Origin of the sequence: Parachlamydia acanthamoebae, assembly GCF_000875975.1 — a bacterium.
GTDB lineage: Bacteria > Chlamydiota > Chlamydiia > Chlamydiales > Parachlamydiaceae > Parachlamydia > Parachlamydia acanthamoebae.
The window spans coordinates 57,672-115,163 of record NZ_BAWW01000005.1 but is presented as its reverse complement, the minus strand read 5'-3'; the positions used below and the strand labels follow the sequence as shown (position 1 = coordinate 115,163).

The 57,492-nt window shown below is 37.5% G+C and carries 56 protein-coding genes, 1 tRNA gene and 1 pseudogene (2 of these 58 running past the window's edge); 35 read left to right on the top strand and 23 right to left on the bottom strand.

Translation table 11 applies throughout. The features are described from left to right. Nucleotides 1–2,057, bottom strand: partial view of a GH36-type glycosyl hydrolase domain-containing protein gene (locus tag AOM43_RS03010; RefSeq protein WP_059358959.1) — the 5' end (the start) only. 7,033 nt of this gene lie to the left of the window's left edge; 2,057 of the gene's 9,090 nt are visible here — the first part of the coding sequence; it begins with the start codon at nucleotides 2,055–2,057; its stop codon lies off the left edge, out of view. 194 nt (nucleotides 2,058–2,251) lie between these two features. Here AOM43_RS03010 and cfa point away from each other — a divergent pair, with 194 nt between their 5' ends. From cfa to AOM43_RS02980, 6 genes are all read left to right on the top strand, one after another. Beyond that, entirely contained in the window at nucleotides 2,252–3,454 is a 1,203-nt protein-coding gene (cfa, locus tag AOM43_RS03005; protein ID WP_013924869.1) for a cyclopropane fatty acyl phospholipid synthase, read from the top strand. Between the two features lie 403 nt (nucleotides 3,455–3,857). After that, nucleotides 3,858–4,217, top strand: a complete 360-nt coding sequence (locus AOM43_RS03000; RefSeq protein WP_013924870.1) for a hypothetical protein — start codon at nucleotides 3,858–3,860, stop codon at nucleotides 4,215–4,217. A gap of 110 nt (nucleotides 4,218–4,327) precedes the next feature. After that, nucleotides 4,328–5,320, top strand: a complete 993-nt coding sequence (locus AOM43_RS02995; RefSeq protein ID WP_059358957.1) for an endonuclease/exonuclease/phosphatase family protein — start codon at nucleotides 4,328–4,330, stop codon at nucleotides 5,318–5,320. A gap of 123 nt (nucleotides 5,321–5,443) precedes the next feature. Further along, on the top strand, nucleotides 5,444–6,487 hold the full coding sequence (gene galE / locus AOM43_RS02990) for a UDP-glucose 4-epimerase GalE (RefSeq protein ID WP_079978226.1): 1,044 nt from the start codon (nucleotides 5,444–5,446) through the stop codon (nucleotides 6,485–6,487). A gap of 240 nt (nucleotides 6,488–6,727) precedes the next feature. Next, nucleotides 6,728–8,155, top strand: coding sequence for a hypothetical protein (locus AOM43_RS02985; protein WP_006340904.1), 1,428 nt, complete (start codon nucleotides 6,728–6,730; stop codon nucleotides 8,153–8,155). Between the two features lie 131 nt (nucleotides 8,156–8,286). Next, entirely contained in the window at nucleotides 8,287–8,763 is a 477-nt protein-coding gene (locus AOM43_RS02980; protein ID WP_006340903.1) for a GNAT family N-acetyltransferase, read from the top strand. 79 nt (nucleotides 8,764–8,842) lie between these two features. Here AOM43_RS02980 and AOM43_RS02975 read toward each other — a convergent pair whose 3' ends face one another. Further along, nucleotides 8,843–10,693, bottom strand: coding sequence for an F-box protein (locus tag AOM43_RS02975; protein ID WP_036746099.1), 1,851 nt, complete (start codon nucleotides 10,691–10,693; stop codon nucleotides 8,843–8,845). 107 nt (nucleotides 10,694–10,800) lie between these two features. Here AOM43_RS02975 and AOM43_RS02970 point away from each other — a divergent pair, with 107 nt between their 5' ends. Further along, nucleotides 10,801–11,424 (top strand): hypothetical protein, encoded by a 624-nt coding sequence (locus tag AOM43_RS02970; RefSeq protein ID WP_013924873.1) that lies wholly within the window; start codon nucleotides 10,801–10,803, stop codon nucleotides 11,422–11,424. On the opposite strand, the gene AOM43_RS02965 is transcribed toward AOM43_RS02970, so the two are convergent. The 5 genes from AOM43_RS02965 to AOM43_RS14210 all read right to left on the bottom strand — a co-directional run bounded on the left by AOM43_RS02965 (nucleotide 11,421) and on the right by AOM43_RS14210 (nucleotide 14,741). Further along, nucleotides 11,421–11,819 carry a MazG nucleotide pyrophosphohydrolase domain-containing protein gene (locus tag AOM43_RS02965; protein ID WP_006340900.1) on the bottom strand — a complete coding sequence of 133 codons (399 nt, stop codon included), beginning with the start codon at nucleotides 11,817–11,819 and terminating at the stop codon, nucleotides 11,421–11,423. The two genes, AOM43_RS02970 and AOM43_RS02965, sit on opposite strands and share 4 nt — an antisense overlap. Nucleotides 11,820–11,829: 10 nt before the next feature. Next, on the bottom strand, nucleotides 11,830–12,957 hold the full coding sequence (locus AOM43_RS02960) for an Lpg1974 family pore-forming outer membrane protein (RefSeq protein WP_006340899.1): 1,128 nt from the start codon (nucleotides 12,955–12,957) through the stop codon (nucleotides 11,830–11,832). A 65-nt stretch (nucleotides 12,958–13,022) separates the two neighbouring features. Then, nucleotides 13,023–13,523: a MepB family protein gene (locus AOM43_RS02955; RefSeq protein ID WP_013924874.1), complete on the bottom strand. Its 501-nt coding sequence runs from the start codon at nucleotides 13,521–13,523 to the stop codon at nucleotides 13,023–13,025. Nucleotides 13,524–13,759: 236 nt separating this feature from the next. Continuing rightward, complete coding sequence (locus AOM43_RS02950) at nucleotides 13,760–14,308, bottom strand: ferritin-like domain-containing protein (RefSeq protein WP_006340896.1); 549 nt, start codon at nucleotides 14,306–14,308, stop codon at nucleotides 13,760–13,762. Between the two features lie 277 nt (nucleotides 14,309–14,585). Beyond that, the gene (locus tag AOM43_RS14210) at nucleotides 14,586–14,741 is read right to left on the bottom strand and encodes an AP2/ERF family transcription factor (RefSeq protein WP_006340895.1); all 156 of its coding nucleotides are present in this window, start codon (nucleotides 14,739–14,741) and stop codon (nucleotides 14,586–14,588) included. A 131-nt stretch (nucleotides 14,742–14,872) separates the two neighbouring features. Here AOM43_RS14210 and AOM43_RS02945 point away from each other — a divergent pair, with 131 nt between their 5' ends. The 3 genes from AOM43_RS02945 to rlmF all read left to right on the top strand — a co-directional run bounded on the left by AOM43_RS02945 (nucleotide 14,873) and on the right by rlmF (nucleotide 17,342). Beyond that, nucleotides 14,873–15,961 (top strand): PP2C family serine/threonine-protein phosphatase, encoded by a 1,089-nt coding sequence (locus tag AOM43_RS02945; RefSeq protein ID WP_059358955.1) that lies wholly within the window; start codon nucleotides 14,873–14,875, stop codon nucleotides 15,959–15,961. Nucleotides 15,962–16,157: 196 nt separating this feature from the next. Further along, nucleotides 16,158–16,382, top strand: coding sequence for a hypothetical protein (locus AOM43_RS02940; protein ID WP_006340893.1), 225 nt, complete (start codon nucleotides 16,158–16,160; stop codon nucleotides 16,380–16,382). A gap of 78 nt (nucleotides 16,383–16,460) precedes the next feature. Further along, nucleotides 16,461–17,342 (top strand): 23S rRNA (adenine(1618)-N(6))-methyltransferase RlmF, encoded by an 882-nt coding sequence (gene rlmF, locus AOM43_RS02935; protein WP_059358953.1) that lies wholly within the window; start codon nucleotides 16,461–16,463, stop codon nucleotides 17,340–17,342. 509 nt (nucleotides 17,343–17,851) lie between these two features. Here rlmF and AOM43_RS13495 read toward each other — a convergent pair. Beyond that, complete coding sequence (locus AOM43_RS13495; protein WP_006340890.1) at nucleotides 17,852–18,028, bottom strand: hypothetical protein; 177 nt, start codon at nucleotides 18,026–18,028, stop codon at nucleotides 17,852–17,854. 436 nt (nucleotides 18,029–18,464) lie between these two features. On the opposite strand from AOM43_RS13495, the gene AOM43_RS02930 reads away from it, so the two are divergent. Further along, nucleotides 18,465–19,805, top strand: a complete 1,341-nt coding sequence (locus tag AOM43_RS02930) for an ATP-binding protein (RefSeq protein WP_013924877.1) — start codon at nucleotides 18,465–18,467, stop codon at nucleotides 19,803–19,805. Between the two features lie 173 nt (nucleotides 19,806–19,978). Here the strand turns inward: AOM43_RS02930 and AOM43_RS02925 are convergent, their stop codons facing one another. Beyond that, a complete protein-coding gene (locus tag AOM43_RS02925) occupies nucleotides 19,979–20,290 on the bottom strand; it encodes a hypothetical protein (RefSeq protein WP_006340888.1) in 312 nt (103 codons plus the stop codon). A gap of 301 nt (nucleotides 20,291–20,591) precedes the next feature. On the opposite strand from AOM43_RS02925, the pseudogene AOM43_RS14060 reads away from it, so the two are divergent. Continuing rightward, nucleotides 20,592–20,716: pseudogene (locus AOM43_RS14060) on the top strand (IS5/IS1182 family transposase); the annotation flags it as partial. 582 nt (nucleotides 20,717–21,298) lie between these two features. Here AOM43_RS14060 and AOM43_RS02920 read toward each other — a convergent pair. Beyond that, nucleotides 21,299–21,370, bottom strand: a tRNA-Asn gene (locus AOM43_RS02920). Nucleotides 21,371–21,445: 75 nt separating this feature from the next. Next, on the bottom strand, nucleotides 21,446–22,537 hold the full coding sequence (locus AOM43_RS02915; RefSeq protein WP_006340885.1) for a hypothetical protein: 1,092 nt from the start codon (nucleotides 22,535–22,537) through the stop codon (nucleotides 21,446–21,448). Nucleotides 22,538–22,655: 118 nt separating this feature from the next. Between AOM43_RS02915 and AOM43_RS02910 the strand changes: the two genes are divergently transcribed. Beyond that, nucleotides 22,656–23,147, top strand: coding sequence for a hypothetical protein (locus tag AOM43_RS02910; RefSeq protein WP_100067497.1), 492 nt, complete (start codon nucleotides 22,656–22,658; stop codon nucleotides 23,145–23,147). A gap of 14 nt (nucleotides 23,148–23,161) precedes the next feature. Then, on the top strand, nucleotides 23,162–23,935 hold the full coding sequence (locus AOM43_RS02905; RefSeq protein WP_006340883.1) for a caspase family protein: 774 nt from the start codon (nucleotides 23,162–23,164) through the stop codon (nucleotides 23,933–23,935). 38 nt (nucleotides 23,936–23,973) lie between these two features. On the opposite strand, the gene groL is transcribed toward AOM43_RS02905, so the two are convergent. The 3 genes from groL to pepF all read right to left on the bottom strand — a co-directional run bounded on the left by groL (nucleotide 23,974) and on the right by pepF (nucleotide 27,897). After that, on the bottom strand, nucleotides 23,974–25,596 hold the full coding sequence (groL, locus tag AOM43_RS02900) for a chaperonin GroEL (RefSeq protein WP_013924880.1): 1,623 nt from the start codon (nucleotides 25,594–25,596) through the stop codon (nucleotides 23,974–23,976). A 36-nt stretch (nucleotides 25,597–25,632) separates the two neighbouring features. After that, a complete protein-coding gene (locus AOM43_RS02895) occupies nucleotides 25,633–25,962 on the bottom strand; it encodes a co-chaperone GroES (RefSeq protein WP_006340881.1) in 330 nt (109 codons plus the stop codon). Between the two features lie 123 nt (nucleotides 25,963–26,085). Continuing rightward, nucleotides 26,086–27,897 carry an oligoendopeptidase F gene (gene pepF / locus AOM43_RS02890; RefSeq protein WP_013924881.1) on the bottom strand — a complete coding sequence of 604 codons (1,812 nt, stop codon included), beginning with the start codon at nucleotides 27,895–27,897 and terminating at the stop codon, nucleotides 26,086–26,088. Nucleotides 27,898–28,141: 244 nt separating this feature from the next. Here pepF and AOM43_RS02885 point away from each other — a divergent pair, with 244 nt between their 5' ends. Next, nucleotides 28,142–28,441 carry an HPr family phosphocarrier protein gene (locus AOM43_RS02885; protein ID WP_013924882.1) on the top strand — a complete coding sequence of 100 codons (300 nt, stop codon included), beginning with the start codon at nucleotides 28,142–28,144 and terminating at the stop codon, nucleotides 28,439–28,441. A 53-nt stretch (nucleotides 28,442–28,494) separates the two neighbouring features. Here the strand turns inward: AOM43_RS02885 and AOM43_RS02880 are convergent, their stop codons facing one another. Both AOM43_RS02880 and rpiA read right to left on the bottom strand, forming a co-directional pair. Next, on the bottom strand, nucleotides 28,495–28,908 hold the full coding sequence (locus AOM43_RS02880; RefSeq protein ID WP_006340876.1) for a bifunctional nuclease family protein: 414 nt from the start codon (nucleotides 28,906–28,908) through the stop codon (nucleotides 28,495–28,497). Between the two features lie 56 nt (nucleotides 28,909–28,964). Beyond that, nucleotides 28,965–29,648: a ribose-5-phosphate isomerase RpiA gene (rpiA, locus tag AOM43_RS02875; protein ID WP_006340875.1), complete on the bottom strand. Its 684-nt coding sequence runs from the start codon at nucleotides 29,646–29,648 to the stop codon at nucleotides 28,965–28,967. A gap of 76 nt (nucleotides 29,649–29,724) precedes the next feature. Here rpiA and AOM43_RS02870 point away from each other — a divergent pair, with 76 nt between their 5' ends. From AOM43_RS02870 to AOM43_RS02840, 7 genes are all read left to right on the top strand, one after another. After that, the gene (locus AOM43_RS02870; protein WP_059359067.1) at nucleotides 29,725–30,477 is read left to right on the top strand and encodes a Nif3-like dinuclear metal center hexameric protein; all 753 of its coding nucleotides are present in this window, start codon (nucleotides 29,725–29,727) and stop codon (nucleotides 30,475–30,477) included. Between the two features lie 783 nt (nucleotides 30,478–31,260). Further along, nucleotides 31,261–32,553 carry a tyrosine--tRNA ligase gene (gene tyrS / locus AOM43_RS02865; RefSeq protein ID WP_006340872.1) on the top strand — a complete coding sequence of 431 codons (1,293 nt, stop codon included), beginning with the start codon at nucleotides 31,261–31,263 and terminating at the stop codon, nucleotides 32,551–32,553. 307 nt (nucleotides 32,554–32,860) lie between these two features. After that, entirely contained in the window at nucleotides 32,861–33,169 is a 309-nt protein-coding gene (locus AOM43_RS02860) for an HU family DNA-binding protein (protein ID WP_006340871.1), read from the top strand. A gap of 191 nt (nucleotides 33,170–33,360) precedes the next feature. Then, complete coding sequence (locus tag AOM43_RS02855) at nucleotides 33,361–34,875, top strand: hypothetical protein (RefSeq protein ID WP_059358951.1); 1,515 nt, start codon at nucleotides 33,361–33,363, stop codon at nucleotides 34,873–34,875. 326 nt (nucleotides 34,876–35,201) lie between these two features. Continuing rightward, nucleotides 35,202–36,191: a L,D-transpeptidase gene (locus tag AOM43_RS02850; RefSeq protein WP_006340869.1), complete on the top strand. Its 990-nt coding sequence runs from the start codon at nucleotides 35,202–35,204 to the stop codon at nucleotides 36,189–36,191. Nucleotides 36,192–36,214: 23 nt separating this feature from the next. Continuing rightward, nucleotides 36,215–37,162 carry an acetyl-CoA carboxylase carboxyltransferase subunit alpha gene (locus AOM43_RS02845; RefSeq protein WP_006340868.1) on the top strand — a complete coding sequence of 316 codons (948 nt, stop codon included), beginning with the start codon at nucleotides 36,215–36,217 and terminating at the stop codon, nucleotides 37,160–37,162. Nucleotides 37,163–37,200: 38 nt separating this feature from the next. After that, on the top strand, nucleotides 37,201–39,150 hold the full coding sequence (locus AOM43_RS02840; RefSeq protein WP_013924886.1) for an ABC transporter ATP-binding protein: 1,950 nt from the start codon (nucleotides 37,201–37,203) through the stop codon (nucleotides 39,148–39,150). Here AOM43_RS02840 and AOM43_RS02835 read toward each other — a convergent pair. From AOM43_RS02835 to gatC, 4 genes are all read right to left on the bottom strand, one after another. Next, complete coding sequence (locus AOM43_RS02835) at nucleotides 39,125–40,117, bottom strand: hypothetical protein (RefSeq protein WP_006340866.1); 993 nt, start codon at nucleotides 40,115–40,117, stop codon at nucleotides 39,125–39,127. The two genes, AOM43_RS02840 and AOM43_RS02835, sit on opposite strands and share 26 nt — an antisense overlap. 112 nt (nucleotides 40,118–40,229) lie before the next feature. Continuing rightward, nucleotides 40,230–41,687, bottom strand: coding sequence for an Asp-tRNA(Asn)/Glu-tRNA(Gln) amidotransferase subunit GatB (gene gatB, locus AOM43_RS02830; protein WP_059358949.1), 1,458 nt, complete (start codon nucleotides 41,685–41,687; stop codon nucleotides 40,230–40,232). A 10-nt stretch (nucleotides 41,688–41,697) separates the two neighbouring features. Beyond that, nucleotides 41,698–43,152, bottom strand: a complete 1,455-nt coding sequence (gene gatA, locus AOM43_RS02825) for an Asp-tRNA(Asn)/Glu-tRNA(Gln) amidotransferase subunit GatA (RefSeq protein ID WP_013924887.1) — start codon at nucleotides 43,150–43,152, stop codon at nucleotides 41,698–41,700. Between the two features lie 11 nt (nucleotides 43,153–43,163). Beyond that, nucleotides 43,164–43,463, bottom strand: a complete 300-nt coding sequence (gatC, locus tag AOM43_RS02820) for an Asp-tRNA(Asn)/Glu-tRNA(Gln) amidotransferase subunit GatC (RefSeq protein WP_006340863.1) — start codon at nucleotides 43,461–43,463, stop codon at nucleotides 43,164–43,166. 194 nt (nucleotides 43,464–43,657) lie between these two features. Here gatC and AOM43_RS02815 point away from each other — a divergent pair, with 194 nt between their 5' ends. Then, entirely contained in the window at nucleotides 43,658–44,623 is a 966-nt protein-coding gene (locus AOM43_RS02815; protein ID WP_006340862.1) for a hypothetical protein, read from the top strand. Nucleotides 44,624–44,813: 190 nt separating this feature from the next. After that, nucleotides 44,814–46,049, top strand: coding sequence for a hypothetical protein (locus AOM43_RS02810; RefSeq protein WP_059358947.1), 1,236 nt, complete (start codon nucleotides 44,814–44,816; stop codon nucleotides 46,047–46,049). Here the strand turns inward: AOM43_RS02810 and AOM43_RS13255 are convergent. Genes AOM43_RS13255 through AOM43_RS13640 form a run of 3 tightly spaced genes read right to left on the bottom strand, consistent with a single transcriptional unit; the run spans nucleotide 46,046 to nucleotide 47,210 of the window. Further along, nucleotides 46,046–46,369, bottom strand: coding sequence for an NUDIX hydrolase (locus tag AOM43_RS13255; RefSeq protein ID WP_144016272.1), 324 nt, complete (start codon nucleotides 46,367–46,369; stop codon nucleotides 46,046–46,048). The genes AOM43_RS02810 and AOM43_RS13255 overlap by 4 nt on opposite strands. Before the next feature lie 11 nt (nucleotides 46,370–46,380). Further along, nucleotides 46,381–47,016, bottom strand: coding sequence for an IS982 family transposase (locus AOM43_RS02805; protein WP_059358945.1), 636 nt, complete (start codon nucleotides 47,014–47,016; stop codon nucleotides 46,381–46,383). Next, the gene (locus tag AOM43_RS13640; protein WP_050784556.1) at nucleotides 47,010–47,210 is read right to left on the bottom strand and encodes a hypothetical protein; all 201 of its coding nucleotides are present in this window, start codon (nucleotides 47,208–47,210) and stop codon (nucleotides 47,010–47,012) included. Before AOM43_RS13640 ends, AOM43_RS02805 begins: the two co-directional genes overlap by 7 nt. Nucleotides 47,211–47,693: 483 nt before the next feature. Here AOM43_RS13640 and AOM43_RS02795 point away from each other — a divergent pair, with 483 nt between their 5' ends. From AOM43_RS02795 to miaA, 11 genes are all read left to right on the top strand, one after another. After that, nucleotides 47,694–48,179 carry a methylated-DNA--[protein]-cysteine S-methyltransferase gene (locus tag AOM43_RS02795; protein ID WP_059358943.1) on the top strand — a complete coding sequence of 162 codons (486 nt, stop codon included), beginning with the start codon at nucleotides 47,694–47,696 and terminating at the stop codon, nucleotides 48,177–48,179. Nucleotides 48,180–48,825: 646 nt separating this feature from the next. Further along, nucleotides 48,826–49,710 (top strand): hypothetical protein, encoded by an 885-nt coding sequence (locus AOM43_RS13250; RefSeq protein ID WP_152618834.1) that lies wholly within the window; start codon nucleotides 48,826–48,828, stop codon nucleotides 49,708–49,710. Between the two features lie 277 nt (nucleotides 49,711–49,987). Continuing rightward, nucleotides 49,988–51,091 carry a UDP-N-acetylglucosamine--N-acetylmuramyl-(pentapeptide) pyrophosphoryl-undecaprenol N-acetylglucosamine transferase gene (locus AOM43_RS02785; RefSeq protein WP_059358938.1) on the top strand — a complete coding sequence of 368 codons (1,104 nt, stop codon included), beginning with the start codon at nucleotides 49,988–49,990 and terminating at the stop codon, nucleotides 51,089–51,091. Next, entirely contained in the window at nucleotides 51,088–53,454 is a 2,367-nt protein-coding gene (murC, locus tag AOM43_RS02780) for a UDP-N-acetylmuramate--L-alanine ligase (protein ID WP_059358935.1), read from the top strand. The genes AOM43_RS02785 and murC overlap by 4 nt, the downstream gene beginning before the upstream one ends. Nucleotides 53,455–53,474: 20 nt before the next feature. Then, nucleotides 53,475–54,233, top strand: coding sequence for a glycosyltransferase family 2 protein (locus tag AOM43_RS02775; protein ID WP_039376703.1), 759 nt, complete (start codon nucleotides 53,475–53,477; stop codon nucleotides 54,231–54,233). After that, a complete protein-coding gene (locus AOM43_RS02770; RefSeq protein ID WP_013924897.1) occupies nucleotides 54,230–55,135 on the top strand; it encodes a cell division protein FtsQ/DivIB in 906 nt (301 codons plus the stop codon). The genes AOM43_RS02775 and AOM43_RS02770 overlap by 4 nt, the downstream gene beginning before the upstream one ends. Before the next feature lie 14 nt (nucleotides 55,136–55,149). Beyond that, nucleotides 55,150–55,506: a divalent-cation tolerance protein CutA gene (cutA, locus tag AOM43_RS02765; RefSeq protein WP_006340851.1), complete on the top strand. Its 357-nt coding sequence runs from the start codon at nucleotides 55,150–55,152 to the stop codon at nucleotides 55,504–55,506. A 309-nt stretch (nucleotides 55,507–55,815) separates the two neighbouring features. Then, nucleotides 55,816–56,046: a KH domain-containing protein gene (locus tag AOM43_RS02760; RefSeq protein WP_006340850.1), complete on the top strand. Its 231-nt coding sequence runs from the start codon at nucleotides 55,816–55,818 to the stop codon at nucleotides 56,044–56,046. A gap of 126 nt (nucleotides 56,047–56,172) precedes the next feature. Beyond that, nucleotides 56,173–56,556: a single-stranded DNA-binding protein gene (locus AOM43_RS02755; RefSeq protein WP_013924898.1), complete on the top strand. Its 384-nt coding sequence runs from the start codon at nucleotides 56,173–56,175 to the stop codon at nucleotides 56,554–56,556. A 27-nt stretch (nucleotides 56,557–56,583) separates the two neighbouring features. Further along, nucleotides 56,584–56,940 (top strand): STAS domain-containing protein, encoded by a 357-nt coding sequence (locus AOM43_RS02750; RefSeq protein ID WP_013924899.1) that lies wholly within the window; start codon nucleotides 56,584–56,586, stop codon nucleotides 56,938–56,940. A 59-nt stretch (nucleotides 56,941–56,999) separates the two neighbouring features. Next, on the top strand, nucleotides 57,000–57,492 hold the beginning of the coding sequence (gene miaA, locus AOM43_RS02745; RefSeq protein WP_006340845.1) for a tRNA (adenosine(37)-N6)-dimethylallyltransferase MiaA. It continues 605 nt past the right edge of the window; the window shows 493 of its 1,098 coding nt (coding positions 1–493); the start codon lies at nucleotides 57,000–57,002; the stop codon falls past the right edge of the window.

Sequence of the window (57,492 nt, the reverse complement as noted above, 5' to 3'; positions counted from 1 at the left end):
CAGCATTCCATTATCACATCATCTTCGGGAAGGTATCTTTCAGGTGCATCTGCTAGGTCAACGAATAAACCATAGTGCAACATCGGATCTGAGTTTGCTAAATAATTCACTTCCAGATGCATGAAATGATCTTGAATTTCCTTGGAAGAAGCGACTTTAATGGGAACGATCACCAGTGTTTTATATTTTTCCGGAATCCCGATATCATAAGACATTTTGGGTAATACAAAAGGATCTAGAATAAGACTGAAGAGACTATTGATGAATTGGATGCTCATTTCACTAATGGGGATCAGGGCGAGTAAGGCAAATAAGCTGGATTGCGTCAGCGTTGCACCTGCCCGTTGCGAAAGATAGATCAAACCAGCTTCCACCAACAGGGTAAATAAACCTAAAGCACTCAAATAAGAGCCGGTCGGATGCTTTTTTAAGAAGCGTCTAATTTTTTGTGCAAAAGGTTTATGATAATGGATTTCGTCTTCAATAATGTCTCGTCCCTTATCCACGAGGTAGTATCCTACGTGTCGGGTCACATCTTCTTTTCCATTTTCCGCCAATTCCAAAATGCGTGTGGCAATCGCACTTTCAGAAAAACTAGAGTGGCGTGCAAGCATTTCAATGATGTGACGATAATTATCGCGCGTATTAAAACTCATCACGGAGTAAACATCGAGAGGATCACGACTTAATATGGCGTCAATCGGACTTAAAGTCTCAAATATGCTCTGCCAAGAAAATTGAGAAAGTGTAATGAGGCTCACAATCGAATTAGAAAGTGCGACATCTTCCTGTGTTTTTTTGATTTGCTCTTGCTGAATAAGCTCAGTTAAGGGCTCTGAATACAAACTTTGCAGCCATTTTTTTACTGTGGGAATAATTTTTTCTTCGTCGTATAAGTGATCGAGCAATTCTTCGGAAAATAAAAGAGATGGCTGTGGATATTCTTTTTCAAGATCTTTTAAAAGGCTATTTAATCGACTAGGATCATTTCGAGAAACGCTCAAAAGTCTGTTTCCCCAAAAACTTGCCAGTTCACTTTCTCTTAGATACTTTTCTGTATTTAATGCAAGAGCATGAAGGCATTCGATGAGTCGTAGCCTGAGCATTAAAGGAACTGCCCAAAGCTCTCCAATTGAAAGTGGTTGCACTTTTTGAAAACTGGTTAAGAAGGCAATGATATTCTCTCGTGTCAATCGATTTCCTGTATGGCAGATAAGTTCTTGAGCAACAGCATAAACGCGTGGAAAGCTCTTTAGCGGCCCTTCAAGAAGAACAGGAAGTTTTTGATAATATTTTTTAGGGAAATTGCGTTGAATTTCTTCAATTGTTCCCTGAATCACGTGGTTATTGTCTAATAGCCATTCTGCAGAGGTATTAATGGGTTGTTCTGCCGCCTCAATTAACGATAGATTATTTCGAATATTGCGAAGCGTTTGCGCACTTGCTTTAAGTTGAATTAAAAGTGGAAAATGGTGAGTTTTTAGAGTTGATACGTTGCCTATCGACTGTGCAAAATGAGCCGCAATGTCTTCTAAACTATGCGTACTTAATGGCTCAAGCGTGCAACTGAGAGTTTTGATTTGTTCATGCTTAGGTTCTGGCTGTAATAGAAAAGAAAGGGGATGCCCACTTTCAACATGTCGTAAAATAGAAAGTGCGACCGAAATATCTTTTGGTTTGACTTGTGAAATAATTAAAATTTCATTTTTTAACACACAATTATTAAAATGTGCCAAAACTTGTTTATCTATTCCTTTAAATAAATAAGCTTTTTTCCAAACTAGAACTCCTAGAGTGACCCCAACAATCAACGTATTAATGAAAAATAATGAGGATGTATAAAAAGTTAAAAAAAGAAATAACGCAAAAAGTAATGCTAGAACAAATATCCCCAAATAAAAGAAAATGGGAGGGAACGTTTGGATGGTGAACTTTCCATCCTTAGTGTGATGAATAGCCGCACTACGTCTAAATCCTTCTCTTGCAAGGCTTTTTAAAACGGTACTAGCCGTATGAGGATTTTGATAAAACGCTAAAGCAATATTCCATTGTTCCATGAATTAATCCCCTTTCTGCTTTAATTTTGTAATAGAAAATAATACTAATTTAATCAATCAATATAATTTTTTTTCTTGGAAAAATTGTGCTAACGATTTAATTGTTCTTTTAAAGAACATAACAATCAGAGTGGAAGGATTTTTTTTTGAGGCGAGGTTTTCAAATCCTGATTCTGATTAAAAAGGAGATGAAAATGGAAATTTTAAAATGGGCGATTCTTACCATTTTTTTTATGTCTGTCACTGTCGGCCTGGGGGTTTTATTTTTCCCCCGATTTTCGGGCCAATCCCCTAAGCAAATTATCCAAGATATTGCAGCTCAAGCTGATATTCAAATTAATGGAACACGACCCTGGGATATTCGTGTTCACAATGAAGAATTTTATACACGTGTGCTGCGCGATGGGTCTTTGGGTTTTGGAGAAGCCTATCAAGAAAAAATGTGGGACTGCGATGCTTTAGATGTCTGTTTTACAAAGCTGATAAGGGCGAATTTGGATCAGCATGTAGCAAACTCCTGGACAATGGTTTGGGCAGCAGCTAAAGCAAAACTTTTTAATTTGCAAACCAAAAAAAAAGGCTTGGAGGTTATTGATAAACATTATCAAATAGGAAATGATCTTTACCAAAACATGCTAGATCCCACCTTAACCTACAGCTGCGGTTATTGGGCACACGCCCAAACATTAGACGAAGCCCAAAAGGCTAAATATGATCTGATATGTAAAAAATTGCATCTGCGTTCGGGAATGAAAGTCTTGGATATCGGTTGCGGTTGGGGAGGTTTTGCCAAATATGCTGCAGAAAATTATGGCGTGCATGTGACAGGAATTACTCTTTCAACAAATCAAGCTGAGTATGCTCGAGCCTTGACTAAAAATTTACCTGTTGAAATTAGAATTCAAGATTACCGCGATGTGCAAGAGACTTATGATCGTGTTTTAGAGATTGGGATGTTTGAACATGTAGGAGAGAAAAATTATCGAGAATTTATGGAAGTTGTTTATCGAAGCCTTGTTCCTGACGGTTTATTTCTTTTACATACAATTGGGTCCAATGTTAGTGCTTTAGGAACAGACCCTTGGATTGATACGTATATTTTCCCAAATGGACATCTGCCCTCAGTGGCTCAAATCGGAAAATCTGTTGAAGGTTTATTTGTGATTGAGGACCTGCATAATTTTGGGCTGGATTATGACAAAACCTTAATGGCTTGGCATCAAAATTTTACAAGAAATTGGGCGAATCTTTCAGCAAAATATGGAAAGGATTTTTATCGTCTATGGAGCTATTATCTTTTGTCTTGTGCCGGAAGTTTTCGTGCTAGAAGCATTCAACTTTGGCAAGTTGTCTTATCTAAAGATGGGATGACGGATAGATACGTTTCAATCAGATAGTGGAAGGACACACTTTTGTGTGTCCTACTTCTTAAGCTTCAAAGGTAAGCTCAATAGGGGCATTTTGAACCATTCATTCTGGCTTTGACTTGATCCGGATAGATACATCCAAGTGACATAGTAGAGGTATTTTTTACTTCCTACAGATGATCGCTTGATCCAAATGATGTGGATCGGGATTGTCAGGCTTTTAAAACTAAGGCGAAAAGGGGTGTGATACTTAAAATGATTCTCAGGAATCAAATTTTACGATTGCTTTGTCACATTATTAATTTCGTTCTATTAATCCACACGGTGAGAGATTTAAAGCAGGTTAGTAAATCTTTTCTTGATTTCTGGTATTAATTTTGTTATCTAGTGATTAAAGAATTAATTTTATTAATTAGTCCTATAGGAGGGAAAAATGTCTCATCATCACAATCATCATGATCATTGCTGTGGTTCATCTTGTGGAGATGATCACCATCACCACCATCACCATTGCGATTGCGGCCATGATTGCTGCGGCGATCATCATCACCATCACCATGTTGTTGAAAAAGATTTTGCCCATCAATTATTGGAAATAGCTGATGAAGCTTGGATGGAAATTTTAAAAGATAAGATTAAAGAGCAAATCCTATCCTCAAGTGGCGCACATTTAGATGAATTAGCAAAAATTGTGTCTGAATCCAATCGTGATCGATGGAAACATAAAATCGCAACAAATGCGGTAGTTAATGAATATCGAGAAAAATTTTCCTCATTTTTCGATAAAAAGTAATGGAGCATGGGGTCTAAGCTTGACCCCATACTTTGAAATTATTTTGCCAATTAAAATCGTTTATCTTATTCTAAGTTATTTTATGTAAATAATAATTTTTAGGATAATAAATGAAATCTCCTCTTTGCATTTTATGCTTTTTTCTATTCTTTCAATGTGCGATTCATGCTATAGAGAACTCGATTGTTCCTGTCATTGACAGATATGAGGAGCTCGGAAATCTTTCCCCACAAAAATACTCATATCCGCAGTTTTTGGAGATTTTAGCCGCCTTACAAAAGCATAAGGAAAAACTTCGTATAGTGACTTATAATGTCTTATCTAATCGTTACGATGAAAATTTGGAAGAAGTTAACCATTGGTCTCAACGTCTACCTAGAATTGTGGGCCTTATAGAAGAAATGGATCCTGACATCTTAGGAGTTCAAGAACTCTACCCAGATCAACTCAAAGAACTACATGCCTATCTGAGAGGAGCTTATGCTTTTTATGGAAAGCCTTGTGTAGATGGAGAGATTAATGGGATTTTTTTTAGGAAGAATCGCTTTCTCGTACAAGATCGACAGGTTTGGTATTTAGATGAAAATCCTAAAGATCCAAGTACAGAAACACTCACCATGCTTAAGTTAAAAGATTTAATAACGGGAAAATTGCTTGCCATTTTCAATACCCACTTAGCTATGCAACCCATTGAAAAAAGAGAGCTTGAAGCTCGACTCATTAGCGAGCATATCCAAAAACATGCCAGTCATCTCCCTATTATTTTAACTGGGGATTTAAATACTTTTCCGAATCGCCCAGATCTAATTGATTTGCCGTTTTATGATGGCGATTATATTTTGAGTATCTTAAAGGGCAAAAAGTTTTTAAACGATGCTAAAGATATCTCTCTTCTTGGCCATCTAGGGCCGCTCGCAACGTTTACTAGCAATGGAAAAGATAGCACACCCTTTAAAGGCATAGGGTTGCCGGGGGTTTTTTTAGATCATATTATGGTTTCTAATGACATTCAAGTTTGGGTACATGCTGTGCAAGCTGGAACCGTCGAAGGGCATTTTCCATCCGATCATATGCCAGTTATTGCTGACATAGTAGTGGAATAAATTTTATTTTCAATAAAAAGGCTTCAATCTAATCTGTCTGAAATGATGGAGAAGATTGAAGCAAAATTTCTCTTCTTTTTTAAAACGACATCAGTGAAACACGATTTATAGTGAGATATCACCATGCTTAATTATTTACTGGCTCTTTTGTCTTTTTTTCTTTTATCTCAAAATTTAAATGCTTCTCAGGATCTTAAAACACATGTTCTTGTTGTAGGTGGAGCAGGATATATTGGATCACATGTGAATGAAATGCTTCATGAACAAGGTTACGAGACAGTTGTTCTTGATAATTTGAGCCAAGGCAATCGCAGGGCTGTTGAAAAAGGTGTTTTTATCGATGGCGATATTTCCGATGCAGCACTTTTAGATCATATTTTTCAGACATATCCGATAGAGGTTGTGATGCATTTTGCAGCGTTTAAAAATGTAGGAGAATCTGTTTCAAATCCCCTTAAGTACTACAATAACAACGTTTCTGCTACTGTCACATTGTTAGAAGGCATGTTAAGAAACCATGTCAATCTATTCATTTTTTCCTCATCTGCAGCCATATTTGGTATGCCACAAGAAGATCTTGTCACAGAAACGCATCCCTGTCAGCCTATTAATCCTTATGGTCAGTCTAAATTAATGGTTGAGAAAATTTTAGAAGATCTTGGGCAAGTGGGAAATGGTTTTAAGTATTGTGCATTACGCTATTTTAATGCTGCTGGGGGAGATCCGCGAGGAAAGTTAAAAAGTTATCAAACAAAGGAATCAAATCTCATTCCCGTTGTTTTAAAAAGCCTTCTTCATCCCGAGGGAAGCGTGACAATTTTTGGAACAGATTATCCGACTCAAGATGGCACCTGTATACGCGATTATATTCACATTGAAGATTTGGGAAGTGCGCATATCCTTGCTATGGAAAAGCTTTTAGCGGGAGCTCAATCCAGTTGCTATAACTTAGGAAATGGGCGAGGTTTTAGTGTGCGGCAGGTTATTGATATGGCAGAAAAAGTAACAGGCATGCAGGTAAATGTGGTGGAAGGTGAACGCAGAGCCGGAGATCCTCCTTATTTAATCGCGAGTTCCGCAAAAGCAAAGCAAGAATTAAACTGGCATCCAAATCATGGTTCTCTAGAAGAAATTGTAAGAGATACGTGGAATGCCCTTCAAAAGTAAAGGAAAGGAGGAGTTAACACTCCTCATTCTATGTAGTGTTTAGCAAAGAACTTACCAAGTCTTATAACTACTGCTTCTTGAGAATTCTCCATTTTCGAATAACTAGCATCGCTGAATATTCCTGACAGGAATATTAGTAAAACTAATATTCATTATCAAATTAACTAATTATTTTAGAATTACCCGTTTAGTTACCCTAATGGATGCTAAATATGTTATAGATTCAAAGAAAGGATTTTTATGAATACCACAGACAATATTAACGACTTACTGTTTGCTAATTATCACGGTTTTTCCTCATACCAAAGACAACCTCACATAAGCTCTTGGGAACCTGTTGATATAGCAAAAGATATCTCTTGTTTAAGTTCACATAAACGCTATTGCTTTATTTCCTTTACCAAGGGAGAAGAAGCGTTTTACCTTTCAAAAGAGTCTCGAATTTTTCTTGGAAAAGAAATCAATAGCCAAAACCAGCTGATGGGAATTGTCGCTACACTTCGCAAACTAGGGTTAAATTTTGTTGCCCAAATTGAAGGTGATTCTTATTACGGTCATCAAGCTTCAGAACTCGATCTAAATAAATATAAAATGAACAAAATCTATCTTCGACCTGAAGATTATACGTCGATTGCAGCGAAAGTGCATAATGTCTTTGTCAATGCTGGATCTGAAGAAATCCAAGAAGGTGCTTATAAAAAAGTCATGGCGTGGCATTCCCTCCTCCACGGATTGATGAGCAGTAAGGACATTCAAAAAATTAGTATTAATTATATCGCGATGTTGATCAAGCGTCCTTTGAAAGCAGAAGAAGAAAAGGCTTTCGAAGCACCTGAAGGGCAAGATTTTCAAGATTTATACTTAAAACGCTTAGTATTAGGGAAAAACAATTGGGTTTTCAATAATATTTCTGAACACGAATGGAAGCCAAAGAAGATATTGATCGATGAACTCGGTTATCATGAAGGAAATATCAGGTATTTTCACTACGATGGCGTAAAAATTAAGGAGATCGAAACAAAAGATCTTGAATTGAACACCTTTTTTGTTTCTAAAGGAACGTATCGTCGCGGTTTTGCGTATTCAGATGCTGAAAAGCCAGCAAAAGCATTGATGGCACATCATATTCCTTACATCGTTTGTCGTCAAAGTGGATATGATACTGCAATTTACGTATTGCCTCAGGATTATGAGAAGTTAATTTCTCTTGGAATTCAGAATTCATTTGATTTATTGAAACCCATTATAGAAAAGTTGGATGAAGGTATTGTATGGAAAATGATTGAAGAATTCCCGGCAGCCGAAGAATCCGTCATGAGCCAAAAAACATGGTTACATATGTTCTGGAATGCGCTTGAAATCGAACATAATCGTCCATTATCTCTAGAGGAAAAACAAAGATTGATACCAGCCAAAAGTTCTACGGAAGCGATGATTATTAATTTGCGTCGTGCAATTGATTCTTGTTGTAACGAAATTCTTGAAAAAACCCAAAAGATGAGTGAGATGATCAAGCAATCTCAAGAGCTATTTCAAAAAGACTCACATGCGCAGGAAATATCTACATGCCAAATGACAATAGCTGAAATCTTACAGGAAATAGATAAGAAAAGAGCATTTATGCAAGAGGCTCATCGAAAACTTGTCATCTTACGTAGTTCAAGTTAAAAAGTGATTGAATAAATGACTGTGAAGAGAATTCCAGCTCGCCAGCGATAGATGGACATTGGCATTGAGTTAAATTGATATCTTTCTAGAAATAAAGGAAAGGGGGAGTTAGTGCTCCTCCTCATTTAAGCATGATAGAATTAACTACTTCGAGACTTTTAATCAGAACAGCGCATGAAGCGGATGCTACTAAGTTCGCGCATTTTGAGGATAAAAACAAATTGCATTGGGCATCTACAGCCGTTCTTTTGGATGTCGATGTCTCTTCTGAAGCTTATTGGAAGCAAAAAATAAAAGAGTTTGCTAATCAGCAATCTATCCGTTTTCTCATATTTCACCAAGGCCAGCTCATTGGTATAAGCAACTTCACCCAAATGTTTCGAGGACCTTTTCAAGCTTGCTACCTCGGCTACAAAATAGATCGAGATTTTGAAGGCCAGGGCCTTATGTATGAGGCTTTAAATAAAGCCATTTTCTATATGTTTGATGTCCAAAATATGCATCGTATTATGGCTAACTACATGCCAACAAATGAACGCAGTGAAAAATTGCTGATGCGACTTGGATTCCAAAAAGCAGGTTATGCTAAAAAATTATTTGTTAATTAATGGGAAATGGGAAGATCACATATTAACAGCACTAACAAATCCAAATTGGAAAAAGCAATAATGGAACCTTTTAGTTCCGCTATTCAGAGGTTTCTTCTTCAGAATATTCAGAGGCATCACTAATACTCTCACCAAATTCGTCTTCATCAACTTCGGGATCGCTAGCTAGCAGATCATCATCGCTGGAAAATAATCCATCTGCATTGTCATTTTCTTTCTCTAGGTATTCAAGACGAGCCCTTTCTAATTTTTCCACTTCAGTTGGCATTATTGAGATCAATAGATCGGCTTTATCTAAATGCTTGAGTTCAATTAAGGCTTCAATAGATCTTTTTATAAATTTATCGGGAAACATCTTAATAGATGTAATTTCCGATACAAAACATTTATCACAGATTATTTCGATGATTAAATTTTCAATTAAAGTCGTATTTTCGTTATACAAATGTTTATTTAGAACTTCAGCGACTAACAGAGCGTTTTCAAGGCTAGCAAAAGATTTAGAAAGAATAAATTTGCACCATTCTTTTAAAAGTTCTTTTTTGGGCTTTGGAGAAAAGGCCGAAAAAACCAAAAACATATCATAAGGATCCCAGCCGGCTTCGATAAAAAGTTGCATTTTCTTTGTCCAGTACTCTTTTTTGTCTCCTATTCCAAGGTCAAATACGATAAGATTTTGTTTCTCAAGATCATGCTTTTCAATAACACGACACGTTTCTAAGAAAATTTTTTGGTTGAATTGTTGGTTAGGTTGTATGTGAATACGTTGAAGAATCTCTTCGGTAAGGCATTTTGCATGTTTTTTTATTTCTGTAGATTCTTCTATAGAAAATTGCTTCGAATTGAGTTTTTCCATGCAAAATTTGATATATTGTAGATTTTTTTCGGGATCGAGAAAGAATAGAGAGAGGAGTTCATCAAATCTTTTAGATTCATGCGAGTAGAATGTATATGTATAAAAGAATAAGGGAAAATTTTTATGTTTTATAGCAAATAAAAGCACTGCATCAATATTAAAACGTGATGGGTTTATGCGTTGTGGTTGAGTCCCAAGCTCTCGCAAAACAGAGAGAGATCCTTTAACACTATGTGCCTTGGCTAAACTTATTGCATATCGTTCGTTTTTGACGATCTTACATGTATCTTTCTCTAGATATGTTTCAAAGCGTTTTTTGAGTATTTCCTCTTCAGCCAATAGTTTCCATTTTTTGCAGGTAAGTAACGTTGCTGGAATATCTTCAGTGCGGATAAAACGAAAAAATGCAACAAGTAATTCATCTGACAATTTTTCAATCTTTGTAGCACTGGTTAATTTTTTCAAATTTTTTGATAATAAAGAATCAAAAATTTCTCCGTCTTCTTCTAACAGCGTTGCGATAGATTCTTTGCGTTCGCTTAATATGGATTCCGTTTCGAAATTTTCAAGGCTCAACAGACCATCTGGCAAATAATCAAGGGACAATTTATTTACAAGTATTGCTTTAATAATGAGCAATGATTCCTCATCTTTAACATATTCAAGTAGTCTAATAATCAAAACAAATCTATTGAAAGACTCTTCAACGGTGTCGGAGATATGAACAAGATCCATTTCCTCAAAATTTTTTAAGAAATTAAGAAGTTGATTGCTCTTTAAGAAAATTTTTATTTTCTCAGAGAGAAGATAAGTGGTTAGGTGTCTTTCATGGTTTTTGTTTTGAATGAGGCTCAATATGGAATCACTCGTGACATAAGAAGTAACCCGCTTCAAGAGGGTCTTATGGTCATGATACCATTGAATTTCATCAGGATGCTTAAGACAATTTTTTAAAAATTTATGTAGCAATGCATGGTTTTTTTCCAATAACTGAATGAATCCAGAGCTATCCATCCAGAGAGAGCATTGATTTCTAAAGTTATTTGAGAAGGATAGTGGCAGAGTGACTCGCATCGTGTGCTCCATTTTTTTGATGGAGTTTAAATTTGGAATGAATTTAATTCAATGCATTAAATCTTCTATCAACTGTAGTTAGTTTTTATTTTAGAATTGAGGCTTTTATGAATTTAAACATGTGTGATCAATTGTTAACCATATACGCTGGATGGGATGGAAAAGCTTATCAGGGTAGCACGACTCATGATCTCAATGAAGTTGAGAGTGTTTTATTAAGGGAAATTTATGATAAATCAGCCATTTTAGACAAAACAGCTAAAGCGATTGATTGTTTTGTCATGGGAAATATCCTCTTAAGAGATGGCATGAATGAACATTATGTTTTAGCTTTTTTGATTTTTGATAATGAGTTAAAATCTTTTATTTCCAAAGATGAGCTTTTGCATCGATCAATTGAAGGGTGGATTAGATTAAATAAATTCGCTCGTATTGTCACTGATGAATCAGAAAACGTTTCTAAAATTTTTCTTTCCGATCGCTCCGAGATTTTCAATAATACAACACGTATTATCGCATTTGTTCGGTGTTTTTTAACTGAAAATACAATGATAATGGGCAATAGGTTAGTCGGTTTTCAAGTGCGAAAGCTGGGAGATGTTGATTTCAATGAGCAAATCCTCGCGTCGATGGATCAAGAAGATGTTGTTGCTTACAAGATTCATCTGCGGGAAGAGCTTCGGTTAGTGAATCAACCGAAAGTTCAAAAACGTTGTTGTGTACTTTTTTAAGCACTATTTGACCGCTCATTTTTGGCTTTTTCCCAATAATGCGACAGAACTTCCATCGACTGCTGTTGTAGATTGGCATGTCCATCTTCTTTTGCTAATGCAACCAATGCCGCATAACGTTTTTGAAATTTTTCAATGCTTTTCAATAAAGTCGCATGGGGATCCAGTTTGCAAAAAACAGCAAGGCTAACGGCTGCTTGTAAAAGATCGCCAATTTCTTCTTGCAAATGTTGTCGATCATTTTTTTGCCATGCCTCTTGAACTTCAATGCACTCACTTTGTATTTGCTCTACTAACTGGTTAATATGCTCCCAGTAAAATCCAAAGTTTTGTGCATCCATTTCAAGTTCTTCAATGCGTTTGAATAAGCATGTGTTTTGTGGAATATCAGACATTTTTTTCCTATTAGAAAGCAATATTGACTCTTAAAAAGGGGCCATGCAAGCTTAGATTGCTATACAGATCAATGGAATCTCCAGCAAATGCGACATCGATGCCTGTGATGGAATCCACGCTATGGTGATACCACAGCCACTCATAGCCAAGTTCGACGGTTGCTTCGAAGTTGCATAGCAACAAAGTATAATTAGCTCCTATTTTAGCGTCAAAGGCTGGATTTACACGCCATAAATCATCGTTTCTAAGTTTGATACCTTTAGAGCCTGCTGTGCGCAAAGTTTTGTAGTGAAAACTTGCATTGGATTGACTGCAAAGTATTGAAGCTCTCAAGTTTGTATTTAAAGCGAGACGCCCAAAACAGCATGAAGGAGAAGTTAGGTTGTAAGTATACTCTAGTCCAAACTGAGGACCAATGCCCCAGAAATCGGAGTGGCTTTTCAATCGATTATTGACGGGTTTGGTTACAGAATGGTCAGGGAAAACTCCTCTACTTTTAAAGTGGGTTGTGTGTCCTACATGTGCATAATGTAATCCCATTAAAAGAAACAAATTATCTAAACAAGAATCTAGGGCTAAACGATTGAATGTTGCATCGAGAGAATGATACCGATAATTATCACGGATATGTGCTTTGCCTGCGTAGTTAATATCTTCAGGTGCTTGCGCTCCATCACCCGGAAATCCAATGGTGTCAAAAAGAAAACGGCCGGAAGTCGAATCTGAATTGCTACTATTGAGATAAGTAAATCGAAAATCTAACGCATTAGCAGATTGACAAGGTTCGTATTGAGCTTCGATACGAAATCCAGGTTTATATGAAGACGTATTATTATGTCGTTTTCCATGAGGAAAAAATTCCCCATTTACGATATTATTTGAAGATGAAATCACATAACTTGCTTGATCTAAAGAAGGTTTGAGATAGATTAGTTCTGCACTTAATTTAAAATAGGGCCTTTCACAACATTCTGTAGAGGCATCATTTTCTTGGAGATGTTCTACCTCACTTAATTCAAAATTCTGTGTTTCTTCATTGGCAAAAGCATTTTCTTCAAGCTCTTCATTGTCAATTTCTGATCCACAGGCAATTTGGAAAAGGCATAAGAACACAATCAAAATCACTTTTCTTTGCATTTGTTTTCCTCTTGGCTGATTCGTAAATAAAATAAAAATTAAATTTATATCAGAAAGAGAAATGATTAGAAAAGAAATAATTTTTCAATTTGAGTGCGATCGATTTTTGAGCAATCCGCATCTGAAAAAAAATAAGAGGATTGCCAAATTTGCGTGAGTCTTGCTTGAGAATTGTTCACGGTGTCCCAAGAGGGATAAATTCTAAAGCCTCGTTTTCCTCCCATATGATTTTTAGATAAGATTCCTCTTTCACTTAGAATAAATTTTGGAAAAATAAATTGACCAAGCTGACTTTGATTGCGTGTTGCGATGATAAGCAAGTCAAAGGGATCTTCTAAATCATGGGGAAGGGTGGGGCCGTCTGGACGTTTCCAGAATGTCACAAATTGCCCAATTTTTGTTGGGGTGGTTTTTCCAACACGAAATTTAATTCGTTTACCATTTAGTATGCATGTGGCTGCACCATACTCTTGTCCTTCATTTTCTATCACAATGTCTTTACAGACATATTCAAGAGGCTTGTAAAATTTCTCGAGTAATTCGATAAGATCAGAGTGGAGGGGCATTTTATTATCCGTGTTGATTTTGCACATGATACTAGCAAGAAATCGTGTTTAAATCGAAGCTTGCTTTAGGAGCCTTAGTTTTTTTCCTCTTCTTATCTTTCGATGGTCCACAAGGCACCTGCTACAAACGATACTACATCTCTCTGAATGCACATTCCTTGTAACAAGCTTGCGCATACATTAAGATGCGGGGGATAATAAAGAGCTTCTTTTTAAGAAGCTCTTTATCAACAGCGTTATTTTCTTTTTCTATGACTACTGCTGTGAGCAAATTCTTCTTCCACTGCCTCTTTATTTACACCACTAGATAGGAAGGAACCATCCGCAATTTTTGTCAGTTTTTTGTCGGCACTTCCTTCTTCATCAAGTGTTTCCTGAAGAAGATCTGTGATTTCGCTTTTAAGATCTAAATGCTTTGCGAAACTTCGCAAAGTGCCATAGGACGCAATTTCATAGTGTTCAACTTTTTGAGCTGCGCTGATGATAGCGGCATCGAGCGTGGCAGATTTAGATTTATTTTGGGTTAAATCATCGGCCTCTTTTATAAGGCCTCGCATTGCCTCACAAATTTTATCAGACACTGGCAAATTCATGAGAGAAAAGATTTTTTCAATACGTTCAACTTGTTCTTCCGTTTCATGCAAATGTGTTGTCAGAGCTTCTTTTAAATCGGGAAGAGAGGCGGCTTTAATTAATTTAGGAAGGGCTTTTAAAATTTGATTCTCCGAGTTATACATATCAGCTAACTCATCAATAAACAATTGAGTTAAATCTTGATTTTTCATAATTCCCTCCTTTTAATATAGAAATGCTTTCTACATAAATTTGAAAATAACTAGATCGATGAAAGAGAATGGAAAATGATTTAATTATGCGTTTAATATAATTATCTTTAAAAGCTAATCATATTAGCATGTTGGAATTGGAATCTTGCCTATCCTTTTAAGATAGTTGATTTTTTATTATTTTGACATATTTTTTTTAAAAAAACATGCTATATTAGCCCAAGTGATTGATGATTAAATATTTAGTTTTCATCATTTTTCCGAGAGTATTCCATCGTTAATTTTTATGCTTTTTAAAGTATTGAATTTCTCTTTCGTGTTTGACTGCTTCCTCACGCGTTTCGAAAGTCCCTAAATTTCTTCTCTTTCCTGTTTTGGGGTTTACAGACAAAGAATAGATCCGATATTTGCCAGATTTTAATTTGCGAATCATTTGAAACCTCATTGGTTTTTATTTTTTTTAATCAAATTTTTTATAAATTTGTCAAGAAGCTTAAACCAACAATAATTAAAGGAAAAAAAATAGCTATATGTTACATTAAGCTTTAGCTAAAAGAGGTTAATATGACGGTGAATTTAAATAATGTTTTGAAATCTTATTATATAGCAGCTCAGGATAGGACGAATCAGCCAAAAATTAATCATCCTATTCTAATTCTTCAGTGTAAAAATGGAGTAAAAGAACTTAATCTAATAGTAGATAGAAGACAGGTGTCTTGGTATGACAGGTTATTGGCTTTTTTTGGACGTGGAAATGCCAGTCTTAAAAATGTAAGAAACTATCTAGATGAACATAAGACTGAAATCTCTGCAGAAAATATAAGCGCTATAAAAATAATAGATTCGAAAATCTCTCTAAGAAATCAAAGCAGCCGCATACAAAAAATTCCCTTGCTGAATTCGTGGGTATTACATTTAGAAAAGAGTACTTATTCTTGTTATGTAGGAACTACGCATGTACCGACAAAAGAAGATAGGGGTGGCATTATTGATTTTACCAAAGTCTTTCCAATAAAAGGATTAGCTTATATTGCTGATGGATCAGGTCATGCTGTTTCAGCTGTTAAGCAAGAAGCATATGCAGATCTCTGGAAAGAGTTTGATGAAAGGATTGGCGAGCTTTCTCATCCGGAAAGTCCCGTTGCTTGTCAAAAACAATTAGAATCTTTGCTTAGCGATCAAAGTAAGAAATTTGAAGAGAAGGGCTATGCCTCCACTTTGATTGTCACACAATTAATTGCGGGAGCAGATGGGAAAAAATACTTAGCTCATGTTGCCGTCGGAGATTCTGATTTATATTGCCTACGTAAAAATGGTCGGTTGGAGCAAATTACATCCATGAATAAAGATGATCCTTCCCGGAATACGGAGCTAGCTGGTGATGTTCGTCAAATGCATAGGGGATTGACTGAAGTTCATCCAGGAGACAAAATCATAGGTGTTACGGATGGAATCACCGATTTTATGAGTAAAGATATCTTGAGATCCATCCTATTAGAAAAAGGGACGACACCTGAGAATTTAGGTACAAAATTATTCAATCGACTACTTCAGGGGAATTCTAAAGGCTCAAAATCATTGAAGAGAGAAGATTCAAGCGACAGTGATGATATTAGTGTTTTTTTTATGACTGTTCCAGAGTCCATTGCTTAAGAAAGATTTCCAGGTTTTGCTGATCGAGGGAAGAGGAACTATTGGGCAGAGTATTTTGATTTCTATAGCGAACCATTTTTTTAATATAAAATGTGACATTTTCTCCAAAGTAAAATGTTTTAAATAATAAATTGCAGATCCTCGTGACTTTTTCATTTTAAATATGTAAACTTAATAAGTTTTACTAAGGATAAAGATGGATATAGAAATTACTGAATTGCAGCAAAAAATTGAAGCTCTCACAAAGGTGAATGCTGAATTAATGGTGAGCCAGCAAGAATACTCTTCAGCTAAGCAAAGCTTGAATAGAATGAGTGTTCGATTACGTAAATTATGTAAACGATTAACTCCAACAAATGAAATAGTACTCGAAATGCAAAAAATCGCTGATGAAATTCGAGAATCTGTAAAAAAAGCCTAAGCTGCAAAAGAGATAGCGTGAAGCTGAAGTACAACAGATTGCTTAATCACTACAAACAAGCTAAATTTTAAGTAGAAAATGGCAGAGCTAAAAACAGAACTACATCTTAGAAATCGTCATAGAGAGCCCTATGATTTTAAGCTGCTCATAAAAAATTGTTCTGATTTAGCTAAATTTGTAGCGACAAATAGCTATGGAAATGAATCGATTGATTTTACCAATCCGATTGCTGTTAAAATCCTCAATAAAGCCATTCTAAGAGTCTTTTATAACATCACATGGGACATACCAGAACATTTTTTGTGTCCTCCCATTCCCGGTCGTGCAGATTATGTTCATTATATTGCAGATTTGCTTGGTGTTTCTAATAGAGGAATCATACCTCAAGGTAAAAAAATCTCCATCTTAGATATCGGTGTAGGAGCAAACTGTATCTACCCACTTATCGGATATAGAGAATATGGATGGAATTTTGTTGGGACAGATATCGATCCACGAGCGATTTCGATTGCGAATGGAATAATTAAGCAAAACAACCTCACAGAAGCCATCGAAATTCGCTTGCAAAAATCCTCCTCAAATATTTTTAAAGGGATTTTGAGTGATAACTCAGCATTCGATGTTTCAATGTGTAATCCTCCTTTTCATGCCACACCTTCTGAAGCAAGAGCTGGAACTAAACGGAAGTGGAAAAATTTAAGGATAAAAACAGATGCATTGAATTTCGGGGGACAAAGCAATGAGTTGTGGTGTCCTGGCGGAGAAGTCGCATTTATAAAACGTATGATTGAAGAAAGTATTCACGTTAAATGCAAGTGGTTTACAACTCTTGTTTCAAAAGCTAGCAGTCTTTCAAACATTTATCAAGCATTAGAAAAGGTGAAGCCTCTCGAAGTTAGAACGATAAATATGGGTCAAGGGCAAAAGAAAAGCCGAATCGTTGCTTGGACATTTATCTAAATTCTCTAGACTGCAAAGAAAAAAAAATGAATTGCATTGCTGATGAATTTTTGTGCATGAGTATGTGTCATGAAAAAAGGCAGTTATAACTTTCCCTATAACTGCTCGTCTCTCAAGATTCCAGTTACTGGGTACACTTCAAACTTTTAACTGGGCTTGTCTTCTCTCAAGAGTTTTCAACTTTCTCAAATTAATAGCCTATATTTTTCTTTAAAAAAGGTATCTCAAAAGATATGACCTTCTCCTTTGAGCCAATTTAGAAAATGTGTAAGAAAGTGGCAATTAGAATCGGGCATATGGAAAAAGGACGTTCTTTCAACCGTTAGGATGTCTTATTTAAATGAAAAATCCCCCTTGTTTCTTTTTTTCAGACTGATATATCGTTAAAATTTTTTAAAAAACTCAAAGATACAAATGAATTTTTTCTTATATATGCAATGAAACTAGCCGGCATTACTGCTAAGTCGATTGTATTCTCATACGCCCTATCTTTTCCTTTTTATGATTTTTTAAATAAAATTAAATCCACCGAAGAGCTTTAAGGGGGTATCGGCGAGATGACCGAGATCGCCAATAAGAAGAACTTTATTATCGATTAAAGATTGAGCTTGCAATTGTGCTTTTTGGAGTGTTTCAAGGGATGCATAAGACACTTTTGGCAATTCGGCAATATCAGCAGCTATCACATCCTTAAGAGTTTAAATACTCCTCTTTCGCAAACTACTAAGGCTTATACTATCAAGTATGTTGATTAGGGTTATGTCGACTAGCCTGAGCTTCGCCTAAAGACTTTTTAACCATAGGCTGTTTTTTTTGAAGAGAGAGATAGTGTTATTATTTATGGGGGATGCACCATTAGTGCGCCATAAAACAAAAAGGCAGTTACAGCGAAAGCAGTAACTGCCTGAGTCTCAAATTTCCAGTTACTGGGCACACTTCGAACTTTTGACTGGCTCAGCCTCTCTCAAAAATTTTCAACTCTATCATTATTAAAGACTTAAAAATTCACTGGAAAATTGTATCCAGCAGCAGAAGCCCAAAGCGGTGATCAAAACGGAAGTGCTTGACTTCCGTCTTATTCCGTGTTAATTTCCTAGTTAGAAGATTAAAAGGACAGCCTAAATGATTGAAGAATACCTATCACAAAATGAATCCAAGACGGTGGAATTCAAAGAAAACACAAGATCTCTTTCTGGAATAGTCAAAACAGTTGTGGCTTTTGCTAACACTTCGGGTGGGGTATTGCTCATAGGAGTAAAAGATAAAACAAAAGAAATTGTTGGAGTTCCTAATTCGCTTCATGAAGAAGAGAGAATTGCTAATGCAGTAAGCGATAGCGTTGCCCCTTTAATCATTCCAGATATAGAGATTCATGCTTATCGAGATCGAGAGTTAATCATCATACGCGTTCCTCATGCTGCTGGACCCTTTTATTTGAAATCAGAAGGATCAAAAAATGGGGTTTACATTCGGTTTGGCTCTACAAATCGCATTGCCGATGATGAAATGTTAAATTCTCTAAAGCTTTTCTCAGAAAATCGCGCTTACGATGAATTGCCTTCTCCAAAAGGAGTGCTGGATAAAGAGGCTATTGAAAAAGCTTTTGCAATTGTTAAAAAATATCCGACTAAGAAACAGTTGGAAGCTCTGAATATATTAACTGAACATTTAGGAAAATCTATTAATACGAATGGGGGAACGTTATTATTTGGCCTCAACCGCCTGACTCTTTTTCCTGATGCTCTTATTCGATGTGCGAGATTTAAAGGAATTACAAAAGAAAAAATTATAGACAGCCAGGAAATCACATCTAGCTTACCTTTTGCAATAGGAGAGGTCTTAGCATTTATTGAAAAAAATACATCAATTGAAAGCGTTATTGGTAAAATCCATCGTCAAGATATTCCAGAATATCCTCCTTTAGCATTACGTGAAGCTGTAATAAATGCAGTTCTTCATTCTGACTATTCTATAAAAGGGTGTTATATACAAATTGCAATTTTTGATGATCGAATTGAATTTACAAATCCTGGAGGACTGCCTTTTGGGCAAACTATTCAAAAAGCGCTAATGGGTTTTTCAAAACTACGTAATCGTGTAATAGGTCGAGTATTTAAAGAATTAAAGCTAATCGAGCAATGGGGATCTGGATTACAAAGAATAATTGCAGTTTGTGAAAAGGAGGGGCTAAACATCCCTTTAATTGAAGAACATAACAATCAATTTCGACTGACTCTATATGGAAAACGTACTCAGCAACGTCAGCTATTAACATGGGAAGAAGTCCTTATTGATCATTTGAAAGAAAAGCAGTCAATAACAACGAAAGAGGCTGCGAGGATTTGGAATGTATCTGATAGGACAGCAAGAACTAGATTAAAAGTTATGATTGAATCAGGTCGAATTCAAAGGATAGCAACCTCGGAAAAGGATCCTTTTGCAATGTTTATTATAAGGAAATAAAAGAATATGGTAGGCGGTAAGGATTCGTGTTAATACTCGCATAGAAACGAAAAAGTGAAGAGATCGCATTATACGCATATTAATAAAATATTTAATTATTGCGAAAGCTGACTAAGTCGGATTTTACTTGTAGAGTATAACTTCTTTTTATCCTGATTCGAATAATGCATTATTCAAGATATTTTTGAAAGCATGCTTTCAAGAAATTCTTTATCTTGCATTACTTTATTATTTAATAATTGTAATCTCAATTTCTCTACAGGAGAAAAGCTGTCGGGTTGGCTAGCATCATGAGAGGATAAAAGTAATAGGATTTGTTTGCATCCTGAGTGTATTTTTTCCACTGTTTCATTCAACTTTTCTAAGTATTTTGGCCGTATAGCACCAGAATTGGCAATTTTACTTTTCACTTCCGTTATATCTTCATGGACTTTAGATTGAATATTTTGAATCGATTGTTGAAATTGAACAGAAGGTGTAAACATAATAATCTCCTATGGTTTTTATAAAACAATGTACTTTGTATAAGTTATACATCATTTATCAATAAAATTGTTAAAAAAACTCGACTTTGTACAATTTTGAGCGAGAATTTTTCGATCATGCTGTGATAGATACTTCCTAGCAGATGCCGCAGCAGGGCGAGAGTCATAAAAAACACACTAAGAACCTGTTTAAAATCTTTTTGATTGTGGATAAGAATTGCTTTCAAAACTTTTTGGAGGCAACAATGACCACTCTTATCCAAGTGATATTTCTAGAGAACAATTTGATAAAATCAAGCCAATGCTAGAGCCTATCCGAAAGAAAACTCATCCCAGAAGCATAGATCTTTATGATGTCTTTTGTGGAATTTTATATATTTTGAAAAGTAGTTGTAGTAGTGTATGTTACCCAAAGAGTACCCTAAATAGGAACTATGCTAAATAAAGAAACCGTAGCAAGGTTTAGTCCCTATCGAACAGGTTTCTTTTTTATAGATAGTACATCGCTCATGTAACGGTCTATTAATTTCGCTAATGTGTGTTTCTTTGCTTCAGTTGTCTTAAAATGTCGTCCTTCACGAATTGCAGCTTCCGTTTGTTGTATCCTTCATTCGGTATCCGTTTTTCGTTTAAAGGATGCATGCTGAGGGGGCAGTCCTTGAACATGGAAATGTGTTTTTCCATCTTTATCTTTTCTTTCCTTGATTGACGCCATGTTTGTGTCCTTTTCAGTTAGCTAAGTTGTTCAAAAAAACAACCTAGGTGATTTACATTCTCTTGGGTGTTAATCATTAGTTGTCTCGTACGTGTTAAGCATAAATGTGGAACAGATTGAAGGTTTCCCCAATTTTTCCCCACTAAAATAGAAACTTACCAATAAACGATAACGCTTAATGATTTTGTGATTTATTGTTTTGTGTTGTGGGGATATGGGGGAGAAATGGGGTAAAACCCCATAAAAACAAAAAAGCACTTAGAGATTTCTCTCTAAGTGCCTGTATCTCAAGACTCCGGATGCTAGATTCGAACTAGCGACCAATGGATTAACAGTCCACTGCTCTACCGCTGAGCTAATCCGGAACATTTAAGAAGTCATAATCTTATGAAATTGGCTATTTTATTGCAAATGCTTTTGTGTTTTTTTTCTTTTTTTTCTTATTTTGCCTTTTCTAGTTGCTTGTGGAGGCTCTTGATTATGTCTTCTTTCGTTTTTTTGGAAGGCGGTGCTAATTTTGTGTATGTATCGAGGACTTTAGCTCCTGGGAGTAAATCTTTAGCATCTACAGCTTCTTTTTCTTTTCCAGATTCAATTTGCGCAATAGGTTTACTTAATGCGTCTTTTGAGACAATAATTTCTCGCTTAACACCTCTGTAACCCATAAGCTCCGGAAGGTCATCATCTCCTAATTTTTCAGGATTTCTTAGTTCAAAGGCTGTTATAAATGTAATGTGGATTTGATTGTTTTTTTCCGTTATGGAATAGTGCTTTTCTAATCCTGAAACCAAGCAATTATCATTTTTCATTACTGTTTCAAGTATATCTTTTAGCATGGCCTGTGTCATTAGGTTCTGAGTATTTTTTACTACTTCAGGATCGCTTCCTAGATATTTTGACAGGCTTTGCATGACATTGGATATAAGTGCTTTAAGATCCGTTTTTGTTCCACTAATTTCGAAACGCTCTGAACCTACTTTAAGAGAGTTCATCCGAGCAATATCTTTTCCAAATTGTTGTTGGAATGTTCCGTATGAAAACTCTGTCAGGTCATTACTGTGATCAACCCCTTGCAAATTTTCGGCTGCGGCCTTTAAACCTTCCTGAGAAGGTGTGGGCTTAAAGGGTCGTATGGATTGTGTTTTAGCTACGGGTTCTGTATGTTTTGAAGCGTCTACTTCCGCTTTTTTTTCAGATGAAACTTTTTTATTTTGAAGGTCTTTTGAATCTGCGGCGGGCTTATGTCCAAAAATTTTATTCTTTGTTAAAAAATTAACGATTTTTTTTGTTACATGAAAATCGCCCTTAAAGAATTTCTTAATATTGGCTTTAATTTTTGTCCATCTAGAGGGATCTACAGTCGCTTTCGATATTTGAGAAAGTGCTTCTTCTCCTGTAGCGCTGACGCGTTCTTTTGCTTTAGGAGCTTCTCCCTGATGAGATCCTATCTTAACATCTGATTTTTCGACTTGTTCTTGCTTTGGGCCCTGATAAATACGATTTGATTGCCAATTTCCTTGATTCACCTCCATAACTGCTCTCCTCTTTTTTTATTATCCATTTTTTATTATATCATTTATTTTGTTTTAATAAAAATTGAACTAAAGTTTTATTTTTTATAAAATAGGCAAACTAATGGAGAAAAAGTTTATGAAATATTTGTATTTATTTGTTATAAGTCTTGCTCTTGGCATCTTTTTACATGGCAGAGACGGAGAGACTGAGGGGGAAAATCCAAGGAGCACATTCGAAATCAAGGTAGGGGAAGAATTTTTAGAGATCCTAGCTAATCCAGATTCCATCAAATTTGGCAAGGTGCTTCCCACTGGATTTGCTATGGGGGGAAGTGGTCAAGAATATTTGTCAGAAGAACCTTTAATATCACTTTCTTCTTCACAAATAGCACAGATTCAAAATCTTTTGCTTTCTCCGAAGAATTTTATCGTGGAGAAAACAAAATCGGGATTATTCTTACCTGAATACGTCCTTTATTTTAAAAAAGAAGAGAAAACCTTAACAGTATTAGTGAGTTCCTTTATCAATCAAATCCGAATTGAGGGTGTTCAGTCCAGCGTTGTATTGGATTTTGATCCTATGCAAGATGAGATGAAAGCCTGCCTCGATTATTTTAAATCATTGTAATAAAAGAAGATTTTATGCGTATACCTAACATTCTCATTGCCTTAGCTCTGATTTTTAGTGTCCAATCAGAGGCAGCGGATTTACATGCAATTGTAGTTGCTGACACGATTGCTTCAAATATTAGCAAATCTGTGGAAATGGATTTAAAAAAAATGGAAGCGGAGATTTATAAAATTTCCCGACATGCGAATCTCCCTATTCAAAAGCACTTTATTGCTGGAAAAGAAATCACCTCAGCAGAGATTTTAACGACAATCCAAAACTTATCTGTTAGCGATGATGATGTTATCTTATTCTACTTTTCAGGACATGGTTATCGCACAAAAAAGAAAGAAAGTCCTTGGCCAAATCTTTATATCACCCATGAGAATAAAGGGATCGATTTTGATTTGATTGTCAGTGAGCTCGAAAATAAATGCCCACGGTTAATGATTGTTTTCGCAGATGTTTGTAATAACATTGTTCCTGATATGTTTGCTCCACCTTTAGCAGCAAGAAGTATGGCCATGATGGGACAGCGAGCAATTACGGCTGATGCTTATTTAGCCTTGTTTCGCGAGTGCCGAGGAAAAATCCTATTAGCTGGAGCCAAGACGGGGGAATTTGCATGGTGTACATTGGATGGAGCGCTTTTTACGGATGCCTGGATTCAAAGCATTGAGGACGAGGCTAAAAAAGGCCCTGAAGCTTGTTGGGAATCTATCATTGAGCAAGCGATTCTTAAGATCCAAGTCGATCAAAATCCTTACTTCCAAATTGAGATTGAAGCAAATGAAAAGAGCCCGTAAAAACGGGCTCTTGATTTTTTAGGCTTTAAGGATTTGGATTAATAATCCATTCCTGCTGGCATTGCTGGCGCTGCTTTTTCCTCAGGAATCTCAACAACAGTTGCTTCTGTTGTCAGCAAGAGAGCGGCGATCGAAACGGCATTTTCCAATGCACAACGCGCGACTTTCTTAGGATCTAAGATTCCAGATTCAAACATGTCAACATATTCACCTGTCAAAGCATTGTAGCCTTCTGTGACTGGACGGCTTTCCACTTCTTGCAAGATAATTGAGCCTTCTTGTCCTGCATTTTCTGCAATTTGACGAAGAGGGGCTGAAAGGGCACGTGCAATAATGAGAACGCCTGTTTTTTCATCGCCCTCAAGTGTTGTCGCAAGTCTGTTAAGAGCTGGGATACAACGAATAAATGCGACGCCACCACCAGGAAGAATCCCTTCTTCAATCGCTGCTGCTGTTGCATGTTGGGCATCGTCTACACGGTCTTTTTTCTCTTTCATTTCGACTTCAGTTGCTGCTCCAACGCGAATCACGCCAACGCCGCCTGCAAGTTTTGCAAGACGTTCTTGTAATTTTTCACGATCGTAGTCAGATTCTGTTTCTTCGATTTGACGTTTAATTTGCGCAACACGATCGCGGAGACGCTCTTTATCGCCTTGTCCTTCGATTAATGTTGTGTCATCTTTTTTAACGATCACTTTTTTCGCTTTTCCAAGCATTTCGATTGTTGCTTGTTCAAGCTTCATTCCAAGTTCTTCGCTAATGACTTGCGCACCTGTCAAAATAGCCAAATCTTCCAAAATAGCTTTGCGTCTGTCACCGAATCCAGGAGCTTTAACTGCACAAACTTTAAGACCAGCTCTTAAGCGGTTAACAACGAGTGTTGCTAAAGCTTCACCTTCAACATCTTCTGCGATAATCAAAAGCGGTCTGCCACTTTCTGCAACTGTTTGCAAGAGAGGAATTAACTCTTTTACAACCGAAATTTTCTTCTCGTAGATTAAGATGTACGGATTTTCAAGGATACACTCTTGTGTTTCTGGATTTGTCATAAAATAAGCGGACAAATAACCACGGTCAAAGTTCATTCCTTTTACGACATCCAATGTTGTTTCAAAGCCTTTGGCTTCTTCCACTGTGATCGTACCATCTTTTCCAACTTTTTCCATCGCATCTGCAATGATTTGTCCAATTTCTGCATCATTGTTTGCGGAAATTGTTGCGACTTGAGCGATCTCATGTTGGTTTTTAATGGGTTTGCTGAGCGCTTCTAATTCTTTAGCAATTGTTTTAACCGCTTTTTCCATTCCACGCTTAAGATCCATGGGATTGGCTCCAGCTGCGACATTGCGAAGGCCTTCACTGAAGATTGCTTCTGCTAGGACCGTCGCTGTCGTTGTTCCATCTCCAGCTTTATCTGCAGTTTTGCTGGCGACTTCTTTGACCATTTGAGCGCCCATGTTTTCGTGCTTGTCTTCTAATTCGATTTCTTTGGCAACTGTCACACCGTCTTTTGTGATGTGAGGAGCGCCATAAGCTTTATCAATGATGACATTGCGTCCTTTGGGTCCGAGAGTGACTTTAACAGCACTTGCTAAAGTACGGACTCCTTTTAAAATATTTTGACGCGCATCTTCTTTAAATTTGATGTTCTTTGCAGCCATAATCATGCTCCTTAAAGATCTTTTAGTAGTTGTCTCTTAATTTTGGATGATAGCAATCAAGTCATCTCCACGGACGATAACATATTCTTGATCGCCAAGAGTCACTTCTTGACCTGAGTATTTTTCCATTAGAACAATATCTCCAATTTTTACTGGAGGAGGAATCAGATTGCCGTCTTTATCTTTTTTTCCTGTGCCAATAGCGACGACTTCTGCTTGTTCTTGTTTTTTCTTTGCAGTGTCTGGAAGAATGATTCCACCTTTGAGCTTTTCTTCTGCTTCTAGGCGACGAACTAAAACACGGTCGCCAAGCGGCTTAAGTGTGTTTTTAGCTTGAGTCGCTTTCAATTCTTCTGTTTGAGCCATAGGGTTTCTCCTTAGTTTAGGTTTACATCTCGCAAGCAAGGCCTGCAGGCTTATCGAAATCAAAAGATATATCGCTCTGCCAATTTTTTTGCAAGCCTTTTTAGCAGATTCTTAATTTGACTGCTAAGAAAACAAAAGTTGCTCTAATAATTTCACGTATTCATCAAATTTATGTATAGCAGATTTTACAGGCTTAGGGGTTTGCATATCGACGCCGGCTGCTTGTAACATTTCAATTGGATACCCACTCGACCCGCCTTTTAAGAATTGCAGATAGGCTTCGCGGGCAGGCTCTCCTTCTGTGACGACTTTATCTGCCAAAGCTAGAGCTGCACTAATTCCTGTGGCATACTGGAAAACATAGAAATTGTAGTAGAAATGGGGGATGCGAGCCCACTCAATTTCTGCTTCTGTGTGGATCGCTGTTTCGTTTCCAAAATATTTTTCATTTAATTTGCGATATTCTTGCTTCAAAGTTGCGGGCGTGAGGGGGGTATTATTTTCTGCCATCTCATGAATCAAAAGCTCAAATTCGGCAAACATGGTTTGGCGGAATAAGGTTGAGCGAATATCCTCGATTTTCTGATTGATTAAATAGATTTTTTCCTCTTTTGTCTTAGCACGCTCAAAAAGCAGCCGAATGAGAAGGTCTTCATTAAATGTTGAAGCAACTTCTGCCAAGAAGATAGGATAATCGCTGTAGTGATAGGGCTGTGTGGTACGAGAAAGAAGACTATGCATGCTATGGCCAGCCTCATGTGCCAATGTAAAGACATCGCGCAAGAGGTCTTTGTAGTTCATGAGAATGTAGGGCATGCTGCCATAGCATCCACTTGAATAGGCTCCCGATCTTTTGTTTTTGTTTTCATAGCGATCAACCCAACGCTCCTCCTTCAACCCCTTGCGTAGAAGGTTTTGGTATTCGGATCCAAGAGGAGCCACAGAATCGATGATCAATTCTTCAGCTTCTGAATAAGGAATTTTCATTTCCACTTCTTGAATGAGAGGAACGTACATATCATATAAATGCAAAGTGTCGAGCCCTAAAACACGGCGCCGTAAATGCATATAGCGATGAAGAGAGGGAAGCTCTTCATTCACCGCTTGAATAAGAGCTGTATAAACTTTTGTATCAATATTTTTGGGGAATAGAGCAGCATCTAAGCAAGTCGGATAGTGATGAGCCTGCGCATTAAATAAATGATTCTGCACAGCCCCTTGTAATAACTCGGTCAGAGAATTTTCATATTTGAGGTATTTGCCGTGCAATTGATTAAACGCATTTTTTCGAAGAACTTGATCGTGTTCCCTTAAATAAATGCCATAGGTTCCATGCGTTAAAGGTCTTTGCTCGCCTTTGCTGTCTGTCACGAGACCAAAATCGAAATCTGCATCATTGAGAGCATTGAAAGCTTTATAAGGTGTTTCCATTGCTTTGCCGGCCATGGCGCATAGAGCTTCTGATTCTGATGAAAGTGTGTGTGCTTTTTTTCTTAAAATTTTCTCCAGAAAAAATTTGTAGGGCGCCAAAGCGGGAGCATGTAAAAACATGTCGAGTTTTTCTATGTTTTGGGATAGGAGCTCAGGCTCAATCCATGCAGTGGCTTGATTAAAATCGTGTAAAATTCCTGTGATTTTCGTGTACCCAATCTTATGTTGATCGTTAGTAATATCTTCATCATTTCTCAAATGCGCATACGTATACAATTTAGAGAGCTTTTCATCATGCGCAAAAAGAATATCGAGGGCCGATTTTAATGTTTCTGGACTTTCTGTTAAGCGCCCTTTAAAAGCTTCTATGTCAGGCCATGATGGGCGGGGGTTTTCACCGATAGTTTCGATAAAAATGTTCTGCCAACTTTGAAAGGATGGATAAAGAGCCTCCACATTCCAACAGTCTTTAGGGTCGACTAAATTTCTTGGTTTAACAGTCATAATATAATTCTCCATGTGCTATACTTGTTGGTGGATGAAAGAGATGGATTCAAAAACTTGAAGGTAACAACTTTTTCAAAAGGTTAGCTTAAGAGGACTTTTATACTGAATTTAATGGAATTTTGACTACAAAAAGCTTGAATATTGAATTTTGAAAAAAAATCATTTGCAAGTAAATAGTGTGTCGATTTATCCATATACCGCAAGTGAAATTTTCCTGTTCTGCAAAACATTAGGAGGAAAAATGTCGATACAAAGCCCTATGGAAAGATGCAAGGCTAAAGGAATTTTTGTCGTTCGAAATGAACGAGGGCTTCATACACGCCCTTCAACTGAAATTGTGAAGTGTGCTGCTGCCTTTAAATCCGATGTTCGGCTAACCTATCAAAAAACGGAGGTGAACGCTAAGTCTCTTCTAGGAATTTTGATGCTAGCTGCAACGCGTGGATCGCGTATTTCCGTTACAGCGACTGGCGATGATGCTCAGCAAGCTGTTGAGACACTTTTAGATCTCGCACGTAACAAATTTAATATCAATTATTAGATAAATTAGGGGCTTCGTCATCATTTTAGTATGATTGATATGACCCCTTCTTTTTATTCTTCAATCGCAATTGTTTTTTCCAGAACTTCTCGTGTGCAATAGACGGGAACGTTGTTCATGAGAGCTAATGTGATGCAATCACTTGGGCGGGCGTCGATCTCTAAAATATGGCGAAGGTTTCCAATTGTTTGCTCAAGGAATAAACGTGCAAAATACACTGTATCCTGCAAATCCGTGATGACAACCTGCAAAATTTTAACGTCCAGTCCTTGTAAAATGGAGTCGATCAAATCATGGGTAAGAGGACGCGCCTTTTCCAATCCAGTTAAATACATCTGTAAATTGCGTCCGGTGGTTGGATCTGTGTAAATGGCAAATTTTTTCTGATCACTTCCCAAAATCACGACCGTATACGAGCGAGTTTGCATAATTTTATCAAAAGATAGAGGGACAAGTTCAGAATGCATGGGCTTCCTTCAGCTACTCAGATTAAATTCGCATTTTAGTCAGGGGCTTTTTTTTGTCACGAACGAATTTCAACACGTCCGTCCGGAAATCCAATCAAAACACGGCCAGCTAATCCAAAGAAAAAACCTGTTTCAACAACTCCTGGAATGGCTCGAATTTGTTGGTTTTCTTTTTCTGGAGTTAAGCAAGGCTTCGGCAGTGAAATATCAAAAATGTAATTCCCGTTATCCGAGACATAAGGGATCCCGCCTTTTTCGCGCAACTTTCCTGTATATCCAAGTGCGTTTAATTTTTTGATGGTTGCTTGATAGGCAAATGTTACCATCTCTACGGGAAGCGGAAAGGAACCAAATTGCTCAACGACTTTAGAAGAGTCAACAATGACAACCATTTCTTTGCTGATGGAAGCCAAAATTTTTTCACGTAGTAATGCCCCGCCTCCTCCTTTAATCATTCTTTTTTGTGGGTCGATTTGATCTGCACCATCGACAGTTATATCTAAATAAGTGACCTGATCTGTCTGAAGTAGAGGAATTTTTTGTTCTCGTGCTAGAGTCGCAGAGCGTTCAGATGAAGCAAGCGCTTGAATTCGTAGTCCTTCTTGACATCGTTTTCCTAGGGCTTCAATAAAGCAATGAGTGGTCGTGCCAGTTCCTAATCCGACTAACATTCCTGATTCTATAAACTGCGCAGCTGTTCGACCAGCCGCTTCTTTTGCGAGAGAAATAGCATTTGACATTTTGGAGAAACCCTTATTAAATAGATCATCAAAATACTTTAAATGGCTGATATAACCCGATTTTGGAATGATTATGATTACATTACAAGAATTATCTAAATACCTAGAGACTCTGTTACATATCCCTGGTTTGATGGATAATTGCCCTAATGGACTACAGGTAGAAGGTGATGAAAAGATTAATCGCATTGGTGTAGCGGTTTCTGCAAGTTTAGAAACGATACAGCAAGCCATAGATGCAAGTTGTCAGGCCTTAATTGTTCACCATGGACTCTTTTGGAATCGAGATGAATTTCCAATTGTTGGGACTAAACACAAAAAGATTGCCCTTCTTTTAAAACATGGCCTTTCTCTTTTTGCTTATCATTTACCTCTTGATGCCCATATGGAATTTGGAAATAACTGGAAAGCGGCGCAAGATTTAGAGTGGATGGATTTAAAACCGTTTGGTTTTTTCAATAAAATTCCGATTGGCGTGCAGGGGAAAATTGCTCCGCAGAAAAGAGGTGTTTTTCAAGAGAAATTAGAGCGCTACTATGGGCATGCAGCCCATGTTGCTCTTGGGGGAAAGGAGATTGTAGAATCCGTAGGATTGATTTCCGGAGGCGCATATCGCTCTATTGTGGACGCTGCTTCTGAAAAGTTGGATTGCTTTATTACGGGAAGCTTTGATGAACCAACCTGGCATCAAGCCTATGAAGAAAAGGTTAATTTTTTTGGTCTGGGACACTCTGCAACAGAGAGAATTGGACCGCGCGCCTTGGGTGTGCATTTAAAACAAAAATTTTCAATAGATACGCTCTTTATTGATGTCTTAAATCCTTTTTAAGGATGATTTTATGACTATTTTTATTTCTTCTCGAATTTAAGAGCTCTCTTACGGTTGTTTGCAATAGATTTGAGTTCTCAAGCAAAAACATTGCCGAACGCCATAGATCGCACTATTTTTTCAAAAAGGTATCCAGGTTTTATAAGGGCGTGTCTCTTTCGTTCTTTTACGCCTCTATTTTCTCGTGTTCAGACTTGAATGTCTAAAAAACGTGAGATGATCCAGTTTGTAAAACTGGCATAATGGAAAAATTCTTATTCTTTCTCGGTGAGCTTACATCGCATGAAGTGATTCCCCTGCTTGTTATGGGGAATAATCCATGAAAGGAATCCTCACAGGTCATTGAGGATATTTCCAAAAAACGGGAAAAGACCTCACAAGAGGCTGATAAGATGAAAGATTTGATCAAAATATTGGCTAAATGCTTTGTCTGCTAAAAAAAAAGTGAGCCACTGATTGAGGATTTAAAAAGCTTTCGTAGCATATATGTGAGTGGTTTTTTCGATCCCAATTTTTTCTGTTGGTTAAAGAAATGATTTTCTGTTCTGAAATAAAGGAGTATTTTATACTCTAGTTCGTCGAGCATGTTTTTATGTAGACTACGCCGTTCAACCTAAAAGGCCTATAAATGGTCTTTAATAGATAATAATTAAAATTTTATGTAGGGAAACGGAAAAATTAGCTGTAGATTATTGACAGAAAATCACTTAACAATACAGAATACCTCCATTCAGATCTACCTAAAGCAGTTCATCGTTTTAAAATCCATATTAGGAATTTGTCATGCAAAATGTCATAGATATTCTTCAAGAGCGGGGCTTCATCGAAGCCATGACAAGCAACAACCTTAAAGAAATTACCTCAACACCTTTAAAGGTCTATTGTGGATTTGATCCTACAGCGGAAAGTTTGCATTTGGGCAATATGGTTGCAATTATGGGCTTGGCATGGTTTCAGCGCTGCGGACATACGCCTATTGCTATCGTAGGGGGAGCTACAGGCATGATTGGAGATCCTTCCGGCCGAAGCAAAGAACGCAATATTCTAGACGATGATAGCATTCAAAAAAATTTGTATGGAATTAGAAAAAATATCGAAGCGGTTTTGAAACATTCCTCAAAAGACGTCGAACTGATCATTCTTAATAATTATGATTGGTTTAAGGGATTTTCGCTTGTTGATTTTTTACGCGATGTTGGAAAGTACTTCCGTGTAGGAACGATGCTTGCTAAAGATAGTGTTAAAATCCGTTTGGAATCCGAAGAGGGTCTCAGTTTTACCGAATTTAGCTATCAGCTATTACAAGGGTACGATTTCTTGCATCTTTATGATCATCACGGGGTAACACTCGAAATGGGTGGGAGTGACCAATGGGGAAACATCACAGCGGGAACGGATCTTGTACGTAAAGTGAGAGGCAAAGCGGTTCATGGATTGACCTTTCCTCTTCTAACACGTAGTGATGGGAAAAAATTTGGAAAATCAGAACAAGGAGCTATCTGGCTATCTTCTGAAATGCTTTCTCCGTACGAATTTTACCAGTATCTATTTCGTGTAGCAGATGCGGATGTGATCAAGTTAATGAAGATCCTGACCTTTATGGAAATGGACGAAATTCGAATCTATGAAAAGATGATGACTCAAAGCGATTATGTTGCCAACACCGCTCAGCGTAAACTTGCTGAAGAAGTTACACGCATTGTGCATGGTGAAGAAGGGCTTCGCATTGCGCTCAAAGTCACAGAAGGAGCTGCACCTGGTGCAGCAACCGCCTTAGATGCAGAAGTCTTAAATAATTTAGCAGATGATATGCCAAATTATACTGTTTCTATGGAAAATATTCTGAATCGTCGTTTAGTTGATGTTGTCAGCGAAATTACTCCTGAACGCAGCAAAGGCGATTTAAGAAAGTTGATTAAAAATGGAGGCGTTTATCTTAATAATCTTAGGATTGAAGAAGAAAATTATATTTTAACGCCAAAAGCTTTAATTGATGGCAATCTTATGTTGATTGCCTTCGGTAAAAAAAATAAAATACTTGTTCGAGTTTCTCAATCTTCCGAGAAGATTGACTGATCTTGGAGAATGTTCTGTTTAAAAAAAACAGATTATAAAAAAATATTATTGAAACGAAATTCTTGTTTCGTATGATAGAGAAATTCATGACCTTGGACATTCAAGCCGAATGGCCTGAGTTCATCGAGTGGGAGCGTAGCACTCGTAAGAAACTTCGCTAAAACATTGCTTATACACCTGACGAAGAGTAAACTGAATTTGAAAAATCGCTTGATTGTAAATGAAAGGGATACGAGAATATCAGTGATAATCCAAGCATTAAGCCACAGCCTATAGCAGCTTTATAACTTTAAGGAGTCCTACAGTTATGACAACAACTCTTGCAAAAAAAAGCACGATGACAAAAAAGAAGCTCATCAACTCAATCGCCCAGGAAAAGCAAATTCATCCAAATGATGTAAGAAATGTCATCCAGGCTTTTCTGGACAGAATGACAGAAGCTTTAGCGGAAGGAGAAAGACTCGAATTTCGTGATTTTGGGGTGTTTGAAGTAGTTGAACGTAAACAAAAAATTGGTCGTAATCCTAAAAATGCTGCAGTGCCTATCATTATCCCAGCACGTTCTGCAGTAAAGTTCACTCCAGGTAAAAAAATGCGCAAACTTATCGAAAAATAAGGTTGTCATATCAAAAAGTTGAGCCGTGAAGGCAAATGCAGTTGCTTGAGCCTCATTTGCTCTCTTTTGAAATTCTATGGAGTAATACGGGTGTTGAATAACGACAGATCTCTTTGCAATCTGTCCAAAGATCCGTAATAAGAAAATCGTGTTAAGAATGGTATGCGTGTAATATTGATAAAGCCCCTGTAATGACAAATTTAGATTTAAAAAATTTACAAGCAGAACAGTGCAAAGACTTGTACCATTCTTCACTAAGAACCTCGCTTATCTATGCGACTCTCAATTCCCAATTTTTTGATTTTGGGAATATTCATCATTTTGATGATTTGCTTACATCTATTGAAGATTATGAAAACCCCTTCGAAATAATATCTGAAGGGCTCCAACTCTTCACACTCGCTTTGATCGGCATTCTAAATAAAGACTGCCCTCCGCCTTATTCCATCTGGTTGCAAGAAAAGATTGAAAATTTTCGTCAAATCAAAGTTTGGGAAGAATTTCAATTGGCAACCGCTCTCAAATCGGTTCTGGGTGCTTTAATAGGGGAGCCAGTTATTCTTCCAAAGCCCTCGCAGCTTAAAAGTGGAGCCGCTTTTTTGGAATGGAAAGGATTATGGAGCTGGGGGAAAACCACACATGGTCGTTTTCACGCAGACTTGGGATTCTTTTGGGCTATTTTGGGTCATTTAAAACAAGAGCCTTCTTTAATAGAAGCAGCTCAATATATTGCTAAATGGCACTTAAATACACTCAACCCTGATTATTCTCCTATACGCGGTCTTTTTGTTCTCGAAGAAAATGCCTCGCTTAAACATCATTTAATTTCGAATTATCTTTTATTTCAGGCGATTGCCGTTTTAACCGATGATTCAAATTTCGGATTAGTCGCCGCTCGGCAACTGGATTATTTGCAAGAGTATGTTCCTGAAGGATTGCCGGATGATCTCCTGCTTGTTCATATGTATCTAAGTCAAATTGGAAACGTGAGTCCTTCAGAAGCATTTTCGCTAGATCCTTGGGTTTTTGATCAGGAAGTTGGGTTAATTGGATGTCGTTCAGCAAAAAATACTATCTTATGTGCAGGCAATGGAGGGCAAACAGGGCTGGGCTATATCAAGCAAGCTCAAGTTGAAATTGTCAATTATGGTCCACAATTTTTTCCTCTGGGGGATTGCCAAGGATTCGGAGTAGAAGGATCTCGCTTTCAGTCTAATTTACCTGCCTGGAAAATGAATCTTTCTGAAAATGGCTTTAGAATTAAAAGTACCTTGCGTTTGACCCCGCAGCAAATGGACATGCAGTCTTTGCCTAATTTCCGAAACGGACTTTCTAGCAAGGTTTGGGCTGAAGTTGAACAAAGCTTTGCCATGCAAGAAAATACATTATCTATTTCCGCTAATTTTGTCTCACTTGACCAAGTGCATGAATTGGCATTCGTTTTCTTTGTATCCGCTGAAAGTTGTTCGGTAGAAGAAGGGGCAACTCTTTATCCGAAAACCTTTGCGCATTATCGGGGAACTAGTGAATTGATTCAATTGAAGAAGGGAGACTCTATTCTTCTCATTGAGACACCATCTGTAAAAGGGGATGTGGAAGTCATTCCGCTTGCTGGCGAAGATAATTTTTGGGGAGCTGATTTTTTAATTGCTTATCGCGTTGATTCCTCTCAGCAAATATTTCATTGGGATATCCATCTTAACTAGCCAATGACGCTTTTCTTTGCTTGATTTTCCCGTTATTATTTATTTGATTGTTTAATTTAAGTTGTTTTATAGTTAATTATGTTTTTTATAAAATATAAAATATTTAACAGTAAAGCTTGTTATGAAAACGTGTAATGAGCATACGTAGTAAAGGCTGGAAGGAGTAAGAAAACCTTCTTTATGGATCCCGAGGAAACCGACTGAATCGATCAAAAAGATTTTTATTATTAGAATCTTTGAGATAATCTTAAAACTCAATTGGCAAAATTTCTCCGAACTCTTATGATTCTGTTCAGTTTGTGTAAAAAGATCACAGGGAGCAGCAAATGAATTTTCCTAAGCTATTTATCATTGTTTCAGTGCTATTATTTGGTTCTATTTTTTTTGCCTCTGTAATAAAGAACTCTAAGAAAAAAACGGGCGATAGCGAATTGGTTGTCCCAGCTGGCGATATTGTTTTAGAACAAGAAGTTAGAGTTCTCGATGAAAATTTATCAAAGCTTTCTTTTCCAGCTGAAATGCCCTTAAAAATGCGCTCAGATTCTGAGCTTCCACATGCTAATCGAATTGCTGAACTATTTAATATCACAGCACCACAGCTGCCTATTGTAGAAACTATTACTTATAAAAGCCGAGTTTCCTGGCAAAAAGGGCGTCCAGCATGGCTATCTGATTATGCAGGGCACTATCACACCTCACGTCACTTTATCGCCCGGAGCTTGAATGGAAAGCCTGATTATTTAAAACAAGATATTGCAGAAGGCGATCGATTTGCTGTGTTTAAAGAAGATCGTCCGCTAGAATTTTACCTTTTAGTCGATTTATCGAGAGCAAAACTCTGGTTTTATTACCACGATCTTGAATCCGATGAGCGTGTTCTTTTAAAAACATACGCGGTGGGATTAGGCCGTCCCGATGCTTCTAAGCCCTCTGGCTCTTTAACCCCGATGGGAAAGTATAAGCTGGGGGATAAGATAGCCATTTACGAGCCTAATAAAATGGGTTATTATCAAGGACAGAAAACAGAATTAATTCGAGTCTTTGGTACCCGATGGATTCCTTTTGAACAAGAAATTGAAGATTGCAGTGCACCAGCCAAAGGATTTGGAATTCATGGCCTTCCTTGGGCTCTAAATGAAAGGGGAGAACTTGTCGAAGTTCGCAGCAGTTTAGGCAAATACGAAAGCGATGGCTGCATTCGTCTTGCCACAGAAGATATAGAAGAAATTTTTGCTATTGTTGTGACTAAACCAACGGTAATTGAGTTAGTCAAGGATTTTTACGAGGCTAAATTGCCTGGTAAAGAATTACATTAAACATCTCATTTAGGAGTGTATTTTTGGACGTTCTACCTCATGAAAAACAAATAAATGAATATATTAAAACAATTGAACATCTGAAAAAACAGAATCAAGATAATCCTTTATTTACAGCAGAAATTCGCAAACTTGAGCAGAAGTTAGAAAAATTAAAAGAGAAGGTCTACTCTGAATTGACACCTTGGCAAAGAATCATGATTTGCCGCCATCCTTCTCGTCCACACACAATTGATTATGTAACTAATATGTGCGAAAGTTTTCAGGAATTGTGTGGAGATCGCACTTTTGGCGAAGATCGAGCCATTATCGGAGGCCTTGCAAAAATTCAAGGTGTAAAATTTGTTCTAATTGGACAGGAAAAAGGTAATGATACTGAAAGTCGTTTGGAACGTAAATTTGGAATGCTAAATCCAGAAGGATTTAGGAAAGCTCTGCGATTAATGCGTATGGCTGAAAAATTTAACTTACCTGTTGTATCTCTTCTGGATACGCAAGGTGCTTATCCCGGTCTAGAGGCTGAAGAACGTGGCCAAGGCTGGGCAATTGCCCAAAATTTACGCGAAATGATGCGTATTGCCACGCCGATTATTGTCGTTGTGATCGGAGAGGGATGCTCCGGGGGGGCCTTAGGGATGGGTGTTGGTGACACAGTGGGAATGCTAGAGCATGCTTATTATTCTGTGATTTCGCCAGAAGGCTGTGCCTCTATTCTATGGAAAGATGCATCAAAGAATGTCGAAGCTGCTTCGGCCTTGAAACTTAACGCAGAAAACTTGCTTCCTCTTCAGGTGATTGATGCGATTATTCCCGAACCTTTAGGGGGAGCACATCATAATCCCGAGGTTGTTTACACAAATATTAAAAAATTTATCATTGATCAATGGCAAATTCTACAGATGATTCCGCCGCCTTTACTTCTTGAACAACGATACCTCAAATTTAGAAAGATGGGACAATTCGCTGTTTAGTTTCCAATTTCTTAGCACAAAACAAAGCCTTTATTAGCATGAGATATTTATTTAAAGCGGCTCTTACAAACCGCAAGCACTTATTTTTAATTATATTCACGATGGTTTCCATGTGTTTAGTGACAATCGCTTCACAATTGGAAATGTTTGCATTAGGTGTGATCACCAAAGGTCCTGCGGGGATAGAATTTTTTGAATTATTTGCTCCTGTGCAGAATGGTCATTTATCGGTGAATGATGAAGTCTCTTTTGAACAAGTGAGGGATCGTTGGCATGAGCTGAGCCCTTCAGATGAAGGGGTAACTCGTCAGGTGGCGGAGGATTTTATTCAGCAGCACAAGAAAAAAGATTTGATTTCCAGTGTATTAGGACGACTGAATCAAATTTTCCCGATTTCCAAAAATCTCACAAATCTTGCCTATTTTTTGGTTGTTGTGGCCTTATTTAAAGCATCTACCCTTTTTGCTTATCGTTTTTCTACTCGTATCTTAGCTATTCGGGTGAGTAGAGATTTGCGCCAACAATACTTTGAACATATTCAGTCGCTTCCGATGAGCTTTTATCAACAATACAATAGTGGAAGCTTATCCTCGAGAGTTGTTGGAGATGCTGCCCAAATTGCGGAAGCGCTCAATGCTTGTTTGGTCAATTATGTGCACACGCCCTTTACAATTGTAACGAGTTTATTTCTTTGCTTTTATGCATCATGGAAGCTTTCCCTTATTGTTTTTTTAGGCTTGCCTTTAGTTGTTATTCCGATTGGGTATATTGCCAAGCAAGTGAAGCGGATCTCAAAGCAAATTCAGCAAAACCAAGAACGCTTTGCCTCTGTTTTAATTGATTTTTTAGCAGGAGTGCAAACTGTTAAAATGTTTGCGATGGAAAACTTTTCACTCAGCAAATACCGTGATTTAAATGATCGCATGGCAACGCTTGAACAACGCAGCGCTAAATATGATCTTTCTTCACGACCCGTGATGCATACGATAGCGATGTTTTTTTTGGCGATTACTTTGCTATACGGTCTCTATTTCTTAAAAATGAGTGTTTCAGAAATTATCGTATACTGTGGGCTATTATATCTATTTTATGAGCCAATCAAAAAGTTTGCCGAAGAAAATAGCCATATTCAGAGAGGTCTTGCTGCTGCCGAAAGGATGTTAGAGGTGATGAATATTAAGCCTCATATTGAAGATCAAGAGCACTCAAAAGATTTTTCTGAATTTAAGGACAAGATTGAATTTGATAATGTCTCCTTTCGTTATGGAGAGAGCTGGATTTTAAAAGACCTCTCTTTCACAATTCGCAAAGGGGAATTTGTCGCAATTGTAGGACCAACTGGTGCAGGAAAATCGACAATTGTACAATTGCTTCCACGTTTATACGATCCACAGAAAGGGGAAATTCGTATTGATGGACAACCATTAAACGCTTATACCCAACGCTCATTACGTGAAATGATTGCCTTTGTTCCCCAAAGATCTTTTCTTTTCCTTGATACTATTTCTTCAAATATTGCTTTTGGACGGGGGTTTTCGACTGATCAAATTGAAGAGGCGGCAAAAAAAGCACATGCACATGATTTTATTTGTCAGCTTCCTGAAGGGTACAAAACGGAACTTTGTGAGGCCGGAAAAAATCTCTCAGGTGGACAGCAGCAGCGTCTAGCAATAGCCCGCGCTCTTGTTAAAAGTGCTCCAATCTTGGTGATGGATGAGGCGACTTCTTCTTTGGATATGATGAGTGAATTCCATATCAAGCAAGCGATCCATCGTTTGCGTGGTCAGATGACGCAAATTATTATTGCCCATAGATTGTCTACAATTGAAGATGCGGATCGCATCATTTATTTAGAAAAAGGGCAAAAAATTGCGGAAGGGACAAAAGAGGAACTTTTACAATCGTGTGAGGGATTCCGCGTGTTATGGCAGATGATGCATCGCCAATCCACAGCACAAGCATCTAATCCGCTTGAAGTGCAGCCATAAGTGTTTTGCGGGTTTGTTTATTCGAATACGTTCTTTTAGCAAAGTAAAGTGTCAAATAAATTGGGATCGGAAGAAGTGAAACGCAAGAAAGGACTTTTAAAATAACGATCACAGTGCGTTTCTTCTCTTCTTTTTTAATTTCTTTGATTGTTTTGGCACAATCTTCTTGAAAGATTTTAAATGCCTGATACTCACCTGGGTTTTGAGAAGCATACCCCATTAGGCTGTCTGAAAAACTTTGCAAACCAATCCTGGCACATTTGAGTCGTTTCGAAATACAAATGCGGCTAAAGCGCGACAACTTCATCGGTTTGGTATCAAATAGAGTCACGCGATCATCCACAGCCAAATTATCTAAATCCAAGCCTGTGTAGCCTGTTTTTTTAACAAGTCCACACAGTTGTTTGGAAATCATCTGAATTTCTTCGGGGGATTTGCTATTTAAAGTTGCAATCTTTTCTTTCGGGCTTCCTATTTGAACATATTCTTCAAAGAAAAAATAGTTTTTAGATTGCCCATCTTTAGGTTTAAAAAGGTTATTAGGATAAGAGCAAAGGTATTTTTTTGTGACATTCAATTTGTCAAACTTATGAATGTGGATGATTTTTCTCATCTCCCAAGCTAATACGGCTTGCTTCATAAAACAACCTTCTAAATCAAAAACGACTTTTCCTTGTTTATTTTCCACACCAATAAATTGTTTGTAGAAATTAGGGCGTTGCGTTTTGATGATCCAAGAAGAATTTTCGTTTATGGAAAATATTTTAGTATCTTTTTCTCCGGCAATGTATTTAAAACCCTGTTTTTGGAGTTCGAAATCCGGAGAACATCCATGTTTTACTTGTCCTGTCATAAAGCGATGGATTACTTCATTTATGCGACTTTTGACATAGAGGATAGAAGGCTTTAATTTTTCTGGATAAAGATCGACGATCTGAAAATAGAGAGAACGTTGTATACGAAGCACAAAAGTTCCTTGTCGTGAATGTCACAAAAGCCGCTGTATATATTCTACAGCGGCCGGGAATAAGATTGCTCATCTTACATGACATTTTACAAGCAAATCAAGAATCTTTTGCTTATGAAGAGTGAATTTTTTGTTTTAAAAGTTCATTAACAACTTCAGGAGAGGCTTTTCCTTTGGTCAGCTTCATCACTTGTCCGACGAGGAAAGCAAAAGCTTTATCTTTGCCTGCCTTAAAATCGGCGATTGATTGTGGATTATCTGCTAAAACTTGTGTCACAAGCTTTTCAATTTCAGCTTGATCGTGTACAGGTGAGAAATCGGGATTTTCCTTCACAATTTGCTTAGGGGATTTTTCAGGGTGTAACACCATCTCATCCGCTACCGATTTTGCGATTCTTCCTGTAATTTCTTTCTGATCAATCATGTTAATCAGTTCGCCCACATGCGCTGCTGTAATACCACTTTCAATAACTGATTTACCGCTTTCTTTATAGCGACCGGCAAACTCGACAATGAGCCAGTTGCATAAACTACGTGCATTAGAGCTTATTTTTAGTGCCTCTTCAAAATAATCGGCCAGCTTTTTATCGCTTGTTAAGACAAAAGCAGAGTGAGCAGAAAGACCTAGCTCACTGACATAGCGTCTTTCTCTTTGTAGAGGAAGCTCCGGAAGGGATCTTCTAATCTCTTCAATATATGCATCAGTTAAAAAAATTGGAACTAAATCGGGTTCTGGAAAATAACGATAGTCATCCGCAGATTCTTTCGTCCGCATCAGAACCGTTTCTTTGCGGTCCGGATCCCAACGATAAGTGGCCTGCTTAATAATCGATGTGTGTGGCTCATCTGGACGGCTCGTATATTCACGAATTTGCCGTTTGATTTCTGCAGTTAAAGCCATTTCCATATTGCTAAAGGAATTCATGTTTTTAATTTCAATTTTATTTCGAAATCCTTTTTCCCCTTTGGGACGAACAGAAATGTTAGCATCCACCCGCAGAGAACCTTCTTCCATGTTGCAATCAGATGCATCGATGTATTGTAAAATAGCTTTGATCGCCAAACAATAAGCGACGGCTTCTTGAGGAGTGTGCATGCAAGGCTCAGAAACGATTTCAACAAGAGGAACGCCAGCACGGTTATAATCAACTCCAGCAAAAGTGGAAAAGTGCTTGAGCATCCCTGCATCGTCTTCCAGGTGGACATGATGAATAGCGAAAGCTTTTTCGACTCCATCTACTTCGGCAATGACTGTCCCACCAATAACAATGGGATTTTCATACTGAGTAATCTGAAAATTACGCGGGCTATCAGGATAAAAGTAGGACTTTCGGTCAAAAGTACTAAAATGTGCTACTTGCGCTTGTACAGCGCAGCCTAATTGCACGGCTTTACGGACAGCTTCTTGATTTAAAACAGGCAGAGCTCCTGGCATGCCCGTACAGACTTCCGTAATGTTGGTATTCGGTTCATCCCCAAAGCGGTTTGGAGCTACACTGAATAGTTTTGATTTTGTGTTCAACTCGGCATGGATTTCTAATCCAATAATGGTTTCCCACTCTTGTGTCATGGTAAAGCTCCTATTTCACGAACTCAGGGATAAAAGAATGATAATTTGTTACACGTTCAAAGGCATTTGCGGCATGTAAAACAGCAACATCATGCTTTTGAGGGCCAATCAGCTGAAGACCTAAAGGTTTGTGATCTTGTGTGAAGCCACTTGGAATACTAATAGCAGGGACACCAGCTAGATTGCTCGAAATGGTGTAAATATCCTCCAAATACATTTCCAGAGGTGTCTTAATCGCTCCAGCTTCAAATGCTGCACAAGGGCACACAGGTGTTGCAACTAAATCGCATAATTGAAAAGCTTCTTTGAATTTTTGAAGCATCAACGTTCGCACTTTTTGGGCTTTTCTGTAATAAGCGTCTTGGAAACCTGCTGATAAAACGTATGTTCCTAAAATAATACGTCTTTTAACTTCGCTTCCAAAACCTTCTTCTTTAGAAAGCTCGTAAACTTCATCCAAAGTTTGGGCCTTTGCGGAGCGATGTCCATAACGGATCCCATCAAAGCGGGCCAAATTTGTCGAAGCTTCGGCTGTTGCAAGGATGTAATAAACGGCTAATGAGTATTTGAGGATGTCTAAATCCACATCCACTATTTCCGCACCTAAATCTTTGAAAACAGCTAGGGAGGTCTCAAAAATTTCTTTTGGTTCAGCTGATAAACCTTCTAAAAATTGACGAGGAACTCCAATTTTCATCCCTTTAACATTTCCATCAAAGTGATGTAAATAATCCTCTGTTGCAGAGGAAAGACTTGTTGAATCTTTTGTGCAATGTTGACCTAAGACTTCCATGATAAGTGCCGCATCGGCAGTATTCGTTGTAATGGGACCAATCTGATCAAGTGAAGATCCGTAAGCTACTAATCCGTAACGGGAGACTCTTCCATAAGTGGGTTTAAAACCCACGACTCCACAAAGTGAAGCAGGTTGCCTAATTGATCCACCCGTGTCACTTCCCAGAGCAATTGGGCAAAGACGCGCTGCAACAGCAGCAGCCGATCCTCCGGATGATCCACCGGGGATACACTTTAGGTTCCAGGGATTAAATGTCTTTTGCAGGGCAGAGTTTTCGGTTGAAGAGCCCATCGCAAATTCATCTAAATTCGTTTTCCCAATCAATAGAGCATCTTCTTGCTCTAAAAGAGCCACAGCTGTAGAAGAAAAAGGCGCTTTAAAATTTGTCAGAAATTTAGAAGCACATGTGGTGATTTCACCTTCGATGTGGATGTTGTCCTTGATTCCAATGGGAATACCAGCTAGCTTGCCTAGTTTTTCTCCTGCGGCTTTCTTTCGATCTAGCTCGGCAGCTTTACGTAGAACGCGATCTTTTAATACAGAAAGAAACGCACCGACTTGAGAATCATACTGCTCAATGCGGGAAAGAAAATGTTGGGCAATCGCTATAGCCGAAACCTCGCCACGTAAAAAACGGTCGCGAATTTCAATTGCAGATAAATGATGCATGTCAATCGTCCTCATGATTTAGATTTAATCACAAGAGGAACTCTGATCATTCCGCTGACTTGTGAAGGGGAGTTGTCTAAGAATGTTTTTCGTGGGAGGGTTGTTCCCACAACATCTGGGCGAGTCACATTTGAAATGTCTTCCAAGACATGATTGCAAGCTTTGACATCCGTTGTGTCAATTTCCTTAAGCTCATCAATGTAATCTAAAATACTTTGAAGGTCTTTGAGGAGGGCTTCTTCCTCTTCTTCAGAGCAACGAATGCGGCTAAGTTGCGCTAAATTTTTTAACGTTTCTTTATTTAAAGTCATGAAGATCTCCGTCTATGATTCACGAAACTAGAATAAGGTTGTTAGAGTACTCGTTTTATCAAAAAAAGGCAAGGAAACAACGAGAGTAAATGGATAGGCAATTTAAAGATATTATTAATGTTTTTGGTTGTTGATTTTATTAGAAAAATGTGATAGAATGTAATAAAATAGTAAAAAATAATAGTGAAATTATTATGACTCACTCTCTTCATTCAAATCATTCATCCGAATGGAACTTTTACAATCATTATATTTTTTTTCCAAAGGATTCTCCTACCCCCGAAGAGCGAAAAAAAAATTTAAAAAAGAGTGTCCTCCTAGGAATCTTTACTTTTGGGCTTTTGCATGCAGGGTGCGGTATTTATTGTGGTTTAAAAAAATTACAGGGGCGAACATCTCCACTGCAATCTTCAAGTGCCGGTGATGTAAATAAAGTAGCAAGGCGATCATTTAAACGCATTTCAGCTGAGAGTTTAAAAAACCTTCATCCAAAAGACATTCAAAAGATGACTCCGGACGAACACGGCTTTTTAATGGATAACTACAGCAGTACGGCAACTCCGCATCGAATGACACAAGCCCAATTGAATGGAATAAGAATAATCAAAGACTCAGGCAAAATAAAAAGAATTAATGAACAGGGCTTAGGATTGGGTCATTGTGGCCGTTATTGCATTAACAATGCCATGCAAGCAGATGCTTTGTTGCAAGATAGATTTCTAGAATTAGTGAAAGATGGTTTCGTCGCAGTTCACCAGTATGGAGAAGATGACGCTCAAGCTTTAATTGATGAACCAGAAAATGTTGATGTCGATATCGGTATTTTAAAGTACATTTTAGAAAAGGAATTTACGCAATCAGTAAAAGACTCTGTTATTAACGAATTACCTGGCATCGAGAATTCGAAGCAACAAGCGATGGAAAATTACATAGGAAACGATGCAAAATGGGTCATTATCGCCAATATAGGCTTTACAGATTATCATATGCCTTCTCCACCAGGCGTTAACGCGACTTATAGCTTAACGCGAGGACATTTAGTCGCACTGCGTAAAGACGATGAAGGGCAATGGTGGTATATTGATTCGAGAGCTCCCAAGCCATACTGCATTTCATTAGCTGTTATTCCGCATACATGCACGCTGATCGTTCCAACATAATGAACTCCTAGGCTAACATTTTCTTATAGAAGAGGTCTATCCTGTATAAGGGATCAGCAGATTACTGGCTTTCTTTACCAAACCTTCATCACTTCTTCTCAGTTCGGATGGAATAAAAGTTATAATTATTGAACTGCCATATAATAAAAGTGTATAATAATTATTATATTAATTGTGTGGAGAGGGATCAATGATTAGTAACCATTTATTCGATATGGTCACTTCAGCATTAAGCGATGCGTGTGAAAATTCTAAGCTTGCAAAAGCTAAAATACCTATAAGTCACCGGAATCTCAATCGTCTCCAGTTTATAATCAATAAACCGACGGCAGATTTCGACGGAAATTTAAATTTTCTAATAGATAATTTAAAGGAGGATAATTCAGAATTATATTCTATTTTTGATGCTATTTTTAATAAACCTCATCAATCAATTGATTCGTTAAAAGAAGATTTAGAAAAATTACGTCCTGAAAAACCTGCTCTTCCTGAAGAAGAACTTATCCTTCCTGAAGAAGATAATAATCCCCTTGGAAAGGCTGAAAAACTTAAAAAAGTTTATGCACAAAGGGAAAAAATTAATCTGTATTCAAAACAATTAGAAATGGATATTTTTGCAAACAAATTTATAGATTCTTTTATAAAAAAAATTAATGATTTTGAAGATGAGGCTGGTTCTAAGATTCACAAAGAGATCGATAAATTGCAAAAAATGCACATCGGGAAGCTTTTACCAAAAGACGCTAATCTCAATGAATTTTACAAACAATTAGCCATCAATCCTAATCATTCCAAAGCATTTTTACAAAATCAAAAAGCTTATCTTAAGGCTGAGATGTCTAGCAATTTTTTAAAAAAACTTATAGACTTTCTCTGGCTTCCCTCATTGCCTGATGCTCCCCGTAAAAAACGAATTAATGCATTAGAAGAAAATATTCAATTATTAGAAAAAAACCCCTCTTTATTTGAAGAGAACCTTCATAAAACCGTGCTAAATAATTTTAAGTTAATGTATGCCGTTGCTTTGCTTGGAAAACACCCAAGCAAAGCAACTTATGAAAATAAGATAAAACTTCTGTTAGAAGAAATAAAAGACACTTCCCCACCAGCAGTAGAAATCTTAAATATGGGGTATAACAAGTATGGAAAATTTTCTAAAGAATTAACAAAAAAAGATTTAGAAGAAGGAAAGACAACAGTTTTACAGGCCGTAAAGGATGCAAAGCTTAATGGATTGATTTCAAAAAAAGATCTACACGATCTTTTTAGCCACAGAAATTTTTCAAGTAAACTTAAAGCCCGAGCCCTCAATGTTTTAAGAACGACTTCAACAGTCTTAATAGCTTCAATTATTGGAGCTATTGTGATACCTCCGGCAACAGCCCTTCTCCTTTTGGTTGGAATTACTACTTTAATCAGTTTTTAATTTAGGAATCGACTTTTTCGAAGAAAGCCAATTTTGCTTACAGAAGCGCTTAATATTTTGCAAATGATTAAATTTAAATACAGATCATTAACATTTTCAACCGTCTCGCCATATTCAACTTTTCCTCCAGGAATTGCTTTGCCGAATGGTGCTTTTCCTCGTTCAATCAATACAATCCCCTTAAATTGTTCACTTTCATGTATTTCTATGATTGCCGTAGTCGTAAGAATTGGTGGCTTATGCGCTTGTTTGATAGACTGTTCTTCAGCATGCCCTGTTAACGGGATTAGCGCTATTATGAGTACAAGTAAATAACCCAAGTTGCGTATAACTAGTTAAAGCAAAAAATTGTTGCAGCTCCAATTACGAAATGGATGATTTTTAACTCGAAACCACGGGCTACTACAGCATGTATTTTTTTCGGCATCAAGTTCATTATTGTACTAAGAATACCTTCGATAGTCTTTCGATGCCTTCTTAAGTTTACATAATCTTCGATCTCATAAGGCCTTGTTGAATTACTTTTGCGATCAACCGCCATTTTTATGCCTTCTCTGAGCATCTGATCTTCATACTCATAATCAATATAAGCAACATCTCCATATAGAGTGCTTCCTTTTGGTAGGCATCTAGGATCTAGAACTTTAAGGACTGGTAGATCATGTTCGCTCCCCGGAGCAATAATCATCTTTAAAGGGTGTCCAGACAAATTCGTGATGACAGTTGCCTTGACACCATAAAAATATTCTTTCTTGCTCGCATTATAACCCCGAAAATTTTCGTTTCTGAAAATGCGAGATCGACTAATTCTAATGTTGCGACACACTGAAACAGGAAAGCTATCTACAATAAAATCTTTCTCCATATAGCTGTAAGAGCTGTATTGATGAGAAAATTCAAGTATTTTTTCCCAAATATCATCGGGAATGATGTGTATTCGTCTATTTAAGCGACTTTTACTTAACATTCTATTGATATAGCCAAATTAAGCATTAGCCGAGCTCTTTCAATATTGCCATAAAAAAAGCGACTTGCGACAATGACAACAGTCATTACTTCTGCATCATTCATTTTCTCATTGTGCCACCGGTTCCTAGCGAATCCGGCGGATTTTAGATAGTCATCACAGAGGCAATAGATGGCAACGATCTGATCATTCATAGCTTCTCTCCTAATCTGTTCGTCTTAGTAAACAAACATTTTATGGGCGAGAAGCTTTTTTATTAGCACCAAATCAAAATTTTAATTTTTCAACTCTCGTAGTTATACGCAACTTGGGTTAAATATTTGTTAATGTTTTTAACCATTGTCTTAGATTCCTTTCATTAATTTCTTAAAAACAGCGAGGTTAACAAAAATCGGCAATTTACAGTAATAAAAAAAATCTAGTTGTCATTTTTAAATTTATAATCGAACAGTTTCAATATACCAGTTGGTGCGGCAGCATGGCTTCGTGGTATGGCCTATCATATAATAAGAGCGTGATAGTCCTTATTTAATAATGATGTCCGAAAATGGCGAGTGCTAATTCGAATTTTTGTTTATAAGAGTTATAGCCTAAGATATTGACATACATGAGGAAGATTTGCAAATTAATCTTCAAGGCATTTGATATATCTGATTTCTCTTTATAAAGGATAACAAATGGAATTACTTAAATATAAAATAATAAAAACTCCTGTAGGTTTTCTTAAAATTATGGTTAATCACGGGGCTTTGCTAGCCATTTTATGGGATAATGAAAAACTTAATCGTGTCAGATTGGATCAGATGTTAGAGGATAAGAATGATCCTTTAATTTTAGAAACAGAAAAGCAGCTTAACGAATATTTCAATTGCCAAAGAAAGGCTTTTGATTTGCCAATCGAAATGCTTGGGACTTTGTTTCAGAAGGAAGTTTGGAAGCGGCTAAACCTAATTCCGTATGGCTCGACATGGACCTATAAGGATGTAGCCCTAAAAATCCATCATCCTCAAGCTATCAGAGCTGTAGGGGCTGCAATTGGAAGAAATCCCATTTCGATCATTGTTCCTTGCCATCGGGTCATCGCAACTAATGGACGTCTAACCGGATTTGCAGGGGGACTTGACCGTAAAAAATTTTTATTGGATTTAGAAATGCTAAATTAAATCGATCCCTTTCAAGCGGTTAGAAGTGAGCCTAGTAAACTTCAATAACTAATGCGTTAATGACTTGATAATTTTGCAAAATGAAGTGCATTTTAATTTAATTTCCTGATAGTGTTTATCAATATTTTAAATGTGTTTTTTAGAAGGGAGAAAAATGTCTTATTCAGTTTTTAATAATTATGATTATGAGAAAAAATCATCTATTTTGAAGGTTTTAGACACCCTAGCCAGACCATGTAGCATAGTGTTTGGTGGACGAAAGATTTCTGTTATATCGCAAACGCAGCAAAATGTGTCCACAGCAACTAGAGTATCTGCAGCCGTTTTTTCAATCATCATTTTTCCTGTCGGTTTTCTATCGGCCTCATGTCTTATTATTAAAGCGGCATCGCTTCCCTGGATTTGGCAAAAGAAAGAAGTGAAAGCTCAATCTCAACAAACATGGGATATTATTCTTCAGTTTAGGGCTGCTCATGCGCATGATGAGGCGATTAAGATTTTCAAAAAAAGGCCTGAAATCGGAAAAAGAGCCGATATATATGTGCGCTTTCATACAATTATTCGACAAAAAATCGCGAGCAACTGCTCTTTAGAAGATATTGAGGAATCTCTTCAGCTTCTTAATTATAAGGATGCATTTAGCCTGATGAATGATGCAATTAAGACTCGGTTATCTTATGAATTTCAAAGGGATTGTCACATTACAACAGGAAATTCTATCATTGGACTTATTCACAAAACTATAGGACGGAATGCAAAAAATTTTGAGGAATGTTGTGATCGATTATTTGCTAATGTTTTAAAAATACATGCTGATGAAGATCTTGTTGTTCAAATGATAAAGCTAGACATTACCCATTGTTTGGTTGAACAATTATTCCAAAAGAAAAAATCTTGTGCTCAAAGCGAACTTGACGAGGCTCTCGTTTCGCTAGAAAGAACGATTTTCAATACCAAACTATTTAGAGAAGCAGATACATGGAATCTGGCTTCTCTCTTTTCTAATTCAGAACAAATGAGCCAAATTAGGGGTACAGTCACCGATATACGTGCTTTGAATAAAAGCAGAATAGATTTTTTTAATGAAATAAAAATGTCTCGTGAAAACCCGCGAGAGCAGTGGGAACATGTTCGTTCAAAATTTCAACTTCAATTGGATGATGTTTTTGCACCAATGATGGAAAGTTATAAAGAAAAAGAATTTCTTAGTTCTTTTGCAACGTTATGTACTAATATGAGCGAATATATTGATTCTCTTCAACTAAGCGGCACTTCCTTTTCAAAAGAAGACATCGAAATTTTTCAAGCAAAAATAGACAATGGAATAACAAAATTTGGAGAAAATTCTAATGATTTATTCCAAAACTTAAGAATCGAAGATTCTAAAACTGTTTTCGATACTATTCTTTCAACATTATACGTCAAAAGGAATTACATTTTGCTTTCTTTTACTTTTGCAATGAAGGATGTCCTAATGAAAATGATGGAAGAAGCGGTTAAAGCTAATCAACAGCTAAGTTCCCAGAGCTAGTCCAAAAGAATACCTATTTTCCTTTTGACGGGCTTCCTTCCTGTTTTTAGGGCTGGAAGAAAGCCTCGTTCTTTTTCTTAAAGAAAGAATTTTTCAAAAAAAACATTCAGTTTTAACTTACCTAAATTATTCGATCCACAAATTGATTCATTTTCATTTCTAAGTATACCTTCTCATTATTTGCAAAAGCCTTTGAAAATTTAGATTTCGCTCACGATGAATATGGATTTAGAATTGTTAATGCGCTATGTTAATGACTTCATTACAGGAGTGCCGCGTGGAAAAACGCATTTTGATTACGACAGGGGGAACTGGAGGGCATGTTTATCCCGCCATTGCTTTAGCTGAAAAATTGCAAGAAGTCAGTCCTCATATTCATTTTGTAGGTGGAAAGCTCGCCACAAATCCTTATTTTTTGAAAAATGCATTTCCTTTTACCGAAGTTTCTTGCGGAATGTGGAGCAGAAAAGGAGGGGTGTTACGTTTTCTCCGTGAGATGGGAAATATCTGTCGGGGGGTTAAAGAGAGTTATCAGTTTTTAAAACATTACAAACCCGATTTAATTGTTGGTTTTGGTAGCTATTATACCTTTCCTGTTTTGTGTGCGGCTCGTTTAGCTGGAATCCCTTATGTCTTGCATGAGGCAAATGCTATCCCCGGAAAAGTCATTAAACTGTTTTCTCCACAGGCTCTTTTTACAGGGGTTCATTTTTCTTCTGCTTGTCGGTATTTACAAGGAAAAGTCCTGGATATTGCTTTGCCTGTACGCAAAGGATTTAGTAAACAACGCTTTCCACAAGAAACTGCTAGAGCGTCAGTTGCTTTGCATCCATCCAAAAAAACGTGCTTGATTTTTGGTGGTTCGCAAGGGGCGGATGCTCTTAATCAAGCTATTTTAAAAGCTTTAGAGATTGTCAATAAAAATGAAATCCAGTTTTGGCACATCACAGGACATGTGGATTCTGTCGAAAGTGTGCGCTTGCATTATGCTCAAAAACAAATTCAAGCTTATGTAACACCATTTGAAATGCATATGGATATGGCTTGGAGTGCTGCAGACTTTGCTTTAACTCGTGCGGGTGCAGGCACAATTGCAGAGGCGATGGCTTTCGAGGTTCCCCTTATTCTGGTCCCGTATCCACAAGCAGCCGATCAACATCAAGATAAAAATGCGGATTTTATTGTGGAAGAGGTCAAGGGGGGGGTAAAAATCCGGCAAGCAGATTTAAACTTTGTTAAGCTGGGTACGCTTTTGAATGCTCTGACTGACGATCTAAGACTTAATAATTTGAAAGAGAGCATCACGATTCATAATCAAAATACGAAATTCAAAGAATTGCACTGCGTGATAGTTGATCACCTTAAGGGGAAATACGTATGACAACTTACCATTTTATTGGCATTGGCGGAATTGGAATGAGTGGCTTGGCTAAAATTCTCATAAGCCAAAATATTCCTGTAACTGGAAGTGACTTAGCTGAAAGCTCAACGACACGGGCTTTAAAAGAAGCGGGAGCTACTTTATTTATCGGACACTCAGCGTCTTATATAAAACCGGGTACGACGATTGTCTACACGAGCGATATCAAAGAATCCAATCCCGAGTTCATAGCTGCCCAGCAACTCAAATGTCCAATGTTGCATCGCTCAGACCTTTTAGCTTTACTGATGCAAAACCGTAAAACATTGGCAGTCACAGGCACGCATGGGAAAACAACAACGTCGAGTCTTCTATCATGGGTGTTGCATCATGCCGGACAAGATCCTTCATTTGCTATAGGGGGAGTAATTGCTCAACTAAATGCAAATGCTCAGCACGGGAAGGGGGACTATTTTGTAGCGGAAGCCGACGAAAGCGATGGGTCCTTTTTGCGCTATACTCCTTATGGAGGTATTATCACGAATATTGATTTGGACCATATGAATTATTATCAGACGGAAGAAGCGCTTGTAAGGGCTTTCCATCAGTTTGCAAAAAAGGTGGAGTCTGCCGATCATCTTTTCTGGTGTGGAGATGATTCTCGCTTGCAAAAGCTAAACATCGAAGGGGTTTCTTACGGATTTAATTCAGATTGTCAGCTGCGTATTCTCCAATTTACCCAGAAAGGATGGAAAACTTCTTTCGATATCACTTTCCGAGGACTGCAGTATCGCCAGATTGAGATTGCCCAAATCGGCTCTTATAATGTGCTAAATAGTGCGGCTGTTTTTGGCTTAGCTTTGCAAATGGGGATTGAAGAACATGCGATTCGAAAGGCTCTTTCGACGTTTCCTGGGGTTGGAAGAAGATGTACGATGCGGGGACAAAAACAAGAAATTTTATTCATTGATGATTATGCGCATCATCCAAACGAAATCGCAGTAACCTTACGAGCCATTCGTGATGCGATAGGGGAAAAAAGATTAATTGTTCTTTTTCAACCACACCGCTATTCCCGTACTAAAGACTGTCTTGGAACCTATCGAGGGATTTTCGAATCAGCGGACATGGTGTATGTAACTGATATTTATTCAGCTGGAGAACAAGAAATTCCTGGCGTCACAACACAAAAAGTTTTTGATGAGCTAAGCCAAGATCGTAGTCCCGATTTCTATTATAGTCCGCGGAAAGAAATTGTGGAAAAAGTTTATCAGACACTTTTCCCACATGATGTTGTGGTGACTTTGGGTGCGGGAGATATTCATGCTGCAATCCCTGAATTACTTCAAAAAATTGATTTGCAACCTCCCAAATTACACATTGGAATTTTGTATGGAGGTAAGTCAACCGAACATGAGGTTTCATTGACGTCTTCTCAATATATTTGTCGCTCGCTTGACCGAGATTTATATGAGACTCATGAATTTCTGATTACTAAAGAAGGGAAGTGGGTATTAAAAAATGAAGGGGATAGTGAAGAATTTTTAATTTCTTCTCAAGTTCTCCAGCAGTTACAAAAATGTGACCTCTTTTTTCCGATTTTGCATGGTACTTTTGGGGAAGATGGAACGATCCAAGGTTTCTTAGAAATTCTAGGAAAACCTTACGTTGGTTGTGATCATCAAAGCTCTGCAATTTGCATGGATAAAGCCATTGCTAAACGTTTGATGCAACATGCAGGTATCCAAACATCCTCCTTTATTGCTTTTAGCGAAACGGATTGGAAAAACAGGGCAAAAGACCTTCTTCACGAAATACGAGAAAAGCTGATTTTTCCGATTTTTGTAAAACCCGTTCATCTTGGATCAAGCATTGGTGTTCAAAGGGTGACAAATGAAACAGAATTAGATGCAGCAATTCGCAACGCTTTTGCGTTTGATCCTGTTATCCTTGTCGAAAATGAGATTGCGGGAAGAGAAATTGAATTTGCCGTTTTAGGAAATGATCAGATTACTGTACTTCCGCCCGGAGAGGTTTTTTCAGCGGGAAAAATTCACGACTACAGAGGTAAGTATTCACGCGATAATGCGACGCCATCGACTCCCCAAGCGGATTTACCTGAAAAATGGATGGAAGAAGGAAAGGCAATTGCGTTAAAAGCTTACCAAGCTGCAACTTGCAAGGGGATGGCGCGTATCGATTTTTTTCTTGATCAATCGGGATCTTTTTGGTTTAACGAAATCAATCCCATTCCAGGATTTACCCCCTTCAGCCTCTATCCGCAAATGTGTGAGGCTAATGGATTTTCTAATGAAGAGTTGATTGACCGCTTACTCATCCTTGGCCTGCAGCGCTCAAGGCAAAAAGAAAAGAAAGCTTATTAACACACGGCAAGGTATCGCATATGATGAAACGTTTTAAAGTGGTTGTTCCTTCTTTTAATAGCGTAGATTTTATTGAAAAAACGCTCCGTTCTATTGAATCCCAAACATATAAGAACTTTGACGTTTGCGTGATTGATGATGGCTCTACATTGCCCAAGCAAAGAGATATCATCCGGGACTTTTGTGAGAGAAACCAGTGGAAGTTCATTTTCCACGAGAAAAATGAGGGGGCTCTTTTCGGGCTTGTGGAGGCGATTAAAGGATTGCAATGCGAAGATGATGATGTCATTATTGTAATAGATGGAGATGATTGGTTAGCCCACGACCGTGCTTTTGAAAAAATTCATCAGATTTATACCGATAACGATGTGTATTTAACTTGGGGACAATGTGAAATTTATCCTCCAGGTAAAACGCCAATGAAATATGCTCAACCTATCCCTGAAATGATCATCGAGCAAAAGCTTTATCGAGATATTCCCTTTGTCTTTTGGCATCCAGGAACTTTTAAGTATTTTCTATGGAGACATCTGAAAGATATCGACCTCAGAGATGCAGATGGCGGCTATTTTCGCATCATGAAAGATAAAGCAACTTTATATCCGATGCTAGAAATGGCGGGGAACAAAATCAAGTTCATTGATGAAACACTTTATACTTATAACCTATCAAATCCTTTGAACGATTATGCCACAACTCCTATCGAAGAAGTGGAGCGGGTTAATCAGCTGTTGAAACAGCGCCCTCGCTATGCAACATTAGATTTTAGCCAAAGATGAATCAGTCGTACTCGCCCAATAAAATTCCCATTAGCCAAGCCATTGTTTGGATTCTCCTGTCAACTGTTCTGATTTCTGGTTCGGTTGGCATGGGAATTTTATACTATCTACACCTTCGTGATTTGCGCACACGGGATGAACAATACAATATTTCAGCCATCGTTCAGACCACTGCACATGCTGATGCCCTAAAAACGGTATTTTTAGCAGAAATATTAGATCTGTCGATTGATCACCCAACCAATCTTTACCGTTTCAATATAGAAGAGGCAAAGCATAAACTTCTAGCATGTTCTTTGATTAAAAAAGCGGAAATCAAAAAAATCAAACCGAGTGCAATTTTAATTGATTATTCCCTTAGGCAGCCGATTGCATTTCTAGGAGATTTTACCAATACAGCAATGGATGAAAATGGCTTTTTGTTTCCTTTCAAACCTTTTTTTACTCCAAAAAAACTTCCCGAAATATTTCTAGGTTGCGCAAAAGATCTTCAAAATATTTGGGGGAGTTGCCTTAAAGGGGATCATTTAGAATTAGCTTTGTCACTTTTTAATCTCGTGACTAAAAAATGTTGCTCTGAAAGTATGTACATTAGAAAAATTGATGTGTCAAAAGCTTATGCGCAAAGCCATGGGCAAAGACAAATTATTTTAGTTTTTGAGGAGCTTTTAGAAAGAAAAGTCAATGGAAAGTGGACTTTATGTGTTTTTCCACGACTGGTTCGTCTAAATACCGAGCATTTTCATCAAGGATTAGCCAATTATTTAGCATTGCGTGAATTTTTAAATAAACAAGCGAAACAACTTTCGGTCACGGAAGAAATGAATCAGATGCGAGGAAATGAGGTTATGGTCGATCTTCGGATACCCCATTTAGCTTACATCCAACCAGTTACATCATAATTTGGGAGGTATAAATGACTACATTTATCGAAGTTCATTGGACAAGTGGAAGTATTGAAGAAGCGCGTAAAATCTCTCGATATCTAGTCCAGGAACGATTTGTTGCCTGCGCACAAATTACCCCATGGATAGAGTCTATTTACATGTGGAATAACCAATTGGAAACAACGCAAGAAAGTAAAGTGGTTTTTAAAACTCGTCTTGAGAAATTTGAAAAAATCAAAGAAGTTATCTTGCAAAATTGCAGCTACCAAGTTCCCGAAATCACATACCAAATGATTCAGGGTGGAAATCGTGAATATTTAGAATGGGTGGAAACAAGTACCCCTGATTTTTCATCTACTTATGTAAAAGAGCCGGTCCAAAACTGATGGAAATGATTGAGACAAATATCTAAAGCATGTTATGAAATGCTTCACAGACTAACAAATCTCATTAAAAAGGATGCCTTTTTAATGAGATTAGCCCGATGTTGCGAATAGCTTATTTTTTTGGATTTTTTTTCGATATCTTTTAACTAGACTTCAAGTGTCTGAACTCGTTAATCTTGTTATGGTTAGCTGAGATGTGGACCTTTAAAAAAAAGTATAACGTCTTATCGAATCCTGAAAAGGTAAAGTTTCTCACGCTTACTTCAAACTGACATTAACATTTTCTGAAACCTCAGACCGAGTAAAGACATGAAAGAATTTATAGAATATTTAGTTAAAAATCTAGTTGAAGACCCCCAATCAGTCTCCGTAAATTGCTATGAAGGTGAGCCTGGCGTTATTGTTGAAATCCGCGTTAGTCAAGGAGACGTCGGAAAAGTTGTTGGCCGCAAGGGAATGACAATTAAAGCATTAAGAACAATCGCTTCCATGGTTTGCGCCCGCTTAGGATTAAAGGTTCGTTTAGAATTAATCGAATAATTTTCCTCTAAGAAAATATTTAGTTGTGCCCAGATCTTTATTCTTGTCTAAAATTTTAATTTTGATATCGTGAAGATAATAGGCAAAAAACAGATTATTCATACTTTGAATTAGGAAGAGTCTGATATGGTCGCACTAAATAAAGTGTTAATTGCAGGTCGTCTCACTCGCAAACCCGAGTTGCGAAAAACTCCTAATGGAGTTTCTGTTACAGATCTTTTATTAGCATTAAATCGTGAATTTGTAAGCTTTAACGGCGAAAAGCAACACGAAGTTTGTTTTGTCGATGTTGTCGTATGGGGTAAACAGGCTGAACATTGTGTCAATTCCCTATCATGCTCATCTTCTGTCTTGATTGAGGGCCGTTTACAGCTCGATGTCTGGCATGCCAAAGATGGTGACAAACGTTGTAAACTTCGTGTTGCCGCCGAAAGGGTTCAATTTTTAGATAAAAAAAGCCACCATGATTCTGAAGGTAAATTATCTGAAATGGCTGGACTTTCTTCTTAATTTGATTGTTTCAAATGAGGATGTTTTATGGCGTTAATGGAAGGCGCGATTGAAATTAGTGAAGAGCAAGAACACGGAATTCTCATCTTTCACATCAAAGGAAGACTCGATGCAATTTCATCACCAAAAGCCGAAAAAAAAATTTTTGAAAAAATTAATGACGGGCATTACAAACTTTTAATGGATTTTTCAGAGGTTAGCTATTTAAGCAGTGCTGGAATGCGCATGCTTTTATCAACCTCAAAGAAATTGAAGGCTTTTTCTGGAAAGCTTGTGCTATGTTGTGTAACACCAAATGTAATGGATGTTTTGAAAATGTCAGGGTTTGACCATGTGCTTGAAATCACGACATCTAAAGAACTCGCTCTATCTGCCTTTCACTAATCATTCTATTCTTTGGCAAAAACAACCGATGCTGATATGCTATTTTTCTTGCTGATTTTGTGAATTCCACAAAAGACGTATTTATCAAGCATCATTTCCTAGTAGATGGAACAAAAGGCCTGGTTGTGAGTGGCGTTATAGAAAGAGAAGAAGTTGAGCGTATTGTCCTTAATTTTGCGGTTGAAGCTCAAAAACAAATCCCTGTAAATCTTCAAAGACCTCGTAAAAGAGTGATTGTCATTTCCGGTCCTACTGGATGTGGTAAAACGGCTTTTTCCTTAAAGCTGGCTCAAGAAATTGGAGGCGAAATTATTTCCGCTGATTCGATGCAAATTTACCGCGGTATGGATATCGGAACAGCGAAAGCAACTCAAAAAGAAAGAGAAGCTATTCCCCATCATCTTTTAGATATTCGCGATGTTTCCGAGGCTTACAATGTCGTCGACTTTTACTATGAAGCAAGGCAATGTTGTGAAGAAATTCATAGTCGTGGCAATGTTCCCATTATAACGGGTGGCTCCGGCTTTTATTTACATTCTCTTCTATACGGTC

Excerpts from the sequence above, each read along its gene's own strand:
- gatA (WP_013924887.1), bottom strand. The coding sequence starts at position 43,152 with ATGCATCATTTATCTGCAATTGAAATTCGCGACCGTTTTTTACGTGGC.
- AOM43_RS02880 (WP_006340876.1), bottom strand. The coding sequence starts at position 28,908 with ATGCATTCTGAACTTGTCCCTCTATCTTTTGATAAAATTATGCAAACT.
- groL (WP_013924880.1), bottom strand. The coding sequence starts at position 25,596 with ATGGCTGCAAAGAACATCAAATTTAAAGAAGATGCGCGTCAAAATATT.
- galE (WP_079978226.1), top strand. The coding sequence starts at position 5,444 with ATGCTTAATTATTTACTGGCTCTTTTGTCTTTTTTTCTTTTATCTCAA.
- AOM43_RS02985 (WP_006340904.1), top strand. The coding sequence starts at position 6,728 with ATGAATACCACAGACAATATTAACGACTTACTGTTTGCTAATTATCAC.
- AOM43_RS02975 (WP_036746099.1), bottom strand. The coding sequence starts at position 10,693 with ATGCGAGTCACTCTGCCACTATCCTTCTCAAATAACTTTAGAAATCAA.
- AOM43_RS13250 (WP_152618834.1), top strand. The coding sequence starts at position 48,826 with ATGAATGATGCAATTAAGACTCGGTTATCTTATGAATTTCAAAGGGAT.
- AOM43_RS02895 (WP_006340881.1), bottom strand. The coding sequence starts at position 25,962 with ATGGCTCAAACAGAAGAATTGAAAGCGACTCAAGCTAAAAACACACTT.
- AOM43_RS03000 (WP_013924870.1), top strand. The coding sequence starts at position 3,858 with ATGTCTCATCATCACAATCATCATGATCATTGCTGTGGTTCATCTTGT.
- murC (WP_059358935.1), top strand. The coding sequence starts at position 51,088 with ATGACAACTTACCATTTTATTGGCATTGGCGGAATTGGAATGAGTGGC.
- AOM43_RS02855 (WP_059358951.1), top strand. The coding sequence starts at position 33,361 with ATGACAAATTTAGATTTAAAAAATTTACAAGCAGAACAGTGCAAAGAC.
- AOM43_RS02940 (WP_006340893.1), top strand. The coding sequence starts at position 16,158 with ATGGATATAGAAATTACTGAATTGCAGCAAAAAATTGAAGCTCTCACA.
- gatC (WP_006340863.1), bottom strand. The coding sequence starts at position 43,463 with ATGACTTTAAATAAAGAAACGTTAAAAAATTTAGCGCAACTTAGCCGC.
- AOM43_RS02910 (WP_100067497.1), top strand. The coding sequence starts at position 22,656 with ATGAAATATTTGTATTTATTTGTTATAAGTCTTGCTCTTGGCATCTTT.
- AOM43_RS02840 (WP_013924886.1), top strand. The coding sequence starts at position 37,201 with ATGAGATATTTATTTAAAGCGGCTCTTACAAACCGCAAGCACTTATTT.
- AOM43_RS02775 (WP_039376703.1), top strand. The coding sequence starts at position 53,475 with ATGATGAAACGTTTTAAAGTGGTTGTTCCTTCTTTTAATAGCGTAGAT.
- rpiA (WP_006340875.1), bottom strand. The coding sequence starts at position 29,648 with ATGTCAAATGCTATTTCTCTCGCAAAAGAAGCGGCTGGTCGAACAGCT.
- AOM43_RS02815 (WP_006340862.1), top strand. The coding sequence starts at position 43,658 with ATGACTCACTCTCTTCATTCAAATCATTCATCCGAATGGAACTTTTAC.
- AOM43_RS02950 (WP_006340896.1), bottom strand. The coding sequence starts at position 14,308 with ATGAAAAATCAAGATTTAACTCAATTGTTTATTGATGAGTTAGCTGAT.
- cutA (WP_006340851.1), top strand. The coding sequence starts at position 55,150 with ATGACTACATTTATCGAAGTTCATTGGACAAGTGGAAGTATTGAAGAA.
- AOM43_RS02955 (WP_013924874.1), bottom strand. The coding sequence starts at position 13,523 with ATGCCCCTCCACTCTGATCTTATCGAATTACTCGAGAAATTTTACAAG.
- AOM43_RS02805 (WP_059358945.1), bottom strand. The coding sequence starts at position 47,016 with ATGTTAAGTAAAAGTCGCTTAAATAGACGAATACACATCATTCCCGAT.
- AOM43_RS02750 (WP_013924899.1), top strand. The coding sequence starts at position 56,584 with ATGGCGTTAATGGAAGGCGCGATTGAAATTAGTGAAGAGCAAGAACAC.
- AOM43_RS02850 (WP_006340869.1), top strand. The coding sequence starts at position 35,202 with ATGAATTTTCCTAAGCTATTTATCATTGTTTCAGTGCTATTATTTGGT.
- AOM43_RS02995 (WP_059358957.1), top strand. The coding sequence starts at position 4,328 with ATGAAATCTCCTCTTTGCATTTTATGCTTTTTTCTATTCTTTCAATGT.
- AOM43_RS02905 (WP_006340883.1), top strand. The coding sequence starts at position 23,162 with ATGCGTATACCTAACATTCTCATTGCCTTAGCTCTGATTTTTAGTGTC.
- AOM43_RS02885 (WP_013924882.1), top strand. The coding sequence starts at position 28,142 with ATGTCGATACAAAGCCCTATGGAAAGATGCAAGGCTAAAGGAATTTTT.
- tyrS (WP_006340872.1), top strand. The coding sequence starts at position 31,261 with ATGCAAAATGTCATAGATATTCTTCAAGAGCGGGGCTTCATCGAAGCC.
- cfa (WP_013924869.1), top strand. The coding sequence starts at position 2,252 with ATGGAAATTTTAAAATGGGCGATTCTTACCATTTTTTTTATGTCTGTC.
- AOM43_RS02755 (WP_013924898.1), top strand. The coding sequence starts at position 56,173 with ATGGTCGCACTAAATAAAGTGTTAATTGCAGGTCGTCTCACTCGCAAA.
- rlmF (WP_059358953.1), top strand. The coding sequence starts at position 16,461 with ATGGCAGAGCTAAAAACAGAACTACATCTTAGAAATCGTCATAGAGAG.
- AOM43_RS14210 (WP_006340895.1), bottom strand. The coding sequence starts at position 14,741 with ATGATTCGCAAATTAAAATCTGGCAAATATCGGATCTATTCTTTGTCT.
- AOM43_RS02980 (WP_006340903.1), top strand. The coding sequence starts at position 8,287 with ATGATAGAATTAACTACTTCGAGACTTTTAATCAGAACAGCGCATGAA.
- AOM43_RS02965 (WP_006340900.1), bottom strand. The coding sequence starts at position 11,819 with ATGTCTGATATTCCACAAAACACATGCTTATTCAAACGCATTGAAGAA.
- AOM43_RS02860 (WP_006340871.1), top strand. The coding sequence starts at position 32,861 with ATGACAACAACTCTTGCAAAAAAAAGCACGATGACAAAAAAGAAGCTC.
- AOM43_RS02930 (WP_013924877.1), top strand. The coding sequence starts at position 18,465 with ATGATTGAAGAATACCTATCACAAAATGAATCCAAGACGGTGGAATTC.
- pepF (WP_013924881.1), bottom strand. The coding sequence starts at position 27,897 with ATGACTGTTAAACCAAGAAATTTAGTCGACCCTAAAGACTGTTGGAAT.
- AOM43_RS02770 (WP_013924897.1), top strand. The coding sequence starts at position 54,230 with ATGAATCAGTCGTACTCGCCCAATAAAATTCCCATTAGCCAAGCCATT.
- AOM43_RS02760 (WP_006340850.1), top strand. The coding sequence starts at position 55,816 with ATGAAAGAATTTATAGAATATTTAGTTAAAAATCTAGTTGAAGACCCC.
- AOM43_RS02925 (WP_006340888.1), bottom strand. The coding sequence starts at position 20,290 with ATGTTTACACCTTCTGTTCAATTTCAACAATCGATTCAAAATATTCAA.
- AOM43_RS02960 (WP_006340899.1), bottom strand. The coding sequence starts at position 12,957 with ATGCAAAGAAAAGTGATTTTGATTGTGTTCTTATGCCTTTTCCAAATT.
- AOM43_RS13640 (WP_050784556.1), bottom strand. The coding sequence starts at position 47,210 with ATGAATGATCAGATCGTTGCCATCTATTGCCTCTGTGATGACTATCTA.
- AOM43_RS02810 (WP_059358947.1), top strand. The coding sequence starts at position 44,814 with ATGATTAGTAACCATTTATTCGATATGGTCACTTCAGCATTAAGCGAT.
- AOM43_RS02915 (WP_006340885.1), bottom strand. The coding sequence starts at position 22,537 with ATGGAGGTGAATCAAGGAAATTGGCAATCAAATCGTATTTATCAGGGC.
- gatB (WP_059358949.1), bottom strand. The coding sequence starts at position 41,687 with ATGACACAAGAGTGGGAAACCATTATTGGATTAGAAATCCATGCCGAG.
- AOM43_RS02795 (WP_059358943.1), top strand. The coding sequence starts at position 47,694 with ATGGAATTACTTAAATATAAAATAATAAAAACTCCTGTAGGTTTTCTT.
- AOM43_RS02970 (WP_013924873.1), top strand. The coding sequence starts at position 10,801 with ATGAATTTAAACATGTGTGATCAATTGTTAACCATATACGCTGGATGG.
- AOM43_RS02945 (WP_059358955.1), top strand. The coding sequence starts at position 14,873 with ATGACGGTGAATTTAAATAATGTTTTGAAATCTTATTATATAGCAGCT.